Origin of the sequence: Corynebacterium sp. p3-SID1194 (genome assembly GCF_025144155.1) — a bacterium.
In the GTDB taxonomy this organism is placed as follows: Bacteria; Actinomycetota; Actinomycetes; order Mycobacteriales; family Mycobacteriaceae; genus Corynebacterium.
The window spans coordinates 56,664-100,331 of the sequence record NZ_JALXWY010000008.1; the positions used below are offsets into that span (position 1 = coordinate 56,664).

Annotated in this window: 41 protein-coding genes; 31 read left to right on the forward strand and 10 right to left on the reverse strand. The window is 64.1% G+C overall.

Features of this window, described 5'->3' with window-relative positions:
• Window positions 1-53: 53 nt before the first annotated feature.
• The gene (locus tag M3G19_RS07080) at window positions 54-1,403 is read right to left on the reverse strand and encodes a DUF4921 family protein (RefSeq protein WP_259901918.1); all 1,350 of its coding nucleotides are present in this window, start codon (window positions 1,401-1,403) and stop codon (window positions 54-56) included.
• On the opposite strand from M3G19_RS07080, the gene M3G19_RS07085 reads away from it, so the two are divergent.
• Entirely contained in the window at window positions 1,402-1,830 is a 429-nt protein-coding gene (locus tag M3G19_RS07085; RefSeq protein WP_246874798.1) for a hypothetical protein, read from the forward strand. The genes M3G19_RS07080 and M3G19_RS07085 overlap by 2 nt on opposite strands.
• Here M3G19_RS07085 and M3G19_RS07090 read toward each other — a convergent pair.
• Window positions 1,800-2,999 (reverse strand): glycerate kinase, encoded by a 1,200-nt coding sequence (locus M3G19_RS07090; RefSeq protein WP_259901919.1) that lies wholly within the window; start codon window positions 2,997-2,999, stop codon window positions 1,800-1,802. The genes M3G19_RS07085 and M3G19_RS07090 overlap by 31 nt on opposite strands.
• Before the next feature lie 164 nt (window positions 3,000-3,163).
• Between M3G19_RS07090 and gdhA the strand changes: the two genes are divergently transcribed.
• The 7 genes from gdhA to M3G19_RS07125 all read left to right on the forward strand — a co-directional run bounded on the left by gdhA (window position 3,164) and on the right by M3G19_RS07125 (window position 9,550).
• Window positions 3,164-4,513, forward strand: coding sequence for an NADP-specific glutamate dehydrogenase (gene gdhA, locus M3G19_RS07095; RefSeq protein ID WP_396121759.1), 1,350 nt, complete (start codon window positions 3,164-3,166; stop codon window positions 4,511-4,513).
• A 96-nt stretch (window positions 4,514-4,609) separates the two neighbouring features.
• On the forward strand, window positions 4,610-5,383 hold the full coding sequence (locus M3G19_RS07100) for a DivIVA domain-containing protein (protein WP_259901920.1): 774 nt from the start codon (window positions 4,610-4,612) through the stop codon (window positions 5,381-5,383).
• Between the two features lie 47 nt (window positions 5,384-5,430).
• Window positions 5,431-5,994, forward strand: coding sequence for a DUF177 domain-containing protein (locus tag M3G19_RS07105; RefSeq protein WP_259901921.1), 564 nt, complete (start codon window positions 5,431-5,433; stop codon window positions 5,992-5,994).
• An 11-nt stretch (window positions 5,995-6,005) separates the two neighbouring features.
• Window positions 6,006-6,764, forward strand: a complete 759-nt coding sequence (rnc, locus tag M3G19_RS07110) for a ribonuclease III (protein ID WP_259901922.1) — start codon at window positions 6,006-6,008, stop codon at window positions 6,762-6,764.
• Window positions 6,765-6,773: 9 nt separating this feature from the next.
• Window positions 6,774-7,628 (forward strand): bifunctional DNA-formamidopyrimidine glycosylase/DNA-(apurinic or apyrimidinic site) lyase, encoded by an 855-nt coding sequence (gene mutM / locus M3G19_RS07115; protein WP_259901923.1) that lies wholly within the window; start codon window positions 6,774-6,776, stop codon window positions 7,626-7,628.
• 61 nt (window positions 7,629-7,689) lie between these two features.
• Window positions 7,690-9,240, forward strand: coding sequence for a sodium:alanine symporter family protein (locus M3G19_RS07120; RefSeq protein ID WP_259901924.1), 1,551 nt, complete (start codon window positions 7,690-7,692; stop codon window positions 9,238-9,240).
• A 25-nt stretch (window positions 9,241-9,265) separates the two neighbouring features.
• Window positions 9,266-9,550: an acylphosphatase gene (locus M3G19_RS07125; RefSeq protein WP_210571714.1), complete on the forward strand. Its 285-nt coding sequence runs from the start codon at window positions 9,266-9,268 to the stop codon at window positions 9,548-9,550.
• Between the two features lie 2 nt (window positions 9,551-9,552).
• Here the strand turns inward: M3G19_RS07125 and M3G19_RS07130 are convergent, their stop codons facing one another.
• From M3G19_RS07130 to M3G19_RS07140, 3 genes are all read right to left on the reverse strand, one after another.
• The gene (locus M3G19_RS07130; protein WP_259901925.1) at window positions 9,553-10,005 is read right to left on the reverse strand and encodes a protein-export chaperone SecB; all 453 of its coding nucleotides are present in this window, start codon (window positions 10,003-10,005) and stop codon (window positions 9,553-9,555) included.
• Between the two features lie 3 nt (window positions 10,006-10,008).
• Window positions 10,009-10,449, reverse strand: coding sequence for a helix-turn-helix transcriptional regulator (locus M3G19_RS07135; RefSeq protein ID WP_259901926.1), 441 nt, complete (start codon window positions 10,447-10,449; stop codon window positions 10,009-10,011).
• Between the two features lie 68 nt (window positions 10,450-10,517).
• A complete protein-coding gene (locus M3G19_RS07140; RefSeq protein ID WP_259901927.1) occupies window positions 10,518-10,805 on the reverse strand; it encodes a type II toxin-antitoxin system RelE/ParE family toxin in 288 nt (95 codons plus the stop codon).
• A 176-nt stretch (window positions 10,806-10,981) separates the two neighbouring features.
• Between M3G19_RS07140 and smc the strand changes: the two genes are divergently transcribed.
• From smc to ffh, 3 genes are all read left to right on the forward strand, one after another.
• Window positions 10,982-14,449, forward strand: a complete 3,468-nt coding sequence (gene smc, locus M3G19_RS07145; RefSeq protein ID WP_259901928.1) for a chromosome segregation protein SMC — start codon at window positions 10,982-10,984, stop codon at window positions 14,447-14,449.
• 39 nt (window positions 14,450-14,488) lie between these two features.
• Complete coding sequence (ftsY, locus tag M3G19_RS07150; protein ID WP_396121760.1) at window positions 14,489-16,273, forward strand: signal recognition particle-docking protein FtsY; 1,785 nt, start codon at window positions 14,489-14,491, stop codon at window positions 16,271-16,273.
• 81 nt (window positions 16,274-16,354) lie between these two features.
• Window positions 16,355-17,986, forward strand: coding sequence for a signal recognition particle protein (gene ffh / locus M3G19_RS07155; protein WP_259901929.1), 1,632 nt, complete (start codon window positions 16,355-16,357; stop codon window positions 17,984-17,986).
• Window positions 17,987-18,025: 39 nt separating this feature from the next.
• Here ffh and M3G19_RS07160 read toward each other — a convergent pair whose 3' ends face one another.
• Window positions 18,026-20,299, reverse strand: a complete 2,274-nt coding sequence (locus tag M3G19_RS07160) for an acyltransferase family protein (RefSeq protein WP_259901930.1) — start codon at window positions 20,297-20,299, stop codon at window positions 18,026-18,028.
• 367 nt (window positions 20,300-20,666) lie between these two features.
• Between M3G19_RS07160 and rpsP the strand changes: the two genes are divergently transcribed.
• From rpsP to M3G19_RS07175, 3 genes are all read left to right on the forward strand, one after another.
• Entirely contained in the window at window positions 20,667-21,185 is a 519-nt protein-coding gene (gene rpsP, locus M3G19_RS07165; protein WP_259901931.1) for a 30S ribosomal protein S16, read from the forward strand.
• Window positions 21,186-21,290: 105 nt separating this feature from the next.
• On the forward strand, window positions 21,291-23,312 hold the full coding sequence (locus M3G19_RS07170; protein ID WP_259901932.1) for a hypothetical protein: 2,022 nt from the start codon (window positions 21,291-21,293) through the stop codon (window positions 23,310-23,312).
• A gap of 156 nt (window positions 23,313-23,468) precedes the next feature.
• Window positions 23,469-25,493 (forward strand): hypothetical protein, encoded by a 2,025-nt coding sequence (locus M3G19_RS07175; protein ID WP_259901933.1) that lies wholly within the window; start codon window positions 23,469-23,471, stop codon window positions 25,491-25,493.
• A 19-nt stretch (window positions 25,494-25,512) separates the two neighbouring features.
• On the opposite strand, the gene M3G19_RS07180 is transcribed toward M3G19_RS07175, so the two are convergent.
• The gene (locus tag M3G19_RS07180; protein ID WP_259901934.1) at window positions 25,513-26,493 is read right to left on the reverse strand and encodes a YwqG family protein; all 981 of its coding nucleotides are present in this window, start codon (window positions 26,491-26,493) and stop codon (window positions 25,513-25,515) included.
• 43 nt (window positions 26,494-26,536) lie between these two features.
• On the opposite strand from M3G19_RS07180, the gene rimM reads away from it, so the two are divergent.
• The 10 genes from rimM (at window position 26,537) to M3G19_RS07230 (ending at window position 34,659) form a co-directional block, all read left to right on the forward strand.
• Window positions 26,537-27,037 carry a ribosome maturation factor RimM gene (gene rimM, locus M3G19_RS07185; RefSeq protein ID WP_259901935.1) on the forward strand — a complete coding sequence of 167 codons (501 nt, stop codon included), beginning with the start codon at window positions 26,537-26,539 and terminating at the stop codon, window positions 27,035-27,037.
• A 5-nt stretch (window positions 27,038-27,042) separates the two neighbouring features.
• Entirely contained in the window at window positions 27,043-28,209 is a 1,167-nt protein-coding gene (trmD, locus tag M3G19_RS07190; RefSeq protein ID WP_259901951.1) for a tRNA (guanosine(37)-N1)-methyltransferase TrmD, read from the forward strand.
• Window positions 28,210-28,329: 120 nt separating this feature from the next.
• Window positions 28,330-28,677: a 50S ribosomal protein L19 gene (gene rplS, locus M3G19_RS07195; protein WP_210571732.1), complete on the forward strand. Its 348-nt coding sequence runs from the start codon at window positions 28,330-28,332 to the stop codon at window positions 28,675-28,677.
• An 88-nt stretch (window positions 28,678-28,765) separates the two neighbouring features.
• Complete coding sequence (gene lepB, locus M3G19_RS07200) at window positions 28,766-29,533, forward strand: signal peptidase I (protein WP_396121761.1); 768 nt, start codon at window positions 28,766-28,768, stop codon at window positions 29,531-29,533.
• A gap of 15 nt (window positions 29,534-29,548) precedes the next feature.
• Window positions 29,549-30,202 carry a ribonuclease HII gene (locus M3G19_RS07205; protein WP_259901936.1) on the forward strand — a complete coding sequence of 218 codons (654 nt, stop codon included), beginning with the start codon at window positions 29,549-29,551 and terminating at the stop codon, window positions 30,200-30,202.
• A complete protein-coding gene (locus M3G19_RS07210) occupies window positions 30,192-30,497 on the forward strand; it encodes a DUF2469 domain-containing protein (protein WP_076598780.1) in 306 nt (101 codons plus the stop codon). The genes M3G19_RS07205 and M3G19_RS07210 overlap by 11 nt, the downstream gene beginning before the upstream one ends.
• Window positions 30,498-30,580: 83 nt before the next feature.
• A complete protein-coding gene (locus M3G19_RS07215) occupies window positions 30,581-30,964 on the forward strand; it encodes a YraN family protein (RefSeq protein WP_259901937.1) in 384 nt (127 codons plus the stop codon).
• Complete coding sequence (locus tag M3G19_RS07220) at window positions 30,951-32,468, forward strand: YifB family Mg chelatase-like AAA ATPase (protein ID WP_259901938.1); 1,518 nt, start codon at window positions 30,951-30,953, stop codon at window positions 32,466-32,468. Before M3G19_RS07215 ends, M3G19_RS07220 begins: the two co-directional genes overlap by 14 nt.
• Complete coding sequence (gene dprA, locus M3G19_RS07225) at window positions 32,465-33,631, forward strand: DNA-processing protein DprA (RefSeq protein WP_259901939.1); 1,167 nt, start codon at window positions 32,465-32,467, stop codon at window positions 33,629-33,631. The genes M3G19_RS07220 and dprA overlap by 4 nt, the downstream gene beginning before the upstream one ends.
• A 65-nt stretch (window positions 33,632-33,696) precedes the next feature.
• Window positions 33,697-34,659, forward strand: coding sequence for a tyrosine recombinase XerC (locus M3G19_RS07230; protein ID WP_259901940.1), 963 nt, complete (start codon window positions 33,697-33,699; stop codon window positions 34,657-34,659).
• Here M3G19_RS07230 and M3G19_RS07235 read toward each other — a convergent pair.
• Window positions 34,622-35,146 (reverse strand): M23 family metallopeptidase, encoded by a 525-nt coding sequence (locus M3G19_RS07235; RefSeq protein ID WP_259901941.1) that lies wholly within the window; start codon window positions 35,144-35,146, stop codon window positions 34,622-34,624. The two genes, M3G19_RS07230 and M3G19_RS07235, sit on opposite strands and share 38 nt — an antisense overlap.
• Window positions 35,147-35,473: 327 nt before the next feature.
• Here M3G19_RS07235 and rpsB point away from each other — a divergent pair, with 327 nt between their 5' ends.
• The 4 genes from rpsB (at window position 35,474) to M3G19_RS07255 (ending at window position 39,208) form a co-directional block, all read left to right on the forward strand.
• On the forward strand, window positions 35,474-36,373 hold the full coding sequence (rpsB, locus tag M3G19_RS07240) for a 30S ribosomal protein S2 (RefSeq protein WP_259901942.1): 900 nt from the start codon (window positions 35,474-35,476) through the stop codon (window positions 36,371-36,373).
• 202 nt (window positions 36,374-36,575) lie between these two features.
• Window positions 36,576-37,394: a translation elongation factor Ts gene (tsf, locus tag M3G19_RS07245; RefSeq protein ID WP_259901943.1), complete on the forward strand. Its 819-nt coding sequence runs from the start codon at window positions 36,576-36,578 to the stop codon at window positions 37,392-37,394.
• A gap of 197 nt (window positions 37,395-37,591) precedes the next feature.
• Window positions 37,592-38,275 carry a UMP kinase gene (gene pyrH / locus M3G19_RS07250; RefSeq protein ID WP_210571868.1) on the forward strand — a complete coding sequence of 228 codons (684 nt, stop codon included), beginning with the start codon at window positions 37,592-37,594 and terminating at the stop codon, window positions 38,273-38,275.
• A gap of 3 nt (window positions 38,276-38,278) precedes the next feature.
• The gene (locus M3G19_RS07255) at window positions 38,279-39,208 is read left to right on the forward strand and encodes a DMT family transporter (protein ID WP_259901944.1); all 930 of its coding nucleotides are present in this window, start codon (window positions 38,279-38,281) and stop codon (window positions 39,206-39,208) included.
• Here M3G19_RS07255 and M3G19_RS07260 read toward each other — a convergent pair.
• The gene (locus M3G19_RS07260; protein ID WP_259901945.1) at window positions 39,191-40,303 is read right to left on the reverse strand and encodes an amidase; all 1,113 of its coding nucleotides are present in this window, start codon (window positions 40,301-40,303) and stop codon (window positions 39,191-39,193) included. The two genes, M3G19_RS07255 and M3G19_RS07260, sit on opposite strands and share 18 nt — an antisense overlap.
• A gap of 71 nt (window positions 40,304-40,374) precedes the next feature.
• On the opposite strand from M3G19_RS07260, the gene frr reads away from it, so the two are divergent.
• From frr to rlmN, 3 genes are read left to right on the forward strand one after another with little or no spacing between them, the layout of a single operon-like run.
• Window positions 40,375-40,932 (forward strand): ribosome recycling factor, encoded by a 558-nt coding sequence (gene frr / locus M3G19_RS07265; protein ID WP_210571748.1) that lies wholly within the window; start codon window positions 40,375-40,377, stop codon window positions 40,930-40,932.
• 3 nt (window positions 40,933-40,935) lie between these two features.
• A complete protein-coding gene (locus tag M3G19_RS07270) occupies window positions 40,936-41,838 on the forward strand; it encodes a phosphatidate cytidylyltransferase (RefSeq protein ID WP_259901946.1) in 903 nt (300 codons plus the stop codon).
• Between the two features lie 40 nt (window positions 41,839-41,878).
• Window positions 41,879-42,988 (forward strand): 23S rRNA (adenine(2503)-C(2))-methyltransferase RlmN, encoded by a 1,110-nt coding sequence (gene rlmN, locus M3G19_RS07275; RefSeq protein ID WP_210571750.1) that lies wholly within the window; start codon window positions 41,879-41,881, stop codon window positions 42,986-42,988.
• A 46-nt stretch (window positions 42,989-43,034) separates the two neighbouring features.
• Here the strand turns inward: rlmN and M3G19_RS07280 are convergent, their stop codons facing one another.
• The gene (locus tag M3G19_RS07280; RefSeq protein WP_259901947.1) at window positions 43,035-43,547 is read right to left on the reverse strand and encodes a DUF2631 domain-containing protein; all 513 of its coding nucleotides are present in this window, start codon (window positions 43,545-43,547) and stop codon (window positions 43,035-43,037) included.
• Between the last annotated feature and the right edge of the window lie 121 nt (window positions 43,548-43,668).

Genomic DNA, 43,668 nt, shown 5'->3' on the forward strand with positions numbered 1-43,668 from the left:
ATTCGTCTAGTGTAGGCCGGATGGTTTCGTAGTGCTCACCGGCACGTTTCGGGTCAGCGGCCCAACACCGGGTTGTACCGCAGCACGTTGCGGGCCGGCGCGCATTCGGTGGCGATGCGGATCTCGTTTGAGATCCGGCCCTGTTCGCGCAATTCGTACAGGCTGCTGACCATTCGGTCGCGGATATCGTACGGGGAGAGGGTGTTGACGTTGATCTTCGTGCCGCCCTCGAAGCCGGCGAGAACCGAGACGCGCCACTTAATGTTGATGCGCCACGGCATGGGCACATCCAAATCGATTGGCTTGTGGTGCCATTCCTCGTTGCACGGGACCTCAGGCCCGGTGCCGGCGTGCGCGGCGTGGAGGATGTCCGACATCCCACGCACCTCCTCTGCGGTTTGCTGCCACGGCTCCGGGGTCGGGGACTTCGAGTACACGTTGATGGTGGGGTAGCGGTGGCCGACGCCAGCGCACATCACCGCGTGTTCGTTCTCCGCGATGATCAGGTTGTGGTAGCTCGCGAAGTTCACGCCCCACTCGTTGTACATATTGGGGTTCTGCCGCAGCTTGGCGATCTCGAGTTCGGAATGCATGCCGCGTTCGTCAATAGCCACGAGCTGTTTGTGCAGGTGCTCGAATGATGCGCCCGCCGGAGCAAGCCAGTTCTGGAAGACAGAGACATACGGTGCGTACCGGTTGCGCTCGTACAGGTCGCGCAAGGAATCGATAGTGAACGCGATGAAGCCGTAGTGCTCGTCGAGCGACAAGGTGCCGGAGGACGCGAGCTGCGTGGAATCCGTCGCGCCGTCGACGAAATGGCGGCGGGCGATGATCACGTCGTGGCCGCCGCCGAAATACGCAGGAGCGTGGGAGAGAAGTTCTTCTTCGCTGACGTTATCGTCCTGCCCCGATGCCTTCAGTCGTGTGCGCACGATGTCGAGAACATGGCGGCGCCCTTCGTCGTCCGCGAGGTAGCGTTCCATCTGGTTCGCGCGGGATTCATCCATGGTGAAGCCGTAATTTTGCGCCCAGTAATCGTAGGAGACGATTTCAAACAGGTTGGGCACGCGGCGAAAAGCGGCCTGAGTGTCGCCCAGCTCGTGGGGGAGCAGGTCGCGGATAATCTCCCATCGCCCGTCGCGGGACACCGTGCGCGATTTCTCGGGCGGCGTTTGAAGCAGCTTATCGACGCAAAAATTGCACCTGGCCGTGAAATCCTCCGGCTTGAGCTGCTCCGGTTCCTTTAGCGGGACCGACAGTGGCCTGTTTCCGCGGCCCGGCACAGTCCAGACCTGCGTGCCGGTGAAAGGGTTGAGTTGTTTGAGTGTGCCGTCCGCCATCCGCTGCAGTGGGTCCCGCGAGGCGGACAGGGGGGTCGACAAGGGAACCGTTGGGTGTGTCATGTCCACCAAGGCTATTCGCTACGCTGGCTGCATGCCGACGATCCAGTTTGACGTGATTGTTCCCGACGACGCCGCAGGAAAGCAGGTGGAGGAGGCGTTTTCGCGCGCCGTGGAGATCCTCGTGCGCCATGAACGCCTCACCTCTGGTTCCGTGGAGCGCGACAAGGACCCGAATGTGCACGAGGACATGGTGGCGCTGTTTCGCCGCGCCTTTGAAGAAGAGCGCGGCGAGGAACCGGGAGACGCTATCGTGCAGCGCTACCTCATTTCGGCAGAGGGGGCGAGTTCGATGAACCAGCTCGCCATGGGCTTGTCCCGCGTGCTAACGCCGAAGGCGGAGCTGCCGAACGATCCGGTGGCGCTGGAGCGCCAAATGGACTTCGAGTTGCCCGCCGTCTATCCCTGGGCTGTCGAGGTATTGAGGTAGGCCACTGCGGCTTGAGCACCCGCGTGGATCAGCTGCGCGCGGACATCGTCGTGGTCATCCTGTTCACCGATATTCACCGCGAGGGTGCCTTCTGGCACATCAGCCTCGAAGGCGCCGGCGAGAATCGCCACGGTCGCTCCGCTGTCTTGTGCGAGCTCCGTCACCACAGAGGCGACCTTGCCGGCGGCGGACTGCTCGTCGTATTTCCCTTCGCCGGTGACCACGAAATTCGCTTCCGCGATCTTCTCTTTGAGTCCTTGGGCAGCCGCGACGGTGCGCGCGCCGGAGACGACCTGGACGTGGTCTGTGTTGCCGTGCATCAGCTCGGACAGCCACGTGATCCCGATGGGAAGGCCGCCCGCTGCACCGTATCCGGGCTGGTCCGGGTCTACGCCAGTGACCTTGCACAGGTGCGCCAGCGCCGTGTCGACCTGCTCGACGTCTGCGGGACTCGCACCCTTCTGCGGTCCAAAGATGCGCGCTGCGCCCTGCGGGCCGGTGGCCGGGAACTCCGAATCGGCGAGCAACACCCAGTCCACCGACGCGGCGGGAATATTCACCTTGGCGGTGTCGAAATGGTCGAGCTCTCCCAGTGCGCCGCCACCATGGCGCAGCGGATGGCCGTCGACATTGAGCGGGTTCGCGCCGAGCGCGACGAGAATTCCGGTCCCGCCGTCGATCGTTGCCGAACCGCCGAGGCACAGCACGATGCGTCGCGCACCGCGGGTCTGCGCGTCCGCAATCAGCACACCGGTGCCGTAGGTATCACCGGTAAGCGGTACGGGCTTGTCTTTCACAGCAGGCAATCCCGTCGCGGCGGCGACATCGATATAGGCCGTTTCCTCGGCTGCGTTGTAGACGTAGCTGGCTTCGGTCAGGCGTCCGGCAGCGTCGGTCGTGGGAAGTGTGATGGACTCGCCACTAAAGAGCTCCGCTGTTCCCTCGCCCCCATCAGCCATGGGTATGTGATCAACGTCACAGTCAATAATTACGGATTGAATGCCTTCCGCGATCCACTCCGCCGCGTCGTGGGCGCTCGCTGTTCCTTTGAAAGAGTCCGGCGCGACGACGACGCGGACCGTCTTTGCATCAGCTACGAAATTCGCTGGTAAGCCCGCAGTCTCTTCGTCTGCCGAAGAACCTGCGGCCATCGGGCGAGTATTCACCATGGTGGGAGTGCTCCTTTATTTTCCTGCGTGGCGCGGCGGAATCGGTCGCGGTCAATCATTGCGTTTGGCGCCCCAGACGTTATCAATTCAGTTGAGAAGCGGATTCAATCACTCTTTCCCGGACTATAGTTTTCTAATTATCGAGCAGTCGGAAGAAAGGATCGATGGTGACGTCGAACGAAGACCAGATCTCGGGGTACTACAACAAGCTTCTGAAGCGTAATGCAGGGGAGCCGGAATTCCACCAAGCGGTTGCGGAGGTTCTTGATTCGCTCAAGATCGTTCTGCAGAAAGATTCTCACTACAACGACTACGGCCTGATCGAGCGTCTCTGCGAGCCGGAGCGCCAGATCATCTTCCGCGTCCCGTGGATCGCGGACGATGGGGAAGTGCGCGTCAACCGCGGCTTCCGCGTCCAGTTCAACTCCGCGCTCGGCCCGTACAAGGGCGGCCTGCGCTTTCACCCGAGTGTGAACCTCGGCATCATCAAATTCCTTGGCTTCGAGCAGATCTTCAAGAATTCCCTGACCGGCCTGCCGATTGGCGGCGGCAAGGGCGGCTCCGACTTTGACCCGAAGGGCAAGTCCGAGGCCGAGGTCATGCGTTTCTGCCAGTCCTTTATGACAGAGCTGCACCGCCACATCGGCGAGTACCGTGACGTCCCCGCCGGTGATATCGGCGTCGGCGGCCGCGAGATCGGCTACCTGTTCGGTCAGTACCGTCGCCTGACCAACGAGCACGAGTCTGGTGTCCTCACCGGTAAGGGCTTGACCTGGGGCGGATCTCTTGTCCGTACCGAGGCCACCGGTTTCGGCACCGTCTACATCACCAACCAGATGATGCAGGAAAACGGCGAATCCCTCAGCGGTGCCAAGGTGATTGTCTCCGGTTCCGGCAATGTGGCTATTTACGCCATTGCTAAGGCACAGGAGCTCGGTGCGACCGTCGTCGGGTTCTCTGACTCGTCTGGCTGGGTGGAAACTCCCAACGGCGTCGACCTTGAGCTGCTCAAGGAAATCAAGGAGGTCCGCCGCGGCCGCGTCTCCGAATATGCCGAGAAGGTCGACGGTGTGACCTTCCACGACGAGGGCTCCATCTGGGACCTTGAGGCCGATGTCGCGCTGCCGTGCGCGACCCAGAACGAGCTTGAGGGCGCGCACGCTCAGAAGCTCGTCGATAACGGCATCAAGTACGTTGCGGAGGGCGCGAATATGCCGTCCACCGCCGAAGCTATCGAGATCTTCCGTGAGAACAAGATCCACTTCCTGCCGGGCAAGGCTGCGAACGCCGGCGGTGTGGCCACGTCCGCGCTGGAGATGCAGCAGAATGCATCGCGCGACTCGTGGAATTTCAAGTACACGGACTCCCGTCTGAAGCAGATCATGGAAGATATTTTCAGCAACACCTCTGCCACCGCCGCCGAATACGGCCACGAGGGTGACTACGTGGTGGGCGCGAATATCGCTGGCTTCAAGAAGGTCGCCGACGCAATGCTCGCCCAGGGCATCATTTAGGCTGGTTCATTCCAGGTCGGCTTTCTGCCGAGCTATTGCAGGACACGCGCCCCGGCTTGCCGGGGCGTTCGTCGTTTCACCAGTACAGTTGGGCTCATGTACCGCGTATTTGAAGCTCTCGATGAACTGGTCAACACCGTCGAACAGGCCTACGGCGTTCCGATGACGTCGAACTGCATGGTTCCCCGCAACGAAGTGCTCGCGCTTCTCGACGACATCCGTAACGCCTTCCCCGTCGAGATCGACGATGCGCAAGACGTTCTGGATAAGCAGGACGAGATCCTGCGCGGCGCCGAGGACCGCGCGGACGCGATTATCGGCGATGCGGAAGGGGAGGCCCAGCGCCTCGTTACCGATGCCCGCAATGAATCCGATTCCATGTTGAGCGATGCTCAGCAGCGTTCCACCGTCATGGTCGCCAATGCTGAAGAAGATGCCAACAGCACCGTGACCCGCGCGCGGGATGAGGCGGAGCAGATGGTGGAGCGCGCTCGTCGAGAAGCGGAGCGTCTGGTCGCCGACGGTAACGAATCCTACGATCGCTCTGTCGCTGAAGGCCTCCAGGAGCAGCAGCGTCTCGTCTCCGAGGCTGAGGTCACCCGCCGTGCCGACGAAGAAGCGCACCGTATCGTCGAATCCGCGCATGCCGAGTCCAGCCGTCTGCGCGGCGAATGCGACGACTATGTCGACGGCAAGCTCGCCGAATTCGAGGAGACCTTGAGCGGGGTGCTGCGCACTGTCACCTCCGACCGCTCCGCACTGCGTCAGGGTGCTGGCGCGTCGGGCCGCTACGACCGCGGCGCACGCGATATTCGCGTTGAGCGCGTCGAGCGTGTCGAGCGCGATGACCGCGGCGGTTACGCTCGTTAACTCTCCCCGGCCCGCGGTATCGACCGCGATGTATTGTGGGGTGCGTTATGGCTACTAATCCCTTTGTTGTGGACGTGTCGGAAGCCCAGCGTGGCGACGGGCTTCCGGTGACCACCACCTTGACCGGCCCGTCGCCGTCGCGCATCGGCCCGGAAATGATCGCCATCCCCGAAGGCCAAGAGATCACCGTCGAAGCGACCGTGACTCCGCTCGGCGGGGGCGTGCTCGTCGACGCTACGGCGAATGTCCAGCTCCAGGGGCACTGTGTCCGTTGTCTCCGTGAGCTCACGCCCACCGAGGAGATTTCCGTCTCCCAGGTGTTCTCCGGCTCCGACGACTTCATCACGGGAGACGACTCCGGTGAAGAAGACGACGGGTCAGGCGACGATGTCCCGGTGATTGTCGACGACACCGTCAATCTCGAGCAGGCCTTCATCGACGAAGTCGGCCTGAACTTGCCCTTCAACCCGGTGTGCGAGCCCGCTTGCCCGGAAGACTCCGACGTTCCTTCGCCCGACGGTGTCTCCGGCGAACAAAACGACCTTGTGGACCCGCGCTGGGCTGGTCTGGAGAAATTCCTCGGTGGGACCGAATCCGGCTCCGAGAAATAGCTGGGGGTCATGTGCCACGCGCGAAAAAGAACAAGATCCCAGGCGATCAGGCCTTGGCTGAGGCATTCGCGGCTGTCGACCACACGCCGCTGCTGGACAAGCTCGGCGTCGACGTCGAACCGGACAAGCTGCGTCTCGCATTGACGCATCGCTCGTTCGCGAACGAGCACGGCACGCTGCCGAATAACGAGCGCCTCGAGTTCGTCGGTGACGCAGTGCTTGGTCTGACCATTGCGAATGCGTTATTTGAGAAATTCCCCTCGCGTCCGGAGTCGGACTTGTCGCCGATGCGCGCCCGCATCGTGTCGCGCTACGGGCTCGCGGAGGTCGCCCGCGAAATCGGCCTTGGCGCGCACATTCTGCTGGGCAAAGGCGAGGAGACGACCGGCGGCCGCGATAAGGACTCCATCCTGGCGGATACCACTGAGGCAGTGCTCGGTGCCATCTACCGCCAGCACGGTTTCAACCCAACCCGCGACGTCATCTTGCGCCTTTTCGCAGACAAGATCGACAATGCCCACTGGATCCAGGACTGGAAGACGGAGCTCCAGGAACGTGTCGCGGAGCTCGGCGGCAACCCGCCCGTCTACACCGCCACGGCCGAGGGGCCAGAGCACGAGCAAGTCTTTACCGCGCACGCGCTTATCGACGGCACCGACCGCGGCACCGGACGCGGCCACAACAAAAAGACTGCGGAGCAAAACGCTGCCCGCGAGGCGTTCTTCTTCCTCAAAGACCACCCGGAAACCGTCGCATTGCGTAAAGGGTAGGGAAGGGACGTGCCTGAGCTCCCCGAAGTGGAAGTGGTGCGCCGTGGGCTCGACACCCACGTTGTCGGCGCGACATTCGGTGCCGTCGAGGTTTTGCACCCGCGCGCTGTCCGTGGCAATGACGTCGATCTTGCTGAGGTCTTGCCGGGCCTGACGATTACCGGTACTGACCGCCGCGGCAAGTTCCTCTGGCTCACGCTCTCCGACGGCGCCGCGCTGTTAGTTCACCTGCGCATGTCCGGCCAGATGCTCGTCGGAAAGCCTGGTCTCGTCGATAGTCCGCACTTGCGTATCCGTGCGCAACTGTCGTCGGCAAGCGGCGTGCAGGAGCTCGCCTTCGTCGACCAGCGCACCTTCGGTTCGTGGCAGTATGTTCCGCTCACCGCCCCGGACCCTGGTGCTGGCCGACCCGTTCCCGCCACCATCCCTCATATCGCGCCCGACCCCTTCGAGCCCGATTTCGATGTCGTGGCCACCGCTCGCGCAATGCGCAAAAAGAACGTCGCGGCGAAGACGCTTCTTCTCGACCAGTCCGTGGTCAGCGGGATCGGCTCCATCTACGCCGACGAAGCGATGTGGGCCGCCGGCGTGAAACCCACCCGCAAGGGCAAAGCGATGCGCCAGCGCGATTCTGTGGCGGTGCTCGAAGAATCCCGCGCCGTCATGGCTCGTGCGCTTGAAGCCGGCGGAACGAGCTTCGATTCGCTCTACGTCAATGTCAACGGTGCCTCCGGCTACTTCTCCCGCTCGCTCAATGCCTACGGGCAGGCGGGAAAACCGTGTGTGCGCTGCGGAACTCCAATTGAACGCACCGTAGTCAACGGCCGGTCGAGCTACTACTGCCCGGTGTGCCAGACGCGCTGACACACGACATAGCGCCACCAAAAATCGTTGGTGGGCCCCACTGGCATATAGAATTTTCGGCATGGAAAAACTCGAGCTGTTCGTGACGGACATCGTCAACGACAACCTGTGGAAGGTCATCCCGTTCCTGCTTCTGGCGGCGGGTGCCTACTTCGGTCTGCGCACCATCTTTGTTCAGCTGCGCATGGTCCCCGACATGTTCAAGGCAGTGGCGGAAAGCCCGAAGGGCAAAGACCGCGAAGGCCGGGACCTCGATGAGGAATACGGCGGCATTTCCGCCTTCAAGGCGTTCACCATCTCCGCAGCCTCGCGCGTGGGCACCGGCAATATCGCCGGTGTCGCGGTGGCGATCACGATGGGCGGCCCCGGCGCCGTGTTCTGGATGTGGATCATCGCCCTGGTTGGCGGTGCCACCGCGTTTGTCGAGTCCACGTTGGCGCAGCTGTGGAAGACCAAGGACGCCGATGGCAACTACCACGGCGGCCCGGCGTACTACATCACCCGTGGACTCGGTGAGAAGTGGAAGCCCCTGGCTGTCATCTTCGCTGTGGCTATCTCTTTCACGTACGGCTTCATCTACAACGCCATCCAGACCAACTCGATTGTCGAGGCAGTCGGCGGTTCCTTGGGCACCGACTCGAACATGATGAAGGCAGTCGTCGCCGGCATCGTCGCCGTTGTGACCGCGTTGATCATCTTCGGCGGTGTCACCCGTATCGCCAATGTCACCCAGGTCGTCGTCCCGTTCATGGCCCTCGCGTACATCATTCTCGGCATCATCGTGCTCACCGTGAACGCCAGAGAGATCCCCGGCATGTTCACCCTCATCGTCGAGCACGCGCTCGGCTTCAAGGAGATCGCCGGTGCGGCCGTTGGCGCCGCATTCATGAACGGCATGCGCCGCGGTCTGTTCTCCAACGAGGCCGGCCAGGGTTCCGCCCCGAACGCCGCCGCCACCGCGACGGTGTCCCACCCGGTCAAGCAGGGGCTGGTGCAGACCTTGGGCGTCTACTTCGATACCCTCATCGTCTGCTCCATCACCGCGTTCATCATTCTTCTCGGTCCCGCGCCGACGTACGGCGAAGAAGTGCAGGGCGCCGCGCTGACGCAGTCCTCCTTGTCTGACTCGGTCGGCACGTGGGGTGCCCATTTCATCACGTTCGTCCTGTTCTTCCTGGCGTTTTCCTCCGTGATCGGCAACTACTACCTCGCGCAGGCGAATATCGAGTACCTGACCAAGAAGAAATCCGTTCTCACCATTTTCCGTCTCGGCGTGATCGGCTTCGTCATCTTCGGTGCCTTCGGCTCCCTGCCGCTGGTGTGGGCGCTCGGCGACACGATGACCGCCACCATGGTGTTCATCAACCTGATCGCGATCGTCCCGCTCGGCGGCATCGCCTTCAAGCTCCTCAAGAACTTCAGTGAGCAGCGCGCCCAGGGCATCGACCCGGTCTTCCACCGCGATATGCTGCCGGAGCTGAAGAACGTCGAGTACTGGGACGGCTCTGATCCGGTCACCCGCCGCAGCGCAGAAGACCGCATCACCGTCGATGCGGCGCGCCGCGACGGCGCCGCAGAAGACACCGACGAAGGTGGCCTGACCCGCATCTAACGCGGCGAAAGCTAGTGTGGTGCCCATGAGCACCACACGCATGACAGCATTCGTCACCGGCCACGTTCAAGGCGTCGGCTTCCGCTGGTGGACGCGCAGCCGCGCCCTCGAACTCGGGCTGGCCGGTTATGCGAAGAACCTGCGCGACGGCCGCGTGGAAGTGGTGGCGGAGGGGGAGCAGGCAGACGTCGATAAGCTTCTTGCTCTGCTTGAAGAGCAACCCTCGACCGCCAAGCGCCCCGGCGAGGTGCGCGCCGTCGTGCCGCAGTACAGCGAACCGCGCGGCGCGACAGGCTTCGAAGAGCGGTAGGCCTACCGCTTCAATAAGTCCAGAACCAGCGCCGGAAGGCCCATCCGGCGCGTGGCATCCGAAATGTACTCGCGCGCATACGGGTAGATCGCGAACAACCCGGTGGTCTCGGCGAAAGCGTCTAGCGCCTCCTGCGCCGGCTCTGAGTCCATGTGCGGTTCGAAAGCGGCGACGAAGGTGCACTCGACCGAGGCGACCGGCTCCGAATCGTTTCCCGCGTCCACGATGGTGACGGTGAAATCGGCATTGATGAGGAGCAGACCGTTCGTCCCCGCGTCGAGCGAGATGCTTCCCGACGGCGTCATCTCGACGCTCACGCTCAATTGCGCGTCAGGGGAGGGGACCCGCTCGAGGCGCGCGGTCGACTGCACGAGGCGGACGTCGAAGAGATTGCTGGTGCCCGCGATCTCGCCCGCGCGCACCCGAAGTTCCGAATGGTCTTTGGCTTCAGGCATCGCTTAACTCACCTGGATGTCCTGGTAGGAGGGCACCACGCGCAGCGCCGGGCGACGCCCCGACGATGCCGACGGTGCCGCAACCGTCTTCGATACCGAGACATACGGCGATGCCACGCGTGTGACATTGCTGCCCGGCTGATCGACGAGGATGCGCACGCGCGCGCCCGTCGCGCGCGCATAACGCTGAATCGTGGACAGCTGCGGGTCAGTCTCCCCGCGCTCGAAGTCAGATACTGCGGACTGGGTCGTGCCCATGGCAGCGGCCACCTGCTTCTGCGACAGACCAGACTGTTTCCGCCCGTCGCGGAGCGTTTCCGTGACGGCGAGGCGTTCTTCGGCTTCGCTCATCGCAGCGCGCACTTCCGGGTCGTCGAGGAGTTCGTCGAAGTCGAATTCCTCGGAATCGTCCGCGCGGTGCTTGCTGTAGTCGTCGATATTCATGGCAGCTCCTTTGCTATCGGCTGTGACCGATAAAGCACAATTTAATCGCCTCAGACCGATACTGCAATTCACTGCCGCCATCGCTTCAACCGCTTCTCCGCTTTGTCCAGTTCGTACTTCGGTGTTTTCTGCTGGTTCTTGAAGAAGCACGACAAGATAATGAAGTGCACTGGGGTGTCTTGGATGACGATCGCCCGGTAATGGTTATTGCCCACCTGGGCCCGGATCTCATACAGGTCCCCGCGCAGGTGCCGGAGATCGCTGAGCCCAATTTTCGCCTGGGCGAGCTGCTTAATGCGGGCGGCGAGAGCACCCTGGCCCTCTTTCGACAGCGCCTTGAACTCCCGTTTGCTCACGGCTTCCGATTCACCGCCCGGAGCGAACCAACGGATCTGGTTTCTCGGCACTTTTCACCTCCCGCGGAACGTCTCGGCCAGCTTTAGGGCAGAGCTTATAAAACGACCGCGACACAGCCTGCTCGCCCTGCGATGACAGCCCCGAAGGGCGGAGCCGGTTCGGTAATATCAGCACAATGCACCTGACATCGCTGACGCTCAAAGGCTTCAAGTCCTTTGCGTCTGCGACGACGATGAAATTCGAGCCGGGCATCTGCGCGGTCGTCGGGCCGAACGGCTCAGGCAAATCCAATGTGGTCGATGCGCTCGCGTGGGTGATGGGCGAGCAAGGCGCGAAGAATCTGCGCGGCGGAAAGATGGAGGACGTCATCTTCGCGGGCGCGGGGGAGCGCAAGCAGCTCGGCCGCGCGGAAGTGACGCTGACATTCGACAACACGGACGGCCGTCTACCGATCGAGTACACGCAGGTAGCTATCACGCGCCGCATGTTCCGTGACGGTGCCAGCGAGTACGAGATTAACGGCTCCAAAGCGCGCCTGATGGACATTCAGGAGCTGCTGAGCGATTCGGGCATCGGCCGCGAGATGCACATCATCGTTGGCCAAGGCAAGCTCAACGAGATCCTCGAATCCCGCCCGGAGGACCGTCGCGCGTTCATCGAGGAAGCAGCAGGTGTGCTGAAGCACCGCCGCCGCCGCGAGAAAGCGCAGCGCAAACTCACCGGCATGCAGGCGAATCTCGACCGCCTGACCGACCTCACCGACGAGCTGGGCAAGCAGCTCAAACCGCTCGCGCGCCAGGCTGAAGCCGCGCAGCGCGCCGCGACCGTCCAGGCGGATGTCCGCGACGCGCGTCTGCGCCTTGCGGGCCACAAGGTGGTCACTCTCAGGGCATCGCTTGACGACGCCGCCCGTGCCGCCCACCTCCACGCCCAGCACGTCGAATCCGTGACAGAAGAGCTGGCCGAAGCTGAATCGAACCAGGGCGAAGTCGAAAAGCTGCACTCGGTAGCCTCCGCGAATTCGGAACGCGCACAGCAGCTCTGGTTCGGGCTGTCATCTCTTGCTGAGCGCACGTCTGCGACACTGCGCATCGCCACCGAGCGAGCGTCCCACGTCGGCGACACCACCGAATACCGCGGTCAAGACCCCGACGAGCTGATTGCAAGGGCCGAACGAGCTGAGAAGCAGCACGCCGACGCACTCGCCGAATACGACAAAGCGGAAGCCCGCCGCGCAGAGATTGCAGCCCAGGTCGAGGAGCTCGCAGAAAAAGCCCGCGCCGCCGAAGCGGAGCACATGGCGCAGGTCCGCGCGATCGCCGACCGCCGCGAGGGCGTCGTGCGCCTGCTCGCCCAGGAGGAGAGCCAGGTCGCGGCAGTCGAGAGTGCGAAGCAGGAAATTGAGCGCCTTGCAGCCGCTGCCGACGAGACACGCCGGCGTGCCCAGGACGCCGACGCAGAAGCACAGGCCGCCGCCGAGAAGGTCGCCGAGATCGCCCGTGGCCGCGAACCCCTTGAGAATGCCCACGTCCGCGCCGCCGCCGAGGCCGATGCCGCCGAGCAGCGCTTGGAGCAGCTGCGCGCGGAGCAGAAGACACGAGAGAAAACGGTGTATTCGCTCTCAGCGCGCATTGCCACCCTCAGCGAGACCGCCCCTGTCGCTGAGGCCGCCGACGTTCTGGGCGAGACATTCTCTCCCGTCGCCGACCGCATGAAGCCGGAGAAAGGCATCGAGAAAGCGCTCGCCGCGGCACTCGGGCCCCATGCGGAAGCACTCGCAGGCGAGATCGACGAAAGCGTTATTACCGACGACCTCGGCAACGCCTCCCGCGCCGTCGTGGTGGATACATCTGCTGGCGGACAGTCGTGGCGCCTCGAAGGAACCCCGCCGGCCGGAACCACGTGGTTGCTCGACCACGTGAGCCTCAACGATGACGTCGTGGGACCGATCACCCGCATCCTTGTCGATGTGGTGCTCGCCGACGATATCGCCTCCGCGCGCCGGGCGGTTGCCGATGATCCACGTCTACGCGCAGTCACTCCCGACGGTGTCGTTGTCGGCGAAGGTTGGCTCGCCGCGGGTTCCGGTGGCGCTTCGAGCGTGGAGGTCGCTGCCCACATCGAGGCCGCCACGGCGGAACTCGAGCAGGCCCAGGCCGCGCTCGATGAGCTGTCCGGCACCTTCGAAGGAGCGAAGATCGCGGCTGAGGAAGCGCGCGTCGTCGCTGCGTCGGCGAAGGCTGCGCTGAAGGAACACGACGCGCAGGCCGAGTCGTGGAAGCGCGACCACCAGCGCTTGGTCAAACAGGCCGAGCAGGCGCAGAAACAGCACGCCACTTCCGCGAAGCAGGCCAACGAGGCGGATATCCGGCTCAGTGGCCGCGAGAAATCTCTCGCCGAGACCCGCGACCGGCTCTCGCGCGTTGAACGCCCCGATTCCGATGAAGAGGCCGATGCCACTGCACGCGACGAAGCCAATGCCGCGCTGACTAAAGCCCGGTCGCAGGAAATGGAAGCGACGCTTTCTGCCCGTTCCGCCCAGCAGGCGGTGGACAACGTGGCGGGAAAGGGAGCGGCGCTGCGTCGTCAAGCGGAGCACGAGCGACAAGCGAAAGCGCGGCACGACGCGGCGATGGCACGCAAGCGCGCGCAAGCCGAGCTCGCCCAGGCGGTCGCTGAACACGCGCGCGACCTCGCCGCGAAAATCGGAGAATCGCTCGAGCGCGCCACTCAGCGCCGCGACACACTTTCCGCCGACGTGAAGCAGCTCGCCGCGCGCCAATCCCAGGCCCGCGACAAGGTCAGCGCGCTGCGCCAACAGCTCGCCCGCCTCGGCGACACCTCGCACGCCGCGGATATCGCGCGCGAGCAAGCGCAGGTCCGCATCGATGAAGCTGAAGCCAAGATTGTCGAGCAGCTCGGCATCGCTATCGACGACCTGCTCGCCGACTACGCGCCCGCGGAGGACTTCGACGAAGCGGAAGAGAAGAAGCGCCTCAAGAAAGCGGAGAAGGACCTCGCCGCGCTCGGCAAGGTCAACCCGCTCGCGCTCGAGGAGTACAAGGCGCTCGAGGAACGCTACAGCTTCCTATCCACCCAACTCGCCGACGTGGTCCAGGCGAGGAAGGACCTGGCGGGGGTGATCGACGACGTCGATAAGCAAATCCTGCAATTGTTCACCGACGCGTGGCATGACGTCGAACGCGAATTCCCGCGCGTGTTCCAGACCTTGTTCCCCGGCGGCGAAGCGCGTCTGCTGCTCACCGACCCCTCCGACATGCTCACCACCGGCATCGAGATCGAGGCGCGCCCGCCCGGCAAGAAAGTCAAGCGTCTGTCGCTGCTGTCCGGCGGCGAGAAATCGCTCACCGCGCTCGCGATGCTCGTGGCCATCTTCCGCGCGCGCCCCAGCCCGTTCTACGTCCTCGACGAGGTTGAAGCCGCGCTTGACGACGTCAACCTCCGTCGCCTTATCGCCCTCCTCGAAGAACTCCGCGAGGACTCGCAGCTCATCGTGATCACCCACCAGAAACCCACGATGGATGTGGCGAATGTGCTCTACGGCGTCACCATGCGCGGCGACGGCGTGACGCGCGTCATTTCCCAGCGCATGAACCCCGCTCCGCGCGAGACTGCCGACTAGCCGTGCCCCGCCCCGCCAACTGGTGGCACTATGGGGGACATGATGAATTCAACTGTTCTGTGGGTCGTTATCGCCGTCGTCGTGGCGCTGCTCATCATCCTGGGCATCGTCATTGTCGTCGGCAACAACCGGAAAAAGTCGAAGACCGTCTCCTTTGAAAAGAAGGAGCCGGAACAGCAAAAGGAACTCACCCAGCAGGAGAAATCCGGCAACTACCAGGCCAAGGGCGGTTTCAATTTCGCGCCCGCCGGTGCGCCGACAGCAGAGAAAGAGCCAGTGCGTGTCGACGAGCCGTTGAAGCGCGACACCCCCTCCACCTCCGCTAAGGCCGCGGGTGCTGGCGCTGCCGGTGTTGCTGCGGCAGGTGCTGCTGGCGCCGCCGCGTCCGCAAAGCCTGCTGAAACAACGGATTCTTCTGACGTATCCGATACCGCCGATGCCACCGAGACCGAGCAGATCGCACCGGCACCGACTGCCGCGGACGAGGCCGACCCCGTTGAGCTCGGCGAGACCGAGACGCAAGTGATTGAGCCCGATCCGGCTGAGGTTGAGCCGGTCGAGCAGGTTGAGCAGGTTGAGCCGGAGGACAAGCCCGGCGAGATTGCCGGAGCCGACCACCCGGCCGAGTCCGAAGAGTCCTCCGATGTCTTCCAGGCTGACACTGAGGCGGAGGCACAGGAAGCGGCTGAGGCCGCGCGTTCGACTGCCGAGGCCGCCGAGGAAGCACGCGAGCAAACGCCGGCGCCGGAGACGGGTGCAGGCGCGGCCGCGGCTGGGGGAGCAGCTGCTGGTGCAGCTGGCGCCGCCGGTGCTGCGGCAGCTGCCGAGGAATCGCCCGCCGAAGAGACCGAGGCCAGCGTCATCGAGACGGAGCCGGTGCCGGACGAGCAGCTCGACGACATCGAGCCGGCGGCGGGCCGCATCGGCAAGCTGCGTGGGCGCCTGTCGCGCTCCCAGAACGCGATCGGCCAGGGTCTGCTCGGCATTCTCTCCGCGGGCGACCTCGACGAGGACGCCTGGGAGGAGATCGAGGACACGCTGATCATGGCGGACCTCGGTGCGGAACTGACCATGAAGGTCACCGAATCCCTCCGCGAGAAGATCGCCGAGCGCGGCGTGTCCAGCGAGGAAGAAGCTCGCGCCATGCTGCGCGAGACCCTTATCGAGGCGGGCAAGCCGGAATTGGACCGCTCCATCAAGGCGATGCCGAATAACGGCAAGCCGGCAGTCATCCTCGTCGTCGGTGTCAACGGCACCGGCAAGACCACCACGACCGGCAAGCTGGCGCGCGTGCTCATCTCCATGGGTCACAGCGTGGTGCTCGGCGCGGCGGACACCTTCCGTGCAGCCGCAGCAGACCAGCTGGAGACCTGGGGCCGCCGCGTGGGCGCTTCCACCGTCCGCGGCAAGGAAGGCGCAGACCCCGCGTCCGTCGCCTTCGACGCGGTCAAGACCGGTGTGGAGCAGCAGGCTGACGTCGTGCTCGTCGACACCGCAGGCCGCCTGCACACCTCCACCGGCCTGATGGACCAGCTGGGCAAGGTCAAGCGCGTTGTGGAGAAGAAGTCTCAGGTCGACGAGGTTCTGCTGGTGCTCGACGCCACCGTCGGCCAGAATGGCCTGACTCAGGCGCGCGTGTTCAAGGACGTCGTCGAGATCACCGGTGTCGTCCTGACCAAGCTGGACGGCACCGCCAAGGGTGGCATCGTCTTCCAGGTCCAGGAGGAACTCGGCGTGCCGGTCAAGCTCGTGGGCCTCGGCGAGGGCGCGGACGACCTCGCACCGTTCGAAGTTGAAGGCTTTGTCGACGCGTTGCTCGGCTAGAGCACAGGCAATGTGATTCAGGTGGTGGGGAACAGCTAGGCTGGTTCCCACCACTTTTTCGATATTTAAGGGAGCTTTTTCGTGTTCGAGTCATTGTCCGACCGCTTGCAAACAGCGCTCAAAGGTCTGCGCGGCAAGGGCAAACTCACGGAAGAGGACATCAACGCCACCGCCCGTGAGATCCGCATCGCCCTGCTCGAGGCCGATGTCTCCCTGCCTGTTGTCCGCGCATTCATCAAGCGCGTCAAGGAGCGTGCGCTCGGCGCGGATGTCTCGGAGGCGCTGAACCCGGCGCAGCAGGTCATCAAGATCGTCGACGAGGAGCTCACCAATATCCTCGGCGGCGAGACCCGCCGCCTCAACCTGGCGAAGAACCCGCCGACCGTGATCATGCTCGCCGGTCTGCAGGGTGCGGGTAAGACGACGCTGGCGGGCAAGCTCGCCATGCACCTGTCCAAGCAGGGCCACACTCCGATGCTGGTGGCCTGCGATTTGCAGCGTCCGGGGGCGGTGCAGCAGCTGGAGATCGTCGGCAAGCGTGCCGGCGTTCCCACCTTCGCGCCGGACCCGGGCACCTCGCTCGACTCGAGCGAACATGAAATGGGCACCTCCCACGGCGACCCGGTCGCGGTGGCCACCGAGTCGATCGAAGAGGCCCGTCGCACACATGCGGACGTGGTCATCATCGATACCGCTGGTCGACTCGGCATCGATGAGACGTTGATGACGCAGGCGCGCAATATCCGCGAGGCCGTCAACCCGGACGAGGTCCTCTTTGTCATCGACTCCATGATCGGCCAGGACGCCGTCGCCACCGCTCAGGCCTTCGCCGACGGCGTCGACTTCACTGGCGTTGTGCTGACGAAGCTCGACGGCGATGCCCGTGGCGGTGCCGCCCTGTCCATTCGCGAGGTCACGGGCAAGCCGATCCTGTACGCGTCCACGGGCGAGAAGCTCGAGGACTTCGACATCTTCCACCCGGACCGCATGTCCAGCCGCATCCTCGGCATGGGCGACCTGCTCTCCCTTATCGAGCAGGCCGAGGCGACGATGGACCAGCAGAAGGCGGAAGAAGCCGCCATGAAGCTGGGCTCCGGCGAACTGACACTCGAGGACTTCCTCGACCAGCTGCTGATGATCCGCCGCATGGGCCCGATCGGCAACCTGCTGAAGATGATGCCGGGCGGCAAGCAGATGAACGAGATGGCCGACATGGTCGACGAGAAGCAACTCGACCGCATCCAGGCCATCATCCGCGGCATGACGCCGGCGGAGCGCGAGAACCCGAAGATCCTCAACGCGTCGCGCCGCAAGCGCATTGCGAACGGTTCGGGCGTCACCGTCGCCGAGGTCAACCAGCTCGTCGAGCGTTTCTTCGAGGCGAAGAAGATGATGGGCAAGATGGCCAATCAGTTCGGCATGGGCGGAATGCCAGGAATGCCGGGCATGGGCGGCCGTTCCGCGACGAAGAAGAAGCCGAAGGGCCGCAAGGGCAAAAACGGCAAGCGTAAGCCCGCGAAGAAGCGCGGCGGCGGCCCGAAGATGCCAGGCATGCCGGGAATGGGCGGAATGCCGGGAATGCCAGGCATGGATCAGCTCGATCCGGCCCAGCTGAAGAAGATGCAGGAGCAGCTTCCGCCGGGCATGGACGGCATCGACCTGAACAACCTCGATTTCGGCGAAGCCATGAAGCGCATGGGCAAGGGCAAATAAGTCCCGGCCACATTCTCCCGCGCCATGCGGGAGAATTTTTTATTGGTCGCCGAGCTCAGGCAATAGGTCGGGGTTCGCTTCAACGCTTGGCTTGCCGACGTCTCCCGCGTCCACCCCGTTTTCCTGCTTCCCCGGAGGGACACCCTGTTCCGGATCGAGCGCGGGGCCGTCCTCGAGTCCGTCGACCTGGGTCCCCAGAGCCGTGAAGACCTCTTGGAGCTTGGCCCACAGCAGTGGGGCAGTGGTCGCCGCGTACGCGTTCGAGACGTGATTCTGGTCGCGGTAGACGTACACATTGCCGATGATCGGCGGGCAGAATTCGTCGTCGCAGTACCAGTCGGCGGTATCGAGACCCCACTGCTTATTCTCCGGGAAGAGGTATTCGACAGACGGATCCACGTCACCGTAGACCGTGTCGCGCAGTGTCGAGCAGGCTTCGAAGTCGTTGCCGGCGATCAGGCACTCGTTCGGATCCATGTGCTGGCCTTCGCGGCTGAATACCCACGGGTTGTCGCGCAGACCGAGGAACGGAATGTCGTTGGCCTGGAGCTCCTCCCAGACGGTGGCATACGAGCTCGGCACCATGTCGGGGCCGGGGCTGCCCTCGCCAGCGCGGCCCTCAGGGCGCGTGGCGGTGGAAATGGTCAGATCCGGATTCATCTCGATGATCCGGTCGAACGCCAGACGCGACCACTCCGCGCACTCCGGGCTCACGGTGTCAAGGTCGTCGAGAATCAGTGGGCACGACTGCCGCACCATCGGCATCACCTTGAAACCGTGCTCTTTACCCAGTTGGTCGAGCGGGATCAGCCACGGCTCGGAGTGGGAGCCTCCGAAGAGCACGACGGTGGTCTCAGCTTCTGGGTCGCCCCACACGCAATGCGGCCCCGGCAGCATGTCCGCCGGCTGATCCATGAAGATGACGCAGTTATCGTCGGCAGTCGGCGGCCAGATGTCCGCGATCAGGTTCGGGTCCGGCTGAGCTTGCACTTCGGGAACCTCCGCCCCGAAGTGCGCCATCACGCCGGGGTAGTCATTGGAGGCGAGATTGAAATCCGCATCGTCGATCTGGCGGGCGTAGAGCGGCTGGATCGACAAAACCCCGAGCAGAATGGCTCCGATGAGGGCGCCACCGACGGCGCGGCCGCGGCCCTCGGGCGTCGTTAAGCTTGCTCGTGCGGTGCGCACCGGCGTGTCAGTCGCCTTCGGACGCTTGCCGTGCTGGCGCAGCGGATCCTCAACCAAGGTGTACGTGAGGTGTGCGAGGCACAGCGACAGGGCGATGACGAGGATGCCCAGCCCCACCGTCGGTGTCGGGCGGCCCGACTTGACGGTGAAGAGAATCAGCAGCGGCCAGTGCCACAGGTACAGCGAGTACGCGACCTTGCCCAGCCACAGGATCGGGCCCGAGGACAGCACACGCGCAACCGGCTGGTCGGGGCCCGCCATGACCACCAAAGCCGCGCCCAACAACGGGATCAATGCGGCCGGGCCCGGAAACGCCAGGGAGGTGGTGATAATCGCGCCCGTCGCGGCAATCGCGGCCACGCCGAGCCCGGCGGCGAAACCACGGAATTTCTCCGGGATCAAAGTCGTCACCGGAAGCATGGCCAGCAGCGCGCCGAAGGCCAACTCCCACAGGCGGGACGGGAATTCGTAGTAGTTCTGCGGCGTACCTACCAGCCCGTAGCGGGACGCGTAGGCGAACGATGCCACTGCGAGCACCGCCAGCACAGCGATGATTCCGCGGCGCAGCTTCTCATTGCTGACCCCCACGCGGGAGGCGAGGAAAGCCACGATCACACCCACCATGATGGCGAAGACGTAGAACTGCCCCTGCACGGACATCGACCACAGGTGCTGCAGGGGAGAAGTCTCCGCGCCAGCCGCCGCATAGTCGAGGTTTTGGGCGGCGAGCTCATAGTTTTGGAAATACAGCACCGCAGCGGTGAACTGTTTCGCCAAATCCTCGCTCATGATCTCCGGTGTCAGGAACCGGATGCCCGCGTAGATCGCCGCCAGCACTACCGCGAGCGCTGGCAGCAAACGCCGCGCCGTGCGCCAGAACGGCCACCACGGATTCAGCGAAGGGTGCGGCCGCATCGCGTACCGCAATTGCGAGCCCATGAAGAAATAGCCAGACAGAAGCAGGAACACGTCGACGCCGCCGGAGACACGGCCGACGAACACGTGGAAGAGCACCACCAGGCCGATGGCGATTCCGCGCAATCCGTCAAGATCGTTGCGGTACGCCTGCTTTTTCGGTGCCGGTTTCGAGTCCGTGGGCTGCTGAGCGGTAACCGTGGTCGTCATTGCGTCAAAAATCCGTAATGTAGGGGAAGAGGAAGAGACATAGTTTCACTATCGAAGCTGGTTGCCTCTTTTTCTTTCTGGATGTTCCTGGGAAGACCTTACCGCCGGGAAGCCGGAAATCCGTTAACCCCCACGTCGTTTTGGTGTGGCGGTGCACGCGGGGGTAGTGTATTGCAGGTTGACGCGCGCTAGGTGCGCGCTGAAACACCAAGCTGCGTTAGCGCCGGATCCGGCACACTTCCCGAAAAAGAGGAAGTCCCACCGCCCGGCCGTAGTCACACGCAGGTGAAACTCAAGGGTTGAACCGGCCCGTCGATAAGCGGCGGGTGTCTGAACTGCCCAGTGACCTAAGTAAAGGACTTTCAACATGGCTGTAAAGATCAAGCTGCAGCGCGTGGGCAAGATCCGCAACGCCCAGTACCGCGTTGTCGTCGCTGATGCCCGCACCCGTCGCGATGGCCGCGTCATCGAGAACATCGGCATCTACCACCCGAAGGAAGAGCCGTCACTCATCAAGATCGATTCCGAGCGCGCTCAGTACTGGCTCGGCGTCGGCGCGCAGCCGACCGAGCCGGTGCTCGCACTGCTCAAGGTGACCGGCGACTGGCAGAAGTACAAGGGTGAGGAAGGCGCCGAGGGCACCCTCAAGGTTGCCGAGGAGAAGCCGTCCAAGCTCGACCTGTTCAACCAGGCTCTCGAGGAAGCTTCCAACGGCCCGACCGCCGAGGCCATCACCGAGAAGCGCAAGAAGGCCAAGGAAGAGGCAGAAGCTAAGGCAGCTGCTGAAGCTGAGGCTGAGGCCAAGGCTAAGGAAGAAGCCGAGGCTGCTGAGGCTGAGGACACCCCGGCCGAGGAAGAGAAGGCTGAGGAGTCTGAGGAGAACTAAGCTCCCCGCTCTCGTGCCCGTACACCGCAAGGTGTGCGGGCATTTTGCTTATCGACGTCTCCCGTTCCCCCGCGCATCCGCCCCCGTCTCGGTAGCTTGTTGGGCATGAGGCCGATTCTTCACATCTGGAAACCGTCGACTCCCGCTATTGCCCCGCACCACGAATTAGTCCAGGCTTTCTACTCCGCAGATCTTGACAGTCTGCACACCCCTGATCCGTCGATGCGGGAGATCGCGGCGAAGGTGAGCCAGATCGTGGGGTTCGAGGTCCCCGCCCAGACCGTGATGACGGTGGAGCTGGCGCCTGAGGAGGCGGAACCAAAATTAGCCGAGATCGGAGCGCTCGCGTATGTCGAGGAATTCCTCGTTTTTCTCGATGATGCGGGACTCTTTGTCAACACGGCGGGCACTGACTTGCAGGAGACCTTTGTGCCGGTGGGGCTCGCCAGCTCCACCGGCACGGTGTGGCGCCAGGTGGGGGAGCGGATTGTCGACATTGCTTTCGAGGACGCTCTGCGCGCCCAAGATCCTGTTGGTGCGTGGTTGCTCCTGGTCACCACGTACGCGGATTCAGATTCCTTCGGCGGTTCAGTGAGCATGTGCCTTGAAGCTGACGGCCAGTGGTTGATGACGCTGCGCTACACGGCCACGGAATCCGGCGAAGAAAAACCCGCTCAGCAGCTGCGTGTGGGCACCTACGAGGAAGCCCGCTCCATTTTGCTGGCCTTCGCCGATATCTGCGGCGAAATTCATGAACTCGACTGGCAGGAAGCCGCACCTGACCTGCCGGGACTGCGCCGAACCGCCTACGGCCAGAACATTGATCTGCCGCTGCGCCGCCTCGACGCCGTCGCGGACCTGCCCGCCGGCACGATGATGCGGCTCCATGATCCGTACTGGGGTGAACTGCGGTACGGGCGTACCCGCGACGGGGTGTGGAACGCCACCCAAGTGCGGTCGACAGGAATCAAGGTGAGCCGCGACTTCGGCACACTGGAGGAAGTCATGGCGGTGGCACGCGCCTTCTCCAAGGGCAACGGCCACAGTGATGAGGTGAAGGCGGCTTTCGGCGGCGACATCCAGGCACTGGCCGTCTCCATGTGGAGCAAAGACGTAGTGGAGGTGACTGCCATGCCGGTTCCCCGCCGGGGAGCGGCGTGGATGAATTCGACGATCCGGTTCCTTCACAGCAACCGCGCCCAGCGCAACCAGCCGGCGAGTGCGCAAATGGAGGACTTCGTCGCCGTGGTGAATCACGAGCTGGGGGACTTCCTCGTCGACGGGCAGGTGGAACCTGCCGAGCTGACCCGCATGCGGCTGCGTAACCCGGGCGCAGTTCCGCAGTTGTTCTCCATCGCGGAAGGCTACGCCGTCTCCATCGTCGTCAACGGCGAGCACGTCCTGTACAACCCATCCGGGAAACTCAACGAAGGGGTCGGGCCCGACGCAGTGCGGGTGTTCAACAACGGCCTTCCTTTCCAAGGCTGGAAGGTCAACACTCTGGCGGCGTTCGACGAAGCGATCGACAAGGTCGCAAATTCGTGCCAGCTTTCCGTTTTCACCTCGGGCCCCGTCGGCACGCGCGGACACTATGGCAAGTACGAGACATGCATTTTCGAGAACGAGAACGGTCTAGCCGCACGTCTGTACTGCCCGGATGGAACGGTCTACGCGAAAGAGAACATGCACGTCAATGACGCCTCCTTGATCTACTCCATCGCCAACGACGTCGAGCGCGTCACCGATCCGTCGCTGTGGCAGTCCTCCACCAAATTGCCGGTTCTGGAGGAACGCAGGTTCGTCCAGGTCATAAGGTGGAACGGCGAGGAATATGCGACTCAGTTCCTTCCCGTGTCGCTCGAGAATCTCCGGAAGCACGGTTTTGCTGAACCCGGTGACCGGTGCAGCATTCTCGACCTATCCCAAGAGGATGCCTTCGCGGAGATCCGCTACTCGGGTGACAGCGACGACATGCCCTTTGAAGGGGAGTGCCGTTTCACCGGTGAGGACGGCTGGAAGCGCAACTACAAGATCCGTTCCGCGGGTTTCCAGAAGCCGATGGATTTCCTGGAGCTGTTCGCCACGGCGACTACGGCGCCCTCGAGCGGTTCGCATTGGGCGGCATAGCCTAGCCGTATCTATCCGCAGTCCCAACCGAGGAAGAGAAGGCTGAGGAGTCCGAGGAGAACTAAGCTCCCCGCACTCGTGCCCGTACACCACACGGTGTGCGGGCATTTTGCTTATCGACGTCACGCCTCGTCCCGCCCACGTACCGTGATAGACATGCCGATCACGCTGCACATCTGGAAACCTCCCGCGTCCGTCATCGCCGTGCACCACGAACTGGTCAACGCCTTTTATTCCGCTGACCTTGACAACCTCCACACCCCAGACCCGTCGATGCGGGACACGGCCGCGAAGCTGAGCCAGATTGTGGGGTACGAGGTCTCCGCCCAGAAAGTCATCACTCTGGAGATCGATCCGGCAAACGCAGACCAGCAGATCGGGCAGATTGAGCATCTGGCGTTCGTCGATAAGCTCCTTGTTTTTCTCGGCGATGCGGGCTTGTACGTTAACGCGTCCGGCGAGGATCTCCAGGAGACGTTTGTGCCGGTCCAGATGACCAGCTCGACTGGCACGGTGTGGCGCCAGGTCGGGGAGCGCACCGTCGACATCGCCTTCGAGGACGCTCTGCGCGCACCGGATCCTGTCGGCGCGTGGATCCTCGTTGTGACGACGTATGGGAATGCAGACTCCTTCGGCGGTTCTCTCAGCATGCGCCTCGAGGCTGACGGCGAGTGGACGCTGATTCTCCGCTACGCGCCGGCCGAATCCGGCGAGCAGAAGCCCGCCCAGGCCCTGCGCGTTCCCACCTACGAGGAAGCCCGTCCCGTCCTGCTGGCGTTCGCCGACATTTGCGAGGAGATCCACGAGCTCGATTGGCGTGATGTCGCGCCCGGCGAGGCCACGCTCCGCCCGATGGCGTACAGGCAGAACATGTCACTGCCGCTGCGCCGACTCGACGCCGTCGCCGACCTACCCGCCGGCACCATGATGAGGCTTCACGACCCGTACTGGGGTGAATTGCGGTACGGGCGCACGCCGCACGGCGCGTGGAATGCCACGCAGGTGCAGCCGACGGGTGTCCGGGTCAGCCGCGACTTTTCCACCCTCGACGAACTCATGGCGGTCGTCCGCGCATTTTCCAAGGGCAACGGCCACAGCGCCGAACTGAAGGCGGCCTTCGGCGGCGATATCCAGGCGTTGTCGGCGTCCGATTGGGGGAGGGACGTCGTGGAGGTCACCGCCATGGTGCTTCCTCACAGGGGCCCTGCGCGGATGAACTCGACGATGCGTTTCCTCCACGTTCTGCGCGCCCGCCGCAATCAGCCCGCGCCGCCCCAAATAGAGGACTTCGTGGACCTGGTCAACCGCATCCTCGGCGATATGCTTATCGACGGCCCCGCCCACCCCGCCGCACTTACCCGCATGCGCCTGCGGAACCCGGGGTCCATCCCGCAGCTCTTCGCTCTCGCGGCGGATTTCGGAGTCTCCGTTGTCGTTCACGGCGACCACGTGCTCTACAACTCTTCCGGTGTGTACAACGAAGGGTACGAGCTCGATCCTGTCCGGGTGTTCAACAACGGTTTGCCGTTCCAGGGCTGGAATGTCTCCTCGGTGGCCGCCTTCAAGGAGGGCATCGCGAAGGTGGCCAATGGGTGCCAGCTCTCCGCATACGGCACCGGGCCCGTGGGCACGCGCGGCCACAAAGCCACCTACGAAACCGTGATTTTCGAAAACGAGAACGGTCTGGCGGCCCGGCTGTATTTACCCGACGGCACGGTCTACGGGCGAGAAGAAATGAGCATGTCCGACGCTGCGTGGCTCTTCTCGATCGCCGGCCAGCCCGGCCGCGTTTCCGACCGTTCACTGTGGCAGAGCGAAGGAAAACACGACCTCCCGGAGAACAAGCGGTTCCTCTCGGTGCTCGCGACGCAGACGGGGAAACACGCGGGGCCGCTTCGCCCCGAGGCGATCCCGAACCTCCGCGAGCGCGGCATGAGTGTGCCAGGCGAGCACTTCTGCGTCCTCGACCTCGCCGGCGACGATTCCTTTGTTGAAGTGCGCGTTCTCGACGAGGACCAGGCGCCCTACGAAGTCGAGTGCCGCTTCACCGCAGGCGACGGCGTCAACCACAACTATTCGCTGCGGTTCGCCGATTTCCAGTACGCGATGGAATTCGTCGCGGCCTTTGTCGCGGGCGAGCAGGACAAGCTCATGGCGGAGATGAGCGGTCGGCAGCACTGATTTCTGCCGCGGGGCGGGGCTATCCGCAGTCCCAGCCGAAGAACACCCGGTCGAAATTGCGGGCGGCCAGATCGTCGGGGTGGATGAAGAAATTGCCGTAGCCGCAGTCGCCGAACATGATGTTCTCGCCGTGGGACACCGTGGCGAGGAGCACCTCCGGGTCCCCGGGGGAGAGCATGCCGTCATTGACCCATTTCGGGTAGCCGCCCAGGCGGGTGACGTCGGCGCTGTCGTAGCGCACCGGCTCGAGAAGGTCTTCGGCAGAAGGGTCGAGGGTGTAGCCGTCGCGTTCGGCGCGGGCAACGGCGTCGTCGACAAGCTTCTGCATGTCTTCTCGCGTTGCGCTGATGGTCTCTACAGTGGTCGTGTCGCCGTCGACGGTGCGGACGACGACGAAGAACGGATTCACGAGCGACCCGTGGATGTCCATGTAGGCGGTGCCTTTCCGCAACAGCGCATGCGGCAGACTTTTGTCGACAACGCGAGCGACGAATTCCTTCGATACATCGGTGGCGGTGTGCAGCGTCAGAATGCCGTCGATCGTGGTGGCTTTCGTCTGGTCGTAGGCGGGGTGGTCGTCTTCCTCCGCGGCCTCCTCGGGGAGCTCGCCGACGTGGGGTGCCGAAATATCCTCGATGTAGCGGGCGAATTGCGTGGGCTCGCCGCTCTTACGGGGATCGACGTAGGAAGGACTGTAGAAATTGCCGCCCCAGCCGGGCTCGTTCGGGACGAAGAGCTGGAGCAGCCCGGTGGAGGGGAAATCGGGAAGCGGAGGGAATTCCTCGAAATTGAACTGGGCGATGAAGAGCATCGGCTTCCCGTCGCGGACCGGGTACGGCGCGTGCTCCGGCAAATAGGGGGTGCCGCAGATCTTGGAGGTGGTGGGGGTATCGGGCCGGTCGGTCTCTTCGAAGCGGATGGAGTGGCGGACAGGAAAGGAATCGAAGGAGTATTTGTATTCGAACTTTGAGACTTGCGTCGTATGGCTATTCATGCTCATGGCCCCGAGCGTAACGGTAAATGGCGCTGGTAGCCTGAGCTGCATGGAAATCCGGATCGGCAGGGTTGTGAAGTCGCACGGCGTGCGCGGCGAGGTCGTCGTGGAGCCGCTCGCGGACGATGAGGACGTCTTCTTCGCGGTGGGCGAGGTGCTGCATGGCCGCCAGGCGGGCAAGGAGCAGGACCTGACCATCGCGGCGGTGCGCCCGCACCAGAAGCGCCTGCTGGTCACATTCGAGGAGGTCGCGGACCGCACGGGCGCGGACTCGTTGCGGGGCACGCAGTTCTTCGCGGAGCCGCTCGCACGCGACGAGGATTCGGACGAGTACTACGACCACGAGCTCATCGGCTTGCGCGTGCTTATTGGCGGCTCCCACGTAGGCGATGTCACCGGTGTGACCACGATGCCGAACCGGAAGCTGCTCGAGGTGGACTACAACGGCAAGGAGGTCCTGATCCCGTTCGTCATGGATATCGTGCCGGAGATCGACTTAGACGAGGGCTACCTGGTTGCCACCCCACCGGAGGGGCTGCTGGAGCTGTGAGCGCGATGAGGCTGGACGTCGTCACGATTTTCCCGGACTACCTCGACCCGTTGCGCCACGCCCTGCTGGGCAAGGCGATCGAGCAGGGGATTCTCTCCGTCGGCGTGCACGATCTGCGCGACTGGGCGACGGGCAACCACAAATCCGTCGACGCGCCGCCGCTCGGCGGGGGACCGGGCATGGTGATGCTGCCCGAGGTGTGGGGCAACGCTCTCGACGAGATCGCCGCCGGCTGCGCCGGGACACAGCTCGATACCGCCGCCGCACACCGCAATGACAAGCTGCGCCACGACGATGTCGCACGTGTCGCGCCGCGCCCGTATGCAGCCGATACCGCAGGTGACGTGGACAAGCCCTTGTTGCTCGTCCCGACCCCAGCCGGACAACCATTCACACAGGCTGACGCGCAGGCGTGGTCGCGGGAGGAGCACATTGTTTTCGCGTGCGGCCGCTACGAGGGCATCGATCAGCGGGTCTTCGAGGACGCGGAAAAGAACTACCGGGTGCGGGAAGTCTCCATCGGGGATTACGTGCTGATCGGCGGGGAAGTGGCGGTGCTCGTCATCGCCGAGGCCGTCACACGTCTCATTCCCGGCGTGCTGGGCAACACCGAAAGCCATGAGGAGGACAGTTTCTCTGACGGGCTGCTCGAAGGACCGTCGTACACGAAGCCGCGGACATGGCGAGGAATCGATGCACCGGAGATTCTCCTGTCAGGCGACCACGGCAAGATCGCGCGGTGGCGCCGCGACCAGTCGCTCGAGCGCACCCAGCGGGTGCGCCCCGACCTGATTGAGCGAGCACGCGCAGAAGGCACCCTCGACAAAGACGACCTGTTCACGCTCGACGCGCGCGAGGTGTCCACAGACATCGGCGTGATTATGAGCGCCACCGCGTGGGAGAAGCACCAGAATAAGGTGGCCAAGAAGCTCCGGCGCGCGGGCTACCCGGCGGAGCTTATCGACGCCCAAGTCATGGACACCAGCTGCCAGCCCGACAACGTGGTGGTCAACCAGTTCCTCGCGGCCGAAGACGGGCCGCTGCTCGACCCCGTCTACCGCGTTGTCGTGCAGGGCCGGACGACGCTGACGCCGCAGCAGGCGACGCAGGCTGTGGTGAACGCTTTGCCCGGGGTCGAATATTGGTACGGGTCGACGGTGGAGCGTCGATAAGCGGATTTTGGAAGCTACCGGCCCTTATGCAAGAATGTTTGGGTCATGTAGCCGACACGAACCAGTCGAGCGTTTTGCGCCGCTAGGGTCCTCTGTCCAAATCTGAAAAGGAATTCTGCCATGTCCAACGGCATTATCGACAAGGTCGACGCAGGCCAGCTGCGCGACGACATCCCGGACTTCCGCCCCGGCGACACCCTTGGCGTCCACGTCAAGGTCATCGAGGGCAACGTCACCCGTACCCAGCTCTTCGAGGGCTTCGTTGTCCGCCGCCAGGGCTCTGGCATCCGCGAGACCTTCACCGTCCGCAAGATCTCCTTCGGCATCGGTGTGGAGCGTACCTTCCCGGTTCACTCCCCGAACATTGACCGCATCGAGGTTCTGCGTCGCGGCCGCGTCCGCCGCGCGAAGCTGTACTACATGCGCGATCTGCGCGGTAAGGCAGCCCGCATCAAGGAGCGCCGCTAATCGACGTCCCGCGCCCCCTCCCATTCCCACCGAACTCACGGTGAACGGGAGGGGGCGTTTCGTTTTCACGCTGATAAGGTGATGTGCCGTGACTGAATACGCCCGCCCTCGTCCCCGCCCAGTTCGCCGCACGAGCGACGACCAGGAGAACACCACACCGTGGTACATCGAGATACCCCTGGTCGTCCTGTTGACCTTGGCGCTCATCTTCGTCCTGCAGACGTTCGTGGGGCGCGTGTACTTGATTCCGTCGGCATCGATGGAACCGACGCTGCACGGCTGCGACGGCTGCAACGGCGACCGTATTTTCGTGCAGAAGGTCAGCTACTACTTCTCGGACCCGGAGCCGGGCGATGTCGTGGTCTTCAAGGGCACGCCGTCGTGGAACACCGACTACGTGTCCAACCGTTCCGATAATGGTTTCGTGGCTGGTCTGCAGCAGCTCGGCTCGTACGTCGGGTTGGTCGCGCCGGACGAGAATGATCTGGTCAAGCGCGTCGTCGCGACCGGCGGCCAGACGGTCTCATGCCAGGCGGGCGACCCGGCAGTGATGGTGGACGGCGCACCGATCGACCAGTCGTACATTCTCGACCCGCCGGCGAACCCGGTCATCGGCGAGGACGGCTCCGCCGAGTGCGGCGGCAAATTCTTCGGCCCGATCACGGTGCCGGAAGACAATGTCTTCGTCATGGGCGACAACCGCACCAATTCCGCGGATTCGCGCTACCACTCTGGCGATGAATTCCAGGGCACGATCCCGACGGACAATATCCGCGGCAAGGTCTCCTTCATCATCCTGCCGCTGACCCGCATCGGGCCGGTGAAGAACGGCGATGTTGAGCTGCAGCAGCAGTAACAGCGCGCTGAGTACATGCGCCGGCTGAAGCAGCTGCGCACCTTCGAGGTCGCGCTGGACAAAGCGGGGCTCGGGCCCGTCGCGGGAGTCGACGAGGCGGGCCGCGGCGCGTGTTTCGGCCCCATCACCATTGCGGCGTGCGTTCTCCCGCCGCAGCCGATCGCGGCGCTTGAGGGGCTGACCGACTCTAAGAAGCTCACGGCGAAGCGGCGGGAGGAGCTCTACGCGGTGATCGTCGATAAGGCGCTTGCGCACGCTGTCGTGCACATCTCCGCGAAAGACATCGATCGCCGCGGCATCCAGAACGCCAACATAGATGGTGCGCGCCGCGCGATTGCCGCGCTCGATGTCACGCCGGGCTACGTGCTTATCGACGCCTTCCGCATCCCCGGCCTGACCTCCCCTCACCTCCCAGTCATCGGCGGGGACTACACCGCCCGCTGCATCGCCGCCGCCAGCGTGCTGGCCAAAGTAAGCCGCGACCGGCTGGTCACGGGGATGGGGGAAAAGTACCCGGGGTACGGCGTCGATAAGCATAAAGGCTATTCGACGCGCGCCCACATGGACGCGGTGCGCCGTCACGGCGCGAGCCCGGAGCATCGCTACACTTATGCCAACGTTGCTGCCGCCCACGAGAAGTACATGAGGAGCATCCACGATGAGCGCTGAAGACCTGGACAATTACGAAGCCGAGGTCGAACTGTCCCTCTACCGCGAATACCGCGACGTGGTCAGCCAATTCTCGTATGTCGTGGAGACCGACCGCCGCTTCTACCTCGCCAACGCCGTCGAGCTCATCCCGCACACCGAAGGCAAGGACGTCTACTACGAAGTCCGCATGTCGGATGCGTGGGTGTGGGACATGTACCGCGCCGTGCGCTTTGTCCGCTACGTGCGCGTGATCACGTACAAGGACGTCAATATCGAGGAGCTCGACAAGCCGGACATGGTCATTCCCGAGTAATTTTTCGCTTTTCGACGGATCCTTCCGCCCCTTCCCCTCGTCTAACTAAGTGCAACCACTTGAGTTAACAGAGGGGATTTTTCATGCCTGTAAAACACGACCAAAGGGACCAATACATGCTGGGTCTGTGCGGCGAATCGAGCGCCGCGGCCTGGTACGAGGAATTGGGCTACGACATTGTGCAGCTGCGCTACCGTGCCCGCGACGGCGAAGTGGACCTGATCGCGCGCTCGCCGCACGGCGAGATCGTCTTTGTAGAGGTGAAAACCCGGCGCAGCACGAGCTTCGGTGCCGCGGAGGCCGTCACGCCGGCGAAGCTGCGCCGGATTCGCGCGGCGGCCGCGCAGTGGCTGGCTGAGAAGTCGTCCGGATACGTCTCTGTGCGCTTCGATGTCATCGAAGTCATCTTCGACGGCATCAACGTCTCGTGCCGCATGTACCAGGGGGTCGACGATGGCGCTTGCTAGCACGTTTTCCGCGACCGTCGAGGGCATCGGCGCGCACCGTGTCACCGTCGAAGCGAATGTCGGGCCCGGGCTGCCCGGCATGCACATCGTGGGACTCGGCGACAAAGCTGTGGGGGAGTCCCGCGACCGGATCCGCACCGCCGTGGCCAACTCGACGCTGCCGTGGCCGCGCACGAAAATCATGGTGTCCCTATCGCCTGCGAACCTGCCGAAAGCCGGCTCCCAATTCGACCTGCCCGTGGCACTCGCTGTGCTGGGAAGCATGGAACCGCGTGCGGAACGCCGCTTGAAACGCAGCCTCGTCGTCGGCGAACTCGGCCTCGGTGGGCAGCTGCGGCGTGTGGACGGGATCCTCCAGATCATTCTGGAAGCCCTCGACGATGTCGATCACGTCATAATCCCTGCCGAAAACGCTGCCGAAGCCGCGCTGGTCGGGCACCCGGCGGTGAAGGTCGCGGAGAGTCTCACCGAGGCGTGGCTCTGGGCGGTCGGGGAGCGCGAACTGCCCGGCCTGGAGACCGTGAGCCACACCGTGCAGCCTGTGCACGTGCCGGATTTCCGCGACATCGTCGGTCAAGAGCGCGAGCGCCGCGCCATGGAAATCGCAGCTGCCGGCGCCCACCATGTGCTCATGATCGGCGCGCCTGGCTCCGGCAAGTCGATGCTCGCCGAGCGCCTCCCGTCGATTCTTCCGGAACTCTCACCGCAGCAGGTCGTGGAAGCGACAGCCATTCATTCCATTTCCGGCAATTCCACCGGGGAGGTGATCGTGCAGGCGCCATTCGTCGCACCGCACCCGTCGCTAGGGCGCGCCGCCCTCATCGGCGGAGGGTCAGGGATCCCGCGGCCGGGCGCCATCAGCCATGCGCACCACGGGGTCCTTTTCTTGGATGAAGTCAGCGAGATCGACGCCCACACGCTCGATGCGTTGCGGGTCCCGCTTGAAAAAGGTGAGGTGAGACTGACACGCGCGCGCCGCGACGTCGTCTACCCGGCCGACTTCCAGCTCGTCATGGCCGCCAACCCGTGCCGCTGCGGTGTCGACAATGCCGCGAAATGCACGTGCTCCTCGAGCGAGCGCGCCATGTACCTGCGCAACCTGTCGGGGCCGCTGCGCGACCGCATCGACATCAGCCTATCGACGACCTCCGTCGGCGCCCTTGTCACCAGCACCGACAACGAACCCTCAGCGGCGATTGCCGAACGCGTCCTCGCCGCCCGCGACCGCGCGCGGCACCGCTGGTCCGCAGCCGGATTGAGCGCCGTGACCAACGCGCGTGTCCCCGGCGCACTCATCCGACGCGATTTCCCCGCCGACGAAGAGGGCATGAGCGTGATCAGCAAAGCCTTGAGCAACGGCTCAATCACGCAGCGCGGTGTCGACCGGCTTTTGAGGTTGGCGTGGACGGTGGCGGATCTTGGGGGCGTCGATAAGCCGCGTCTTGCTGACGTCATGGACGCCCTCGACCTGCGCGACACGCAACACGCGGGGGTGATGGCATGAGCTCGTTGGAATCCTGGGCCTACTTGAACCGCGTCGTCGAAGGACCGAACCGGCACATCCAAGCCATGCTCGCCGCCGGACGCGATGCCGATGAACTCGCCCGTGGCATCCGCGTCCGCGCCAGCTGGCTCGGCGAACTCGGCCCCGCCACCGAGTCCCGCTACAGGTGGGACCAGCCTGCCGACGATCTCGCTGCCGCTGAACGCGAAGGCTACCGCCTGCTCACGCCTGAGTCCTCGGAGTGGCCGCGGGACGCGATCGAGATGTCGTTCGGGGCGGCGGTGGCGGGGGCGTCGAAAAGCGATGAAAAGCTTCCTCCCGACGCGCACCCGCCGCACGGACTGTGGGTGCGGGGCAACGCGAATCTCGCGCAACTTTTCGCCAGCGCGGTCGGCATCGTGGGCACTCGTGCCGCGTCCTCGTATGGGCATCACGCCACCGCCGATCTGTGCCGGGGTCTCGTGCGCCACCAGCACACGATTGTCTCCGGCGGCGCGCTCGGTATTGACACCGTCGCACACACTTCCGCGCTGGATGCAGGGGGCGCGACTGTCGTCGTCGCTGCGTGCGGTGCCGGGCAGGTCTACCCGCGGCGCAACGAGGCGCTGTTTTCGCGCATCGCGTCCGAAGGTGGGGCCGTGGTCACCGAATATCCACCCGGGGTCACGCCCGACCGGCACCGCTTCCTCACGCGCAACCGCCTCGTTGCAGCGCTGACGCAGGGAACCGTCGTCGTGGAAGCCGCCTTCCGGTCCGGAGCCTTGAACACCCTGAAATGGGTCGAGGTGTTCAACCGCATCGGCATGGCCGTGCCGGGGCCGATCCTCGGACCGGGCTCTTTGGGCACTAACCTGGCCATTCGTGACGGGCGCGCCGCCATGGTGCTCAGCGCTGACGACGCGCACGAGAAGCTCAGCCCGATTGGCGCTTCCGACGTCGACGGCCAATACGAGATGGATTTTGCCGCCGACGCTGTCCAGCAGCTCTCCCGCAACGAGCTCCGTGTCTACGATTCCCTACCGCTTTCCGACACCGGAGGGATTGAAGCCTCCGACGTCGCCGCCGCGTGCGGGTTCACGATCGGGCTCACCGTCCATTTGCTCATGGACTTGTCTGGGAAGGGCCTCGTCGCCCGCGAAGGGCAGCACTGGCGCCGCGTGTAGCCCCGGGTCCGGCTAGCGCGCCGAACTATACTGCCGCGAAGACACCTTTTCGCGGCAGTTTTTCAATGCCCGCGAGCACCCAATCAAGGCAGGCGACAGTGGCAGAGCAAATCACACAGCTCGAAGCGGCGATCGACGACTTCGCCGACTATGCCCTGCTCGTCAAAGGGCGTTCGCCTGCCACCGTGAAGGGGTACCGCAGCGACCTGCGCACGCTCGTGCCGTCGTGCGCGACCTTCGCCGAATTCACGCTGCCCACGCTCAGGGCATGGCTTGCCGACGCCCTCCGCTCCGGCCTCGCCCGCTCCACCATGGCCCGCCGCACTGCCGCCGCCCGTGCCTTTTCCACCTGGGCGTATGAGCGCGGACACCTCGATAGCGATGTCGCTGCCCGCCTGGCTACCCCGCAGGTGAACCGGCACCTTCCCGACGTGGTCACGCCCGCGCGCGCCGGGCAGCTCGTCGAAGCGGAGATCAACGCCGACGCTGCTTCGCCCGAGGCGGCCCGCGATCGCGCCATGCTCGAGCTGCTCTACGCCACCGGCATGCGCGTCGCCGAACTGACTGGCCTCGACATCGCGGACATCGACGCTTCTCGACGCCTCGCCCGCGTCACCGGCAAAGGCAACAAACAGCGCGTCGTCCCGTTCGGCGACAACGCCGCCACTGCTCTCGAGGCCTGGCTCGCCCGCCGCCCCGAGCTCCTCAAACCCGGTGCCGCTGCTTCCTCTACCTCCTCTGTCTCTTCTGCCTCGGAGGCGCTCTTCCTCGGCTCCCGGGGTGGACGCATCGACCAGCGCCAAGTCCGCCGCGTCGTCGAGCGCGCAGCGCAGCGCACCGGGGACAGCGACCTAAGCCCCCACGCACTGCGCCACAGCGCAGCGACCCACATGCTTGAAGGCGGAGCGGACCTACGCGTCGTCCAGGAATTGCTCGGGCACTCGTCGCTGCAGACCACGCAGATCTACACGCACGTGTCCGCGCAACGGCTCAAGAGCGTGTACGACCAGGCGCATCCACGGGCTTGAGGCGTATCTGCGGAGCGTCGAGAAGCGAAAGCGGATTGATATAGGTGTCCTTGCCGGTGCGCGCGCCCCAGTGCAGCCCGTCGTGATCGCCGTTCGGCGGCGCCATACGGCCGATCGGCTGCCCCTCCTTCACTTCGTCGCCGGCGCGGACCGTGGCGTACACCGGCTGATACGTCGTGCGGATCCCGTCCGCGTGATCCACCGAGACCACCGGGACACCAGCAATGACACCGACGTAGGCGACCACACCGTCCTCCGCGGACAGAATGTCCTGCCCCGTCCGCGCCGCCAGATCGACGCCGCGGTGGCCGGGCAACCAGTTCTTGTCGGGAATATCGGCACGGCGGGTCACGTTCGTCGCAGTCGGTTTTCCGGTCGTCGGATCGACATACGCGACGGCCGGGACCGCGCCCGCGAACACGACCGCCGCGACAGTGCAGAGGGAGAGAAAAGGATGGACACGAGCATGGGAATGAGAAAAGTTCATGGGGTCATTGTGGGCGGGGAGGGGACCACGGTGCGTCGATAAGCGAAATGCCCTGTGGATAACCGTGAGGTGTGCACAATGCGGCGCGCCGCGAATTGGCGCGCACCCAGCAAAGATGTAAGCTTGGTGACCAGCAGTGTGTCCACTCGGGCGCGCTGACTACGCGCGGCGAAAATGCCTGGTCACGAAGGTGGCAGGGTGCTGCGATCCGCAACGGTCCTCCCGCAAGGCGCGGAAGGCGTGGACGTGGCTCGTCGCTAGGGTGCGGGCAAAACCCGTACAAACTGCAAGAAACCGAACAACTTTAACTCCCAAGGAGACATTCCCATGGCAGTCGTAACCATGCGTGAACTCCTCGACGCAGGTGTGCACTTCGGCCACCAGACGCGTCGTTGGAACCCGAAGATGCGCCGCTTCATCTTCACCGACCGTAACGGCATCTACATCATCGACCTGCAGCAGACGCTGACCTACATCGATGAGGCATACGAATTCGTCAAGGAGACCGTCGCACACGGCGGCACCATCCTGTTCGTCGGCACCAAGAAGCAGGCCCAGGAGCCGGTCCAGGAAGAGGCCGACCGCGTGGGCATGCCGTACGTCAACCACCGTTGGCTCGGCGGCATGCTGACCAACTTCCAGACCGTGTCCAAGCGTCTGGCCCGTATGAAGGAACTGCAGGCCATGGACGCAGCCGAGGACGGCTACGCAGGCCGCGGCAAGAAGGAAGTCCTCATGCTTACCCGCGAGCGCACCAAGCTCGAGCGTGTGCTGGGCGGCATCTCCGAGATGACCAAGACCCCGTCCGCGCTGTGGATCGTCGACACCAACAAGGAGCACATCGCTGTCTCCGAGGCGCAGAAGCTGCGCATCCCGGTCGTCGCAATCCTGGACACCAACTGCGACCCGGACCTCGTCGACTACCCGATCCCGGGCAACGACGACGCCATCCGCTCCGTCAAGCTGCTCACTCACATCGTGGGCGAGGCAGTCGTTGCTGGTAAGCGGCAGCGCGAAGAGCGCCAGCTGGCTAAGGATCGCGAGGCAGCCGGCGACGCGCCGGTCGAGGCTAACGAGGCAGCCGCTGAGGCTCCGGCCGAGAAGGCTTCCGCACCGGAGACCCCGGCAGCTGAGTCCGCAGAGAAGGCAGAGGCTCCGGCTGACAAGGCTGCCACCGAGGCAGTCGAGAACGTCGACTCCGCCAAGAACGACGTCGACCCGGTCTAAACCCCGGGCCGTACACGGCGTTGATTTTTAGCACCGACCCCCGCGCCTTCTGAGGCGTCCTAACTTCATCAAGGACGCTTCAGGCGCGGGGGTTTTGCGTGCGACCCGGCAGCTGGGCATGCCGCCTAGCGGTAAGTCCACTACGCTGTCAGATGACCTTTACACATACTTTTAGTCCCACAATGAGGAGGGTCGCCCAACTATGGCGAACTACACTGCTGCAGACGTGAAGAAGCTCCGCGAAACCACCGGTTCCGGCATGCTCGACTGCAAGAAGGCCCTGGAGGAATCCGCTGGCGATTTCGAGAAGGCCGTTGAGATCCTGCGCATCAAGGGTGCGAAGGACGTGGGCAAGCGCGCTGAGCGCAACGCTCTCGAGGGCCTGGTCGCAGTGTCGGGCAACACGATCGTGGAGATCAACTCCGAGACGGACTTCGTGGCTAAGAACGACGAGTTCAAGCAGCTTGCCGACGATGTCGCTGCCGGCGCTGCCGCCGTCAAGGCGAACACCCCGGAGGAGCTCGCCAACGCTGACGTCAACGGCCAGTCCGCAGCTGACGCTGTGCAGGCACTGTCCGCGAAGATCGGCGAGAAGCTCGAGCTGCGCCGCGCCGCCACCATCGAGGGCGACCAGGTCGAGGTCTACCTCCACCAGAAGGCTGCGGATCTTCCGCCGGCAGTCGGCGTTCTCGTCGCGTACACGGGCGAGGGAGCTGAGGCTGCGCACCAGGTCGCGCTGCAGATCGCTGCGATGAAGGCTCGTTACCTGTCCAAGGATTCCATCCCGGCTGACATCGTGGAGAAGGAGCGCGCGGTCCAGGAGGAGATCACCCGCAGCGAGGGCAAGCCGGAGGCTGCGATCGAGAAGATCGTCGAGGGCCGTCTGGGCGGCTTCTTCAAGGACGTCGCTCTGCTCGAGCAGCCGTCGCTCGCGGACTCCAAGAAGACTGTCCGTCAGTACGCCGAGGAGAACGGCATTGAGGTCATCGACTTCATCCGCTTCGAGGTCGGTCAGCAGTAAGCTTTAGCTTTCCAGGATCTCGGTTTCGCCGCTTATCGACGGCGGGGCCGAGATCCTTTTTATTTGCCTCCCCTTCATGACGCTAGAATCGGTGGATGAATTTTCGCCCCCACGTGAAGGAGTTTTCGGTGACCGACAACGCGACTGTCAACAGCAACGCCTCGGATTCCACGACCCGCCGCGGATACAAGCGGGTCATGTTGAAGCTGGGGGGCGAGATGTTCGGTGGCGGCAACGTCGGCATCGACCCGGACGTGGTGGAAAATGTGGCGAAGCAGATCGCCGAGGTAGCAAGCAACGGCACTGAGGTCGCTGTGGTCATCGGTGGCGGCAATTTCTTCCGTGGCGCTCAGCTGTCCCAGCGCGGCATGGACCGTGCGCGCTCCGACTACATGGGCATGCTCGGCACCGTGATGAACTGTCTGGCTCTCCAGGACTTCTTGCAGCAGCTGGGCGTGGACTGCCGTGTGCAGACCGCCATCAATATGGCGCAGATCGCTGAGCCGTACCTGCCGCTGCGCGCCGCCCGCCACTTGGAGAAGGGACGTGTAGTCATCTTCGGCGCCGGCATGGGCATGCCGTATTTCTCCACCGACACCACTGCAGCACAGCGCGCCCTGGAGATCGGCTGCGAGGTACTGCTCATGGCGAAGGCTGTCGACGGTGTCTACTCCGACGATCCCCGCACCAACCCGGATGCGGAGTTCTACAGCGAGATCAGCCCGCGAGAGGCACTTGAGAAGGGGCTCAAGGTCGCCGATGCCACTGCGTTCAGCCTCTGCATGGACAACAACATGCCGATCCTCGTGTTCAACCTCCTCAAGGAGGGCAATATCGCCCGTGCGGTGTCGGGTGAGCAGATCGGCACGCTCGTCCAGTAACTCATGCTGACTGCTGCTGCTATGGCCGTGGGGGCCGTCATCCCCGCGCAGACTGCTGTGAATAGCCGCCTGCGCGGGGCGATCGGTGCGCCGATTCCCGCGGCGTTCATATCTTTTTTCATCGCCTTTTGCTGCGCCGCCACCCTCGCGGGAGTGTTGGCTGCGACGACGGGTCCCGGCATTGACCTGACGCAGGCTTTCGGCGAGCCGTGGTGGGTGTGGATCGGCGGCCTGATGGGCGTCATCTTCATCACTGGCAACGTGATCCTGTTCCCGAAGATCGGCGCCGTCGAGACCGTCGTCCTGCCGATTCTGGGGCAGGTGATCATGGCGCTGGTGATCGATAATTTCGGTCTGTTCGGGGCGGTGAAGACCGATGTCGGGTGGCTCCGGGTGCTCGGCGCACTCGTCGTCGTGGCGGGCATCGTGCTCGTGCATGTGGTGGGGCGCGCCCCGAGTTCCGCACATGCTGGCGCGGCCTCGACCTCCGCGTGGGCGTGGCGTGCACTCGGTGTGTTCATGGGCATGTGCTCTGCCTCCCAGACAGCCGCGAACGGCTACCTCGGCGAGGTGCTGGGCAGCTCCATCCAGGCTGGGTCCGTGAACCTCGGTGTCGGCGTGATCCTGCTGTTTTTGCTCAGCATCGGTCTCACCGATTCGCGCAAGGCACTGTTGTCCGGCATTGAGCGCGGGCCGTGGTGGATGTGGCTCGGCGGTGTCTGCGGCGCGATCTTCGTCATCGGGGCGGCCACACTGTCGCCGCTGATCGGCACCGGCGCCACGGTGATCGGCATCCTGGCTGGAACGATCATCGCGGGCCAGGCGATCGAGCGCTTCGGCCTCTTCGGCTCGCCGCGGACGGTGCTTCAGCCGGTCCGCGTGCTGGGGCTGCTGCTCGTCTTCGCGGGCGCCGTGCTAGTTCGCGCGCTGTAGTTTCCACTCGGCCGCGACAGGTTCGACCAGCCGGGCGAGCTCGAGTACAGTCGCGTCGTCTGCCGCCGCTGTGACGCCGCCGATCTGTACCGGCCCCACAGCGATTGCCGGCGCGCCGGTGAGGTTGAACAGCGACCCCCACGGCGACCATTCGGTCTGAACTTCGAAGGAATCGGCGGGGGAGAGCGACGGGAAGAACCCCAGCGGAGGCGGGTCGGTGGCGATCATCGGGGTGATTACAGCATCGACACCCCATTCCGCGCGCAAGATCTCCGGCAGAGCATCGATGTGCTGGTTCGCGGCTAAGAGCTGGGAGGAAGAGACGGAGCGGCCTTCGTCGCAAAGCCAGGCGATGTACGCGCTGTCTTCCGGATCCGCTTTGGAAAACGCGTGCTTGATACGCGCCGAGAAATGCCGGTACGTCTCGGTCGCCGCGGAATACGGCGCGACTTCGCGGACCTCGCACACCTTTGACACGGCCTCCGCGGCACGCTTGACGACGGCGGCGCGGTCCGCAGCCACCTGCGCATTCGGCGTGAACAGCGGTTGCGTGAGCACGCCGACGGTGAGCCCCTCCAGACTGCGCGGACGCGTAGCCCACAGCTCGATCTGGTCGGCGACCGCCGCCGTGATGAAACCGTCCACCGAACCCGACTCCGGACGACCTGCCGGCTTGAACCCCACGACCTCGCACGCGGCGGCGGGCACACGCAAGGACCCGCCCGCATCACTGCCGTGCGCGGCGCGGTGCAGGCCGTCTGCCACGACGACGGCGGCACCGCTCGATGATCCACCAGGTGTGCAGCCGGGGTAGGCGGGGGAGGAGAGCAGGGGGACGTCGTCACGCTCTGCGTAGATCGTCGCGCCGAGCTCGGACGTGACTGTCTTGCCGTTGATCGCGGCGCCCTGGCGTCGAAGCCTATTCAGAAAGGGGCTTGTATCCGTGGCGATGATGCCCCTGTGCGGGCTGCCCCACGTCGTCGGCCACCCGGCCACATCGGCGGTGTCTTTCGCGGGGATCACCCACCCGTCCAACCGTCCGGCGCGAAGAGGCAGCAGTGGCTCGGCGGGGAGAAAACAAAAGGCGGGGTGCATGGTGACTCATAGTGTAGGAGGAAAGCAGCGCGCTGCTAGATTGGATGGAGACAAAGCGAAAGGATGACAACATGATCGACGACGTACTTCTCGACGCAGAGGAGCGCATGACCAGCTCCGTAGACCACACCCGCAACGAACTGGTCACCATCCGAACCGGACGCGCCAACCCGGCCATGTTCAACGGCGTCATGGCTGATTTCTACGGTGCTCCCACCCCGATCAACCAGATGGCTACCGTCTCTGTCCCTGAACCGCGCATGCTCCTGATCAAGCCGTTCGACCCGTCGACCCTCGGCGAGATCGAGAACGCGATCCGCAATTCCGACCTCGGTGTCAACCCCACCGACGACGGCAACGTCATCCGCGTGACCATCCCGCAGCTCACTGAGGAGCGTCGCCGCGACCTGGTCAAGCAGGCCAAGGCGAAGGGCGAAGACGGCAAGATCGCCATCCGCAATGTCCGCCGCTCCGGCATGGACGCGCTGAAGAAGATCCAGAAGGACGGCGACGCCGGCGAGGACGAGGTCACCGCAGCCGAGAAGGAGCTGGACAAGACCACCGCCAAGTACGTCGAGCAGGTCGACGAGCTGGTTTCCCGCAAGGAAGCCGAACTCCTCGAGGTTTAAACCGTGGCCGAATCCCACTCCCGCGAATCTTTGGACGCGGTGCACTCTCGTCGCGTGCAGTTGCCGCGGCCGAAGAACTCCGCCGGGCGCAATCTGCCTGCCGCGATCGCCGTGGGAGTAGGCCTTGCCGCACTCGTCCTGGTAGCCACGTACGTCGGGCCCGTCATGTGGTACCCGGTGGTGTGCACCGCTGCCGCATTAGGCATGTGGGAGGTGCTCACACGTCTGCGCGAAAACGGCTACGGTGTCTACCGTTTCGTTGTGATCGTACTCGGGCTGTGCATGATTGTCTCGACGTGGCAGTTCGGCTATCCCGGACTCTTAGCGACATTCACGTTGAGCGCGCTGACCATCATGTTCGCGCGTCTGTTTTTCAATGGTCGGCACAGTCCGCCGCGCAACTATTTGCGCGATACAGCGGTGAGCATTTTCATCCTGGTGTGGATCGGGTTGTTCGGTTCGTTCGCCGCGATGATCTCTCGTCTCGAGTCAGGGAATGTCACCGGCAGCTATTTCATCGTCACGTTCATCTTGTGCGTGGTGGCCTCTGATGTCGGGGGCTATGCGTCCGGCGTTTTGTTCGGTTCCCACCCGATGGCACCGGCGGTCAGCCCGAAGAAGTCCTGGGAAGGATTCGCCGGCTCCGTCACCTTCGGTGCGGTCGCAGGTGTGCTCAGCGGCATTTATCTGCTCGGTAGTCCGTGGTGGGCTGGGTTGGTATTCGGACTCGGGATCGTCGTGTGCGCCACACTCGGCGACCTGGTGGAAAGCCAGTTCAAGCGCGAGCTCGGTCTCAAGGACATGTCCGGGTTGCTGCCGGGCCACGGCGGCATGATGGACCGCATCGACGGCATTCTTCCCGCTGCAGCCGCTACGTGGCTACTGATGAATGTCGTGGTTCTCTGATTAGAAAACGGGGCTGCGACGTGCCAGAATGGGGCTCGTCATGAGTGATATTCCCAAGATCCAGTTGATCTCGCCGAAGCGCGGGATGCCGCCGAAGCACTTCGCAGACTTGAACGCGCAGGAGCGTATCGACGCCCTCGCGGACCTCGGCCTGCCCAAGTTCCGCGCCGACCAGATCGCCCGCCACTATTACGGGCGTTTCGAGGCGGACCCGTCGACCATGACGGACCTTCCCGCCGCGCAGCGCCAAGCCGTCAAGGATGCACTGTTCCCGCGTCTGCTCACTCCGGTCCGCACCGTCGAGACCGACGAGGGCGATACCACCAAGACCCTGTGGCGCCTGCACGATGGAATCCTGCTGGAGTCGGTGCTCATGCGCTACCCGGGCCGCGCGACGCTGTGTATTTCTTCGCAGGCCGGCTGCGGCATGGCGTGCCCGTTCTGCGCCACGGGCCAGGGCGGACTCGACCGCAACTTGTCCACCGCGGAGATCGTCGACCAGGTCCGCGAGGCCGCCGCGATGATGGAGGCCGAGGGGGGCCGCCTGACCAACGTGGTCTTCATGGGCATGGGCGAGCCGCTGGCGAATTACAAACGCGTGGTGTCCGCGGTGCGCCAGATCGTCTCGCCCGCGCCGGCAGGCTTCGGCATTTCCCAGCGCAATGTCACGGTCTCCACGGTGGGACTCGCCCCAGCGATCCGCAAGCTCGCAGACGAGGGGCTCAACGTCACGCTCGCCGTGTCCCTGCACACGCCGGACGACGAACTGCGCGACACGCTCGTCCCGATGAACAACCGCTTTACCGTCGAGGACGTGCTCACATCCGCGCGCTATTACGCGGATCAGACGGGTCGCCGCGTGTCCATCGAGTACGCGCTCATCCGTGACATCAACGACCACGATTTCCGCGCAGACATGCTGGGGCGCAAGCTTCACGACGCACTCGGACCCCTCGTCCACGTCAACCTCATTCCGCTGAATCCGACACCGGGTTCGAAGTGGGACGCTTCGCCGCGCGAGCGCCAGGACGAGTTCGTCCGCCGCGTTATCGCCCAGGGCGTCACATGCACGGTGCGCGACACGAAGGGCCAGGAGATCGCAGCGGCGTGCGGTCAGCTCGCGGCCGACGAGAAGCAAGCGGGCGCATAAAAATAACGCTCCGGGAATTCCCCGGAGCGCTTATCGACGCAGCGTCTTAGCGTCGCTCATCCTTCACCCGCAGAGTCTCCCGGACGTTCGGGATCTCCGGAGCAGCGATGTCCTCGCGCAGTTCGTGGGCACCGCGAGCGGAACCCTGGATCGCCGGAGCACTGTGCACAGTGGCCGGGTCGATATTGAGAGCGCGCAGCTGGCTGTCAGTCAGCTCAGCGTAGCGGCCGGTCAGCGTGTGCTGCTCGTAGGTCCAGTTCGGCTCGACGTGACCCTCCGGCTTGTTGTGCGCGGTGAGGGTGCGGACCTGGGAGAGCTCCGGACGCAGGGCGAACAGGATCAGACCGATCGCGATCAGCGCTGCGATGGAGATCAACCAGATCGTCTCGACGTGGCCACGGTGGTTACCGAAGTTGTAGCCGAGGAGGAACAGCACGGAAATCCAGCCGGCAATCTGAATGGTCTTCGGCGTCAGCTCGCTCCAGCCGAGCTTCGCCGACGGGACGTCGGCCTCGGAAACACCGTTGTACACCTGGGGTGCATCGTCCTTAGCGCTCACAGCACACTCCTTGCGTGAAATCAGTTCTTGCCCATTATATTGGCACACCGCTTGCACCCGCCGCGATTCATCCCCCCGAAAGTCGCCCGAAAGTCCGGGTGCGGCAAACGTTCGTTTGCCC

Excerpts from the sequence above, each read along its gene's own strand:
- M3G19_RS07235 (WP_259901941.1), bottom strand. The coding sequence starts at position 35,146 with ATGAACTTTTCTCATTCCCATGCTCGTGTCCATCCTTTTCTCTCCCTC.
- pyrH (WP_210571868.1), top strand. The coding sequence starts at position 37,592 with ATGTTGAAGCTGGGGGGCGAGATGTTCGGTGGCGGCAACGTCGGCATC.
- M3G19_RS07180 (WP_259901934.1), bottom strand. The coding sequence starts at position 26,493 with ATGAGCATGAATAGCCATACGACGCAAGTCTCAAAGTTCGAATACAAA.
- M3G19_RS07125 (WP_210571714.1), top strand. The coding sequence starts at position 9,266 with ATGAGCACCACACGCATGACAGCATTCGTCACCGGCCACGTTCAAGGC.
- rimM (WP_259901935.1), top strand. The coding sequence starts at position 26,537 with ATGGAAATCCGGATCGGCAGGGTTGTGAAGTCGCACGGCGTGCGCGGC.
- M3G19_RS07260 (WP_259901945.1), bottom strand. The coding sequence starts at position 40,303 with ATGCACCCCGCCTTTTGTTTTCTCCCCGCCGAGCCACTGCTGCCTCTT.
- tsf (WP_259901943.1), top strand. The coding sequence starts at position 36,576 with ATGGCGAACTACACTGCTGCAGACGTGAAGAAGCTCCGCGAAACCACC.
- M3G19_RS07160 (WP_259901930.1), bottom strand. The coding sequence starts at position 20,299 with ATGACGACCACGGTTACCGCTCAGCAGCCCACGGACTCGAAACCGGCA.
- M3G19_RS07105 (WP_259901921.1), top strand. The coding sequence starts at position 5,431 with ATGGCTACTAATCCCTTTGTTGTGGACGTGTCGGAAGCCCAGCGTGGC.
- M3G19_RS07255 (WP_259901944.1), top strand. The coding sequence starts at position 38,279 with ATGCTGACTGCTGCTGCTATGGCCGTGGGGGCCGTCATCCCCGCGCAG.
- smc (WP_259901928.1), top strand. The coding sequence starts at position 10,982 with ATGCACCTGACATCGCTGACGCTCAAAGGCTTCAAGTCCTTTGCGTCT.
- gdhA (WP_396121759.1), top strand. The coding sequence starts at position 3,164 with ATGGTGACGTCGAACGAAGACCAGATCTCGGGGTACTACAACAAGCTT.
- M3G19_RS07135 (WP_259901926.1), bottom strand. The coding sequence starts at position 10,449 with ATGAATATCGACGACTACAGCAAGCACCGCGCGGACGATTCCGAGGAA.
- M3G19_RS07085 (WP_246874798.1), top strand. The coding sequence starts at position 1,402 with ATGTCCACCAAGGCTATTCGCTACGCTGGCTGCATGCCGACGATCCAG.
- dprA (WP_259901939.1), top strand. The coding sequence starts at position 32,465 with ATGAGCTCGTTGGAATCCTGGGCCTACTTGAACCGCGTCGTCGAAGGA.
- M3G19_RS07230 (WP_259901940.1), top strand. The coding sequence starts at position 33,697 with ATGCCCGCGAGCACCCAATCAAGGCAGGCGACAGTGGCAGAGCAAATC.
- M3G19_RS07210 (WP_076598780.1), top strand. The coding sequence starts at position 30,192 with ATGAGCGCTGAAGACCTGGACAATTACGAAGCCGAGGTCGAACTGTCC.
- rlmN (WP_210571750.1), top strand. The coding sequence starts at position 41,879 with ATGAGTGATATTCCCAAGATCCAGTTGATCTCGCCGAAGCGCGGGATG.
- rpsP (WP_259901931.1), top strand. The coding sequence starts at position 20,667 with ATGGCTGTAAAGATCAAGCTGCAGCGCGTGGGCAAGATCCGCAACGCC.
- rplS (WP_210571732.1), top strand. The coding sequence starts at position 28,330 with ATGTCCAACGGCATTATCGACAAGGTCGACGCAGGCCAGCTGCGCGAC.
- rpsB (WP_259901942.1), top strand. The coding sequence starts at position 35,474 with ATGGCAGTCGTAACCATGCGTGAACTCCTCGACGCAGGTGTGCACTTC.
- trmD (WP_259901951.1), top strand. The coding sequence starts at position 27,043 with ATGAGGCTGGACGTCGTCACGATTTTCCCGGACTACCTCGACCCGTTG.
- frr (WP_210571748.1), top strand. The coding sequence starts at position 40,375 with ATGATCGACGACGTACTTCTCGACGCAGAGGAGCGCATGACCAGCTCC.
- M3G19_RS07120 (WP_259901924.1), top strand. The coding sequence starts at position 7,690 with ATGGAAAAACTCGAGCTGTTCGTGACGGACATCGTCAACGACAACCTG.
- M3G19_RS07215 (WP_259901937.1), top strand. The coding sequence starts at position 30,581 with ATGCCTGTAAAACACGACCAAAGGGACCAATACATGCTGGGTCTGTGC.
- M3G19_RS07205 (WP_259901936.1), top strand. The coding sequence starts at position 29,549 with ATGCGCCGGCTGAAGCAGCTGCGCACCTTCGAGGTCGCGCTGGACAAA.
- M3G19_RS07130 (WP_259901925.1), bottom strand. The coding sequence starts at position 10,005 with ATGCCTGAAGCCAAAGACCATTCGGAACTTCGGGTGCGCGCGGGCGAG.
- M3G19_RS07170 (WP_259901932.1), top strand. The coding sequence starts at position 21,291 with ATGAGGCCGATTCTTCACATCTGGAAACCGTCGACTCCCGCTATTGCC.
- M3G19_RS07175 (WP_259901933.1), top strand. The coding sequence starts at position 23,469 with ATGCCGATCACGCTGCACATCTGGAAACCTCCCGCGTCCGTCATCGCC.
- M3G19_RS07080 (WP_259901918.1), bottom strand. The coding sequence starts at position 1,403 with ATGACACACCCAACGGTTCCCTTGTCGACCCCCCTGTCCGCCTCGCGG.
- M3G19_RS07090 (WP_259901919.1), bottom strand. The coding sequence starts at position 2,999 with ATGGTGAATACTCGCCCGATGGCCGCAGGTTCTTCGGCAGACGAAGAG.
- M3G19_RS07220 (WP_259901938.1), top strand. The coding sequence starts at position 30,951 with ATGGCGCTTGCTAGCACGTTTTCCGCGACCGTCGAGGGCATCGGCGCG.
- M3G19_RS07100 (WP_259901920.1), top strand. The coding sequence starts at position 4,610 with ATGTACCGCGTATTTGAAGCTCTCGATGAACTGGTCAACACCGTCGAA.
- ftsY (WP_396121760.1), top strand. The coding sequence starts at position 14,489 with ATGATGAATTCAACTGTTCTGTGGGTCGTTATCGCCGTCGTCGTGGCG.